Annotated in this window: 50 protein-coding genes (1 of these 50 running past the window's edge); 28 read left to right on the top strand and 22 right to left on the bottom strand. The window is 66.2% G+C overall.

The window, feature by feature from the left end; genetic code table 11:
• From G8760_RS09265 to G8760_RS09240, 6 genes are all read left to right on the top strand, one after another.
• Window positions 1–112, top strand: the 3' end of a protein-coding gene (locus tag G8760_RS09265; protein ID WP_207782195.1) for a DMT family transporter. The gene continues 845 nt to the left of window position 1, outside the view; 112 of the gene's 957 nt are visible here — the last part of the coding sequence; its start codon lies beyond the left edge, outside the window; its stop codon occupies window positions 110–112.
• Window positions 113–549: 437 nt separating this feature from the next.
• Entirely contained in the window at window positions 550–1,866 is a 1,317-nt protein-coding gene (locus G8760_RS09260; protein ID WP_207782194.1) for an ABC transporter substrate-binding protein, read from the top strand.
• Entirely contained in the window at window positions 1,863–2,804 is a 942-nt protein-coding gene (locus G8760_RS09255) for a carbohydrate ABC transporter permease (protein WP_207782193.1), read from the top strand. Before G8760_RS09260 ends, G8760_RS09255 begins: the two co-directional genes overlap by 4 nt.
• Entirely contained in the window at window positions 2,801–3,685 is an 885-nt protein-coding gene (locus G8760_RS09250; protein ID WP_166350181.1) for a carbohydrate ABC transporter permease, read from the top strand. Before G8760_RS09255 ends, G8760_RS09250 begins: the two co-directional genes overlap by 4 nt.
• Window positions 3,682–4,476, top strand: a complete 795-nt coding sequence (locus tag G8760_RS09245; RefSeq protein ID WP_166350179.1) for a hypothetical protein — start codon at window positions 3,682–3,684, stop codon at window positions 4,474–4,476. Before G8760_RS09250 ends, G8760_RS09245 begins: the two co-directional genes overlap by 4 nt.
• A gap of 17 nt (window positions 4,477–4,493) precedes the next feature.
• On the top strand, window positions 4,494–7,076 hold the full coding sequence (locus G8760_RS09240; RefSeq protein WP_207782192.1) for a GH116 family glycosyl-hydrolase: 2,583 nt from the start codon (window positions 4,494–4,496) through the stop codon (window positions 7,074–7,076).
• On the opposite strand, the gene G8760_RS09235 is transcribed toward G8760_RS09240, so the two are convergent.
• From G8760_RS09235 to G8760_RS09215, 5 genes are all read right to left on the bottom strand, one after another.
• Window positions 7,054–7,851 (bottom strand): lysophospholipid acyltransferase family protein, encoded by a 798-nt coding sequence (locus G8760_RS09235; RefSeq protein WP_207782191.1) that lies wholly within the window; start codon window positions 7,849–7,851, stop codon window positions 7,054–7,056. The genes G8760_RS09240 and G8760_RS09235 overlap by 23 nt on opposite strands.
• A 91-nt stretch (window positions 7,852–7,942) precedes the next feature.
• On the bottom strand, window positions 7,943–8,737 hold the full coding sequence (locus tag G8760_RS09230) for a ferritin family protein (protein WP_166350175.1): 795 nt from the start codon (window positions 8,735–8,737) through the stop codon (window positions 7,943–7,945).
• Window positions 8,727–11,060 (bottom strand): HAD-IB family hydrolase, encoded by a 2,334-nt coding sequence (locus G8760_RS09225; protein ID WP_166350171.1) that lies wholly within the window; start codon window positions 11,058–11,060, stop codon window positions 8,727–8,729. Before G8760_RS09225 ends, G8760_RS09230 begins: the two co-directional genes overlap by 11 nt.
• On the bottom strand, window positions 11,057–11,986 hold the full coding sequence (locus tag G8760_RS09220) for a hypothetical protein (RefSeq protein WP_166350169.1): 930 nt from the start codon (window positions 11,984–11,986) through the stop codon (window positions 11,057–11,059). Before G8760_RS09220 ends, G8760_RS09225 begins: the two co-directional genes overlap by 4 nt.
• 130 nt (window positions 11,987–12,116) lie before the next feature.
• Window positions 12,117–12,716, bottom strand: coding sequence for a TetR/AcrR family transcriptional regulator (locus G8760_RS09215; protein ID WP_166350167.1), 600 nt, complete (start codon window positions 12,714–12,716; stop codon window positions 12,117–12,119).
• A gap of 130 nt (window positions 12,717–12,846) precedes the next feature.
• On the opposite strand from G8760_RS09215, the gene G8760_RS09210 reads away from it, so the two are divergent.
• Genes G8760_RS09210 through G8760_RS09195 form a run of 4 tightly spaced genes read left to right on the top strand, consistent with a single transcriptional unit; the run spans window position 12,847 to window position 16,589 of the window.
• Window positions 12,847–13,668, top strand: coding sequence for an SDR family NAD(P)-dependent oxidoreductase (locus G8760_RS09210; RefSeq protein WP_207782190.1), 822 nt, complete (start codon window positions 12,847–12,849; stop codon window positions 13,666–13,668).
• Window positions 13,665–14,420 carry a lysophospholipid acyltransferase family protein gene (locus tag G8760_RS09205; protein ID WP_207782189.1) on the top strand — a complete coding sequence of 252 codons (756 nt, stop codon included), beginning with the start codon at window positions 13,665–13,667 and terminating at the stop codon, window positions 14,418–14,420. Before G8760_RS09210 ends, G8760_RS09205 begins: the two co-directional genes overlap by 4 nt.
• Window positions 14,417–16,090 carry an FAD-binding oxidoreductase gene (locus G8760_RS09200; RefSeq protein ID WP_166350165.1) on the top strand — a complete coding sequence of 558 codons (1,674 nt, stop codon included), beginning with the start codon at window positions 14,417–14,419 and terminating at the stop codon, window positions 16,088–16,090. The genes G8760_RS09205 and G8760_RS09200 overlap by 4 nt, the downstream gene beginning before the upstream one ends.
• A 52-nt stretch (window positions 16,091–16,142) precedes the next feature.
• Window positions 16,143–16,589 (top strand): MaoC family dehydratase, encoded by a 447-nt coding sequence (locus tag G8760_RS09195; protein WP_166350163.1) that lies wholly within the window; start codon window positions 16,143–16,145, stop codon window positions 16,587–16,589.
• 6 nt (window positions 16,590–16,595) lie between these two features.
• On the opposite strand, the gene G8760_RS09190 is transcribed toward G8760_RS09195, so the two are convergent.
• The 4 genes from G8760_RS09190 to G8760_RS09175 form a co-directional block, all read right to left on the bottom strand.
• Window positions 16,596–17,981 (bottom strand): glycoside hydrolase domain-containing protein, encoded by a 1,386-nt coding sequence (locus tag G8760_RS09190; RefSeq protein ID WP_166350161.1) that lies wholly within the window; start codon window positions 17,979–17,981, stop codon window positions 16,596–16,598.
• Between the two features lie 136 nt (window positions 17,982–18,117).
• Window positions 18,118–18,780: a pyridoxamine 5'-phosphate oxidase family protein gene (locus G8760_RS09185; RefSeq protein WP_166350159.1), complete on the bottom strand. Its 663-nt coding sequence runs from the start codon at window positions 18,778–18,780 to the stop codon at window positions 18,118–18,120.
• A gap of 136 nt (window positions 18,781–18,916) precedes the next feature.
• Window positions 18,917–19,858: a GNAT family N-acetyltransferase gene (locus tag G8760_RS09180; RefSeq protein ID WP_166350157.1), complete on the bottom strand. Its 942-nt coding sequence runs from the start codon at window positions 19,856–19,858 to the stop codon at window positions 18,917–18,919.
• A 102-nt stretch (window positions 19,859–19,960) separates the two neighbouring features.
• On the bottom strand, window positions 19,961–20,311 hold the full coding sequence (locus G8760_RS09175; RefSeq protein WP_166350155.1) for a winged helix-turn-helix transcriptional regulator: 351 nt from the start codon (window positions 20,309–20,311) through the stop codon (window positions 19,961–19,963).
• 105 nt (window positions 20,312–20,416) lie between these two features.
• On the opposite strand from G8760_RS09175, the gene G8760_RS09170 reads away from it, so the two are divergent.
• A complete protein-coding gene (locus G8760_RS09170; protein ID WP_166350153.1) occupies window positions 20,417–21,388 on the top strand; it encodes an NAD(P)-dependent oxidoreductase in 972 nt (323 codons plus the stop codon).
• Between the two features lie 33 nt (window positions 21,389–21,421).
• Here the strand turns inward: G8760_RS09170 and G8760_RS09165 are convergent, their stop codons facing one another.
• Entirely contained in the window at window positions 21,422–22,000 is a 579-nt protein-coding gene (locus G8760_RS09165; protein WP_166350151.1) for an SH3 domain-containing protein, read from the bottom strand.
• 111 nt (window positions 22,001–22,111) lie between these two features.
• Window positions 22,112–22,429, bottom strand: coding sequence for a Fe-S cluster assembly protein HesB (locus G8760_RS09160; RefSeq protein ID WP_166350149.1), 318 nt, complete (start codon window positions 22,427–22,429; stop codon window positions 22,112–22,114).
• Window positions 22,430–22,682: 253 nt separating this feature from the next.
• Between G8760_RS09160 and G8760_RS09155 the strand changes: the two genes are divergently transcribed.
• Together G8760_RS09155 and G8760_RS09150 are read left to right on the top strand one after the other, a co-directional pair.
• Window positions 22,683–23,495 carry a SigB/SigF/SigG family RNA polymerase sigma factor gene (locus tag G8760_RS09155; RefSeq protein WP_166350147.1) on the top strand — a complete coding sequence of 271 codons (813 nt, stop codon included), beginning with the start codon at window positions 22,683–22,685 and terminating at the stop codon, window positions 23,493–23,495.
• A gap of 108 nt (window positions 23,496–23,603) precedes the next feature.
• Window positions 23,604–24,752: a GyrI-like domain-containing protein gene (locus G8760_RS09150; protein WP_166350145.1), complete on the top strand. Its 1,149-nt coding sequence runs from the start codon at window positions 23,604–23,606 to the stop codon at window positions 24,750–24,752.
• A 165-nt stretch (window positions 24,753–24,917) separates the two neighbouring features.
• Here G8760_RS09150 and G8760_RS09145 read toward each other — a convergent pair whose 3' ends face one another.
• The 4 genes from G8760_RS09145 to G8760_RS09130 all read right to left on the bottom strand — a co-directional run bounded on the left by G8760_RS09145 (window position 24,918) and on the right by G8760_RS09130 (window position 28,016).
• The gene (locus G8760_RS09145; RefSeq protein ID WP_166350143.1) at window positions 24,918–25,718 is read right to left on the bottom strand and encodes an ABC transporter permease subunit; all 801 of its coding nucleotides are present in this window, start codon (window positions 25,716–25,718) and stop codon (window positions 24,918–24,920) included.
• On the bottom strand, window positions 25,715–26,650 hold the full coding sequence (locus tag G8760_RS09140; RefSeq protein ID WP_166350141.1) for an ABC transporter ATP-binding protein: 936 nt from the start codon (window positions 26,648–26,650) through the stop codon (window positions 25,715–25,717). The genes G8760_RS09145 and G8760_RS09140 overlap by 4 nt, the downstream gene beginning before the upstream one ends.
• Entirely contained in the window at window positions 26,647–27,168 is a 522-nt protein-coding gene (locus G8760_RS09135; protein ID WP_166350139.1) for a helix-turn-helix domain-containing protein, read from the bottom strand. Before G8760_RS09135 ends, G8760_RS09140 begins: the two co-directional genes overlap by 4 nt.
• An 83-nt stretch (window positions 27,169–27,251) precedes the next feature.
• Window positions 27,252–28,016 carry a crotonase/enoyl-CoA hydratase family protein gene (locus G8760_RS09130; RefSeq protein ID WP_166350137.1) on the bottom strand — a complete coding sequence of 255 codons (765 nt, stop codon included), beginning with the start codon at window positions 28,014–28,016 and terminating at the stop codon, window positions 27,252–27,254.
• 375 nt (window positions 28,017–28,391) lie between these two features.
• Between G8760_RS09130 and G8760_RS09125 the strand changes: the two genes are divergently transcribed.
• The 13 genes from G8760_RS09125 (at window position 28,392) to G8760_RS09065 (ending at window position 43,325) form a co-directional block, all read left to right on the top strand.
• Window positions 28,392–29,675 (top strand): beta-ketoacyl-[acyl-carrier-protein] synthase family protein, encoded by a 1,284-nt coding sequence (locus G8760_RS09125; RefSeq protein WP_166350135.1) that lies wholly within the window; start codon window positions 28,392–28,394, stop codon window positions 29,673–29,675.
• Window positions 29,676–29,727: 52 nt separating this feature from the next.
• On the top strand, window positions 29,728–31,455 hold the full coding sequence (locus tag G8760_RS09120; RefSeq protein WP_166350133.1) for a CoA-transferase: 1,728 nt from the start codon (window positions 29,728–29,730) through the stop codon (window positions 31,453–31,455).
• Entirely contained in the window at window positions 31,452–32,525 is a 1,074-nt protein-coding gene (locus G8760_RS09115) for a 3-oxoacyl-ACP synthase III family protein (protein WP_207782188.1), read from the top strand. Before G8760_RS09120 ends, G8760_RS09115 begins: the two co-directional genes overlap by 4 nt.
• On the top strand, window positions 32,518–33,531 hold the full coding sequence (locus G8760_RS09110) for a ketoacyl-ACP synthase III (RefSeq protein WP_166350131.1): 1,014 nt from the start codon (window positions 32,518–32,520) through the stop codon (window positions 33,529–33,531). Before G8760_RS09115 ends, G8760_RS09110 begins: the two co-directional genes overlap by 8 nt.
• 47 nt (window positions 33,532–33,578) lie before the next feature.
• The gene (locus G8760_RS09105; protein ID WP_166350129.1) at window positions 33,579–34,376 is read left to right on the top strand and encodes an SDR family NAD(P)-dependent oxidoreductase; all 798 of its coding nucleotides are present in this window, start codon (window positions 33,579–33,581) and stop codon (window positions 34,374–34,376) included.
• Window positions 34,377–34,475: 99 nt separating this feature from the next.
• A complete protein-coding gene (locus tag G8760_RS09100; protein WP_166350127.1) occupies window positions 34,476–35,285 on the top strand; it encodes an enoyl-CoA hydratase/isomerase family protein in 810 nt (269 codons plus the stop codon).
• 30 nt (window positions 35,286–35,315) lie between these two features.
• Window positions 35,316–36,311 carry a ketoacyl-ACP synthase III gene (locus G8760_RS09095; RefSeq protein WP_166350125.1) on the top strand — a complete coding sequence of 332 codons (996 nt, stop codon included), beginning with the start codon at window positions 35,316–35,318 and terminating at the stop codon, window positions 36,309–36,311.
• Between the two features lie 66 nt (window positions 36,312–36,377).
• Complete coding sequence (locus tag G8760_RS09090; protein ID WP_207782187.1) at window positions 36,378–37,175, top strand: SDR family NAD(P)-dependent oxidoreductase; 798 nt, start codon at window positions 36,378–36,380, stop codon at window positions 37,173–37,175.
• Between the two features lie 27 nt (window positions 37,176–37,202).
• Window positions 37,203–38,567, top strand: coding sequence for a beta-ketoacyl synthase N-terminal-like domain-containing protein (locus G8760_RS09085; RefSeq protein WP_207782186.1), 1,365 nt, complete (start codon window positions 37,203–37,205; stop codon window positions 38,565–38,567).
• Window positions 38,557–39,855: a beta-ketoacyl synthase N-terminal-like domain-containing protein gene (locus G8760_RS09080; RefSeq protein WP_166350123.1), complete on the top strand. Its 1,299-nt coding sequence runs from the start codon at window positions 38,557–38,559 to the stop codon at window positions 39,853–39,855. The genes G8760_RS09085 and G8760_RS09080 overlap by 11 nt, the downstream gene beginning before the upstream one ends.
• Complete coding sequence (locus tag G8760_RS09075; protein WP_166350121.1) at window positions 39,852–41,339, top strand: SDR family oxidoreductase; 1,488 nt, start codon at window positions 39,852–39,854, stop codon at window positions 41,337–41,339. The genes G8760_RS09080 and G8760_RS09075 overlap by 4 nt, the downstream gene beginning before the upstream one ends.
• Complete coding sequence (locus G8760_RS09070) at window positions 41,336–42,193, top strand: SDR family NAD(P)-dependent oxidoreductase (protein WP_166350119.1); 858 nt, start codon at window positions 41,336–41,338, stop codon at window positions 42,191–42,193. The genes G8760_RS09075 and G8760_RS09070 overlap by 4 nt, the downstream gene beginning before the upstream one ends.
• Window positions 42,186–43,325 (top strand): CaiB/BaiF CoA transferase family protein, encoded by a 1,140-nt coding sequence (locus tag G8760_RS09065; RefSeq protein ID WP_166350117.1) that lies wholly within the window; start codon window positions 42,186–42,188, stop codon window positions 43,323–43,325. Before G8760_RS09070 ends, G8760_RS09065 begins: the two co-directional genes overlap by 8 nt.
• Window positions 43,326–43,431: 106 nt before the next feature.
• On the opposite strand, the gene G8760_RS09060 is transcribed toward G8760_RS09065, so the two are convergent.
• Entirely contained in the window at window positions 43,432–44,058 is a 627-nt protein-coding gene (locus tag G8760_RS09060; protein ID WP_166350115.1) for a response regulator transcription factor, read from the bottom strand.
• A 1,233-nt stretch (window positions 44,059–45,291) separates the two neighbouring features.
• Between G8760_RS09060 and G8760_RS09055 the strand changes: the two genes are divergently transcribed.
• Window positions 45,292–46,167 carry a DUF4429 domain-containing protein gene (locus tag G8760_RS09055; RefSeq protein ID WP_166350113.1) on the top strand — a complete coding sequence of 292 codons (876 nt, stop codon included), beginning with the start codon at window positions 45,292–45,294 and terminating at the stop codon, window positions 46,165–46,167.
• A 62-nt stretch (window positions 46,168–46,229) separates the two neighbouring features.
• Here G8760_RS09055 and G8760_RS09050 read toward each other — a convergent pair whose 3' ends face one another.
• Window positions 46,230–47,012, bottom strand: coding sequence for a nitroreductase family protein (locus G8760_RS09050; RefSeq protein ID WP_166350111.1), 783 nt, complete (start codon window positions 47,010–47,012; stop codon window positions 46,230–46,232).
• A 488-nt stretch (window positions 47,013–47,500) separates the two neighbouring features.
• Between G8760_RS09050 and G8760_RS09045 the strand changes: the two genes are divergently transcribed.
• Window positions 47,501–48,541, top strand: coding sequence for a LacI family DNA-binding transcriptional regulator (locus G8760_RS09045; protein WP_343074388.1), 1,041 nt, complete (start codon window positions 47,501–47,503; stop codon window positions 48,539–48,541).
• Window positions 48,542–48,857: 316 nt separating this feature from the next.
• On the opposite strand, the gene G8760_RS09040 is transcribed toward G8760_RS09045, so the two are convergent.
• From G8760_RS09040 to G8760_RS09020, 5 genes are all read right to left on the bottom strand, one after another.
• Complete coding sequence (locus G8760_RS09040; RefSeq protein WP_166350107.1) at window positions 48,858–51,641, bottom strand: DUF4838 domain-containing protein; 2,784 nt, start codon at window positions 51,639–51,641, stop codon at window positions 48,858–48,860.
• Window positions 51,642–51,883: 242 nt separating this feature from the next.
• A complete protein-coding gene (locus tag G8760_RS09035) occupies window positions 51,884–53,710 on the bottom strand; it encodes a hypothetical protein (RefSeq protein ID WP_166350105.1) in 1,827 nt (608 codons plus the stop codon).
• Window positions 53,711–54,000: 290 nt separating this feature from the next.
• Window positions 54,001–55,008: an SGNH/GDSL hydrolase family protein gene (locus tag G8760_RS09030; RefSeq protein ID WP_166350103.1), complete on the bottom strand. Its 1,008-nt coding sequence runs from the start codon at window positions 55,006–55,008 to the stop codon at window positions 54,001–54,003.
• Window positions 55,009–55,190: 182 nt separating this feature from the next.
• Entirely contained in the window at window positions 55,191–56,498 is a 1,308-nt protein-coding gene (locus G8760_RS09025) for a Gfo/Idh/MocA family protein (RefSeq protein WP_166350101.1), read from the bottom strand.
• A gap of 58 nt (window positions 56,499–56,556) precedes the next feature.
• Window positions 56,557–57,354, bottom strand: coding sequence for a hypothetical protein (locus G8760_RS09020; protein WP_166350099.1), 798 nt, complete (start codon window positions 57,352–57,354; stop codon window positions 56,557–56,559).
• Window positions 57,355–57,671 lie beyond the last annotated feature (317 nt).

Below are 57,671 nucleotides of genomic sequence, written 5' to 3'. Positions count from 1 at the left end.
CGTAGCGATGTCCTGGCTGTTCCTGTCCGAGATTCCCACTCTCCTTGGGCTGGCCGGCGGGGTGATCTGCCTGGTCGGTGTGGCACTCAGCCATCGCACCTCAGGCAAGTAATCGATTGCTCAGCCTAGCCGACGGACGTCGCCTCCACGGCGGTCGGCATCCTGATCGAGTCACCCGCCACCACCCCACATGTGAGTCGTTCGCCGGCAGATCGTCGGCCATCACCACCGCCGCGACGCCATACCAGCCGCCACTCGCGCACGTCACTCACCCTGCCTCGGATATCCCTCGAACCAGGTCGTGACCAGCACTCACACGTCACATCACGTGGCGTCGGCCGATTGCCGCCCGGCCCACGCCCACGTCATCGAACCCCTCCGGAGCCCCGCACGTGAGGACCGAGGCCGCCACGCCGGGGCTGCTCTTGACGCCCCGGCACGTTGGTCCTAGGGTGCAGTAATCGATTGCTCAGACCTGCTCCCCTCTGTACTTGGCCTCTCATCCATCTCGTCTCGACGGTCACCCGACCGGACGGAGGGCTCGACACCATGGTTCACCCCACAGCGGTACCCGGCCACGCGCCAACCCGCGGCGGCCTGTCGCGGCGGCGCTTCATGCATCTGATGGGCGCCGGCCTGCTCGTCCCCGTCGTGGGATCGACGGCCTCGTGTGGCGGCGGAGCCAGCAGCCTCACCTTCGTCTACTTCGGCGACGCCACCCAGCAAGAGGCATTCCAGCAGCTCTTCGACCGGTTCAACGAGTCTTACCCCGACGTCGGCCTGGAAGCGCAGGGTATCGCCGCCGACGACTGGGCCGGCTTCGTCAACACGGTCGCCACCAGGGTCGCCGGCGGTCAGAGCCCGGACATCATCCAGATCGCCACCGAAGGCCAGCGGTTGCTCGCCGCCCGTGACATCCTCGAACCACTCGACTCTTACATGGAGGCCGACGCCGACGTCATCGAGGACTACCTCGCCGACATCGACCCCAACCTGCACGAGTGGAACACCCGCTATGCCTCCCACGACGGTCGCACCTACTACGTGCCCGGCGGCTACAACACCGTGTGTATGTGGATCAACAAAGAGACCTTCGAGGCAGCCGGGGTCCCGCTGCCCGGCGACGACTGGACGTGGGACGAGTTCATGTCGGCCGCTGAACAGATCAAAGCCAACACCGGCGCCTACATGCTGCCGATGGGCAGCGGCTACTTCACCGACATCATGCCGTGGCTGCTCACCAACGGCGCCAGCACCTTCAATGACGACTGGGACGAACCCACCTACAACACTCCCGCCGCGATCGAGGCCGTGGAGTTCTGCCGGGAGATGGTAGCCCGCGAACTAGCACCGGAGCCTGGGGGTGCCTTCGAGGTCGGCGAGGCATTCAGCCGCGGCGAGCTGGCCGCCCTGGCCGGGGGCCGGTGGCCGGTGCTGGAGATGCGCCGCCTCGACATCGTCGACAAGGTCAAGATCGTGCCGATGCCGCAGAACACCGGCCACGGCTCACCCATCGGCTGGGACGCCTGGCCAATCACGAAGGGGTCCGAGCACAAAGAAGACGCGTGGACGTTCATCAAATACATGACCTCCACCGAGGCCAGCTCCTTCTACGCGTCCATCGGCGGCACCATCGTCCCCGCTCGGCTCTCCGTGGCCAACAGCCCGGACTTCCTCGACAACGCACCAGAGGGTTCGGAGAAGCTGGCCGAGGCCGTTTCCTATGCCACCCCCATTCCGTCACCGGAACGGGGCGCCGAGGCCCAGACCGTCATCCAAGAGGCCTGGGGCCGGGTGGTCACCGGAACCGCCGGTGCCTCCGAGGCGCTCGACCAGGCCAACCAGCAGCTGGCCGAGTTGCTGTGACCGCGCTCCTCCCGGTCCCGGCGGCGGCGCCACCAGTGGCGGACGCCACTGCGCGGCGCCGTCGGCGCCGCCGTGAGGCGCTGGCCGGCTACCTATTCCTCAGCCCGGGCCTGGTGTTGTTCATCGTCTTCATCGCCGGTCCGTTCGCGGCGGCCATGGTGCTCAGTCTCTACTCGTGGGACCTGCTCACGCCGCGCGAGTTCGTCGGCCTCGACAACTTCACCCGCCTGCTCAGCGACCCGCTCCTGCCGCGGGTGATGGCCAACACCTTCTTGTTCGCCTTCGCGTCGGTCGCCACCCATATCGGCGGCGGCCTCCTGCTGGCGCTAGCGGTCAACCGGCCGATGAACCGGGTGCTCTCCTACTTCACCCGCAGCGCCATCTTCTTCCCGTTCCTGCTCTCGTGGGCCGCCGTCGCACTGCTCTGGAAATACGTCCTCGATCCCGGCTTCGGGCTGGTGGCGTATTACCTGGGCCGGATCGGGATCGACGCACCCAACTGGTTCGTCGATCCATCGTGGTCGCTGACCGCGATCATCGGCATCGACTTCTGGTACACCATCGGATTCACCTTCATCATCCTGCTGGCCGGCCTGCAGACGGTGCCCACCGAACTCGTCGAGGCTGCCCGTACCGACGGGGCGAACAGCCGGCAGATCCTGTTCAACGTGATCATCCCGATGATGTCGCCGGTGTTGTTCTTCGCCACCATCATCACCTTCATCGGGGCATTTCAGATCTTCGACCCGATCCACATCATCACCGGTGGCGGGCCGGAGAACTCCACCCGAACCATCGTGATGTACCTCTACCAGACCGGTTTCCAGGCGTTCCAGATCGGCTACGCCTCCGCGATCGCCATCCTGATCTTCTTCGTCATCATGGGAGTCACGCTGCTGCAATTCTGGGGCGCCCGGAAGTGGGTGCACGAGCGATGACCATCACCAGCGTTCCCGCCCGTGACCTCCTCACCGCGCCGAAGCGCCGTACCCGGCGCCGCCGCCGTGCCCGTGCCTACCTGCTAGACCTCGTCCTGCTCGTCGTCGGCGTGCTGATGGTGGCGCCATTGATCTGGCTGTTCGCGGCCAGCCTGACCGCCCCCGGATCGGCGTTCTCGGTGCCGCCCACCTGGGTACCACATCCGTTCTCGGTGGAGAACTTCGTCGACGTCAACCGGATGATTCCCATCGGCCGGATGGCGCTGAACAGCCTGATCGTGGCGGTGCTCAGCGTCGGGGGTTCGCTGCTGGTCAGTGTGCTGGCCGCGTACGCCTTCGCCCGGCTGAGCTTCCGGGGTAGCACACCCATCCTGATCATCATGCTGAGTGCGCTGATGGTGCCGGCCCAGCTCGTGATCATCCCGGTGTTCATCATGATGCGGAACCTGCAGCTGGTGGACACCCTGACCGCCCTGTGGTTGCCCGCGCTGATCAACGTCTTCGCCATCTTCTTCCTGCGGCAGTACTTCACCTCGATCCCCCGGGAACTCGACGAGGCCGCCCGGATCGACGGCGCCGGTCACCTCTGGATCCTGTTCCGGATGCTGGTTCCGCTCTCGGCACCGGCCCTGTCCGCGCTGGCGATCCTCGGATTTCAGGCATCGTGGAACAACTACTTCGGTCCGCTCATCTTCATCAGTAGCCCGGACAAGATGACCCTCCCCCTCGGCCTGGTCACGTTGCAGGCCGGGCATGGCGGCGCACCGGCCGCCGTGGTGTTCGCCGCGATCACGATGGTGGTGGTCCCCATGCTCGTCCTGTTCATCGTCTTCCAGCGCAATTTCGTGGCCAGCGTGGCCACGGCCGGGATGCGCGGATGAGCGCCACAGCCGGGCCGTACCCGGCCGTCCACGCCACACCACCGGCGCCCCATGCCGCACCACCCGCGACGGTCATCCAGGGCCGGGTCGGTGTTGGCTCCAACATCGACTGGGTGCGCCGGGTGGCGAGACGGTTCTGGCCACACTTTCACCTCGTGGTGGCCGCCTCACTGCCGTTCGGGGTGTTGGCCTGGCTCGTGGCCAATCTAACCCCACCGGTCCTGGTGCCGCGGATCGGGCTGGCCGGCCTGGTGCTGGCCGCACCGACGGCCCTCCTCGTCCTCGTCGCCCACCGGATCGCCACCCAACCGGACTCCGACGACTCCCCGGTGCCCCCGTCGGGCCGCCCGGCGCCGAGCCCTCGCTGGGTGGCCTGGCGCCGGCTGACCGGCGTCACCGCCGCGGTGATGCTGCCTGCCCTGCTCACACTGATCGGGTTCGACGCGTGGGGCGCCACCGGATCGCCCGTCTTCTTCGGGTCGGCCTTGTTCAGCGGCTGTGTCACCGTTCTCGCCGCGGCGGGCGCCGTGGTGGCCCTACCTCTCGGTATCGAGTACCCGCAGGCCCGCTGGCGGTATCTGTGGTGGGTGAGCCTCGCCGCGGTGGCCCGGCGCCCGGTGCCGGTGCTGGGGGCACTGGTGTTCGTCGCCGCATCGGGGTACCTGGCCGGCCGGTGGCCGATCACGCTCACCGTTGTCCCCGCCGCGAGTGCCCTCGTCGTCGTCGCCGCCGCGTGGACCAGCCTGGCCACGCTCGGCGTGCACCCAACCATCCAACCCCGCCGACCATGATCAAGGGAGACTCAACCGTGGCAGCCAGACGTGAGATCCGCTCCGTCGACGGCCCGCACGTCGCGATGCCGCTGGGTGGCATCGGCACCGGCAACCTCGCCCTGGGCGCCGACGGGGGCTTGCGCCAGTGGCAGTTGCACAACATCGGCAACCACCTCGGCGACCTGCCCGGATCGTTCTTCGCGCTGCGGGCTACCCAATGGGAGCCGCCCATCGACGAGTTGCGCGTGTTGCAGGCCCGCCCACCGGCCACCCCACCGCTGCCAACCCCCCTCGTCAACGACGACACCCTCCCCGACTGGCAACACCAACTGGCCAGCCGGCACGGGGTCGACGCCACCACCTTCGCCGCCACTTACCCCGTCGCCGATGTCACCTTCCACGATGGTGCACTTCCCCTCGACGTCCGGCTGCGCGCACTGACTCCGATGGTGCCGTTGGACCCCGACGTCTCCGGCCTGCCGGTGGCGATGTTCACGTTCAGCCTCACCAACACCGGCGCCTACCCGGTCCACGGCTGGCTCGGGGCTGCGCTGCAGAACGCCATCGGCTACGACGGGGTCTCACCGATCCACGGCACCCGGTTTCCGGGATACGGCGGCAACACCAACCGCACCGTCCGCGCCGGTGGATGGACCCACCTGCTGCTGGAGAACTCCACCCTCGATCCGGCCGCGGCGGGTGCGGGCCAGATGCTCCTCGGTTGTGACACACCGGCCGCCGCCGCATCGGCACAGTGGTCTGAGCCCGCGGAGTTCATGGCGTTCCTCCGCGGACGCGGCGCGCGCCTGCCGGCCGAGTTCGGCCGAGCCGCGCCACACATCCCGGACTTCCAGTCCAGTGCACCACCGGTGCACGGCGGTGCCAGCCCGGCTGGGCAGACCTGGAACGGCGGCCTGGCCGCGCCCTTCCATCTCGAACCCGGCGCCCACGTCTCCATCCGGTACCTACTGGCTTGGCACTTTCCCAACCGCTACGTCAACTTCCAGCAGTTCGGTCCGCCGCAGCCGGCCTGGGGACCGACCCGCTTCTGGTTGGGCAACCACTACACCCAGGCGTATGAGGATGCCCGGGATGTTGCCCGGGACGTCACCGAACGGTGGACCGACCTGGTCGACGCCACCACCGCCTGGACCGACCTGCTCGACGAGTCCGCCCTCGACGCCACCACCACCGAGCACCTGGCCGCGCAGGCGTCCACGCCGCGCAGCCCGAGCTGCTTCCGCACCGCCGATGGCACCTTCTTCGGCTTCGAAGGGGTGTTGGGGGCGTCGACGGTTATGTGGTCCGGCGACATCGGCGGCTCGTGTCCGCTCAACTGCACCCATGTGTGGAACTACGCGCAGGCCATGGCCACGCTGTTCCCAACGTTGGAGCGCGACATGCGCCAGACCGAACTCGATGTCATGCAAGCACCGGACGGATCCATTCCGCACCGCGTGATCGTGCCCACCTACCTGCGGCAGCTATGGGACGTGGGCATCGGCGGGCCACACGAACCGGCCCTCGACGGAATGCTCGGCGCGGTGCTGAAGACGTACCGCGAGGTCCGCAACGGGGCCGGGGTGGGATGGCTGGCCGGCTACTGGCCACACGTGCTGCGCCTGATGGAGCACATCACCGGGCGCTGGGACCCGCACGGCACCGCGGTGTTGCGCGGCGTGCAGCCGTCCACCCACGACATCGATCTGCACGGGGTGAACAGCTTTATGGGCAGCCTGTGGCTGGCCGCACTCCGGGCGACGGAGGAGATGGCGCGGCTCGTGGACGACGACGCCACCGCGCAGGCGGTCCGGGAGCGCTTCGAGAAAGGTAGCGCCGCCTACGACACGCTGCTGTTCGACGGCGAGTACTACATCCAGGTGCTCGACCCCGATGAGTCGACGGACTACCAGTGGGGTGCCGGCTGCCTGTCGGATCAGCTGATCGGACAGTGGTGGGCACACCAGTTGGATCTTGGCCACATTCTCCCGCCCGACCACGTCCGGTCCGCCCTGCGGGCCGTGGTCCGCCATAACCTACGCCGCGGCTTCCGCGACGTCGACCACGGACAGCGGGTATTCGCCGACGGCGACGACACCGGCCTCCTTATGTGTTCGTGGCCGGCCGGCGGACGTCCAGGAGTACCGACACGTTATTGCGACGAGGTGTGGACCGGGACCGAATACCAGGTGGCGGCGCACTGCCTGTACGAGGGACTAACCGACGAGGCACACGCGATCCTCGACGGTGTCTGGGCCCGCTACGACGGCCGTCGGCGCAACCCGTACAACGAAATCGAGTGTGGTGATCACTACGTGCGGGCGATGGCCGGCTGGAGTGTTCTCGACGCGCTGACCGGGGTGCGCTGGAACGCTGCCACGGGCGCGCTGCGGTTGGCCCGGCCACCCGAAGGTGGTGGCTGGCCGTTGGTGTTGGACCACGGCTGGGGCCGGGCTGTCGAGTCCGGTGGCGCGGTCCGGCTGGAGTGTACCTCCGGGGCCTTCACGCTGCGGTCGATCGAGGTGGTGGCCGCCGCCGAGGTCGTGGCCCAGGAGGTGTTCGCCGAACCGTTGACGATCACCGCTGGTGCATCGTTCACCCTGCCTGTGCGCGGTTGACGTTGTCGTCACCGGGCCGCGGAGCCGTCGGCCGGGTGAACTCGCGCCCAGCCAGCGGCCGGCCGGCCGGGTCACGGCCGGTGAGCTCGCAGGCCCAGCGGACGTGCTCGCGCAGCCGGGTGGCGAGGTCGTCGGCGCGTTCGCCCACCACGGTTCGGCGCCGTGGCCAACGCACCGCGGTGGTCTCGATCGGTGCTCCGAAGACGACGTCGATAGTGCTGCGCAAGCGCGGCAGCCGACCGGTGGAACCTCGCGCCCCCGCACCGATACACACCACCGGAACGATGGGGGCTCCCGTGCACAACGCCAGGTAAGCCGCCCCCGGTTTCGTCTGCTCGAACCACCCCGTGCCGCGGGTGCCTTCGGGGTAGATCGCCACGACACCGCCGCGGTGCAACACCGCCAGGCAATCTTTGACCGCGGCCGGGTCGGGGGCGAACCGGTCGACCGGTATCTGCCCGATGTAACGCAGCACCGGGCCCAGCACACCCGCGAACATCTCCTGTTTGACCAGCGCATGAACTGGTCGGCGGACCACACCATAGAGCAGCGGACCGTCGACGATGTTGGTGTGGTTCGATGCCAGGATCACCGGACCTCGAGCGGGGATGTTGTGGTGGCCGTGGACCCGCACCCGCCAGGCCCCTCGGACCACGCCGACCGCCACCGGACGCAACAGGCGCGTGCCGTCGCCGGGTGGTCCCGGTACGTCATGCCAATACTCAGGGTGTTCTGCCCGCCCAGCCTGGGCCGCGTAGGAGTCCCCGACCGCCACCGTCAACCACCTCCACCGCACCGAGGCCGGTCGACGCCCCGATGACGTTCCTTTCCTTGCAGCATGCCAGCGGAGCACCCGGGTGCTCCGCTCAGGCGGCTACCCCACGAGCACGCATCGCATCTTCGACGATGGTCAATCCGTCCAGGCCGGGCATCCGCCCCACATGTTCATCGATCCGGCGGATCTCGGCCATTCCGTCCGGGCCGCTGAACAGATGGGTCATGACGTGCACAACTTCGTCTTCCGGCATCACCCCGGAGCCCACCGGCGCCCACGCCTTCCGAAGCGCGAACCGGGCGACCACTCGCGCCTTCTTGCTGGCCTCCAGCCGCTTGCGGGCCTGCGTGGCATAGAAGGCGACGTGCCGCGCCTCTTGCCGGGCGATCCGGCGCAGCAGCTCGGCCAGGGCGGGGTGGCCTTCGAGGTCGGCCAGCCGGGTGTACGCGGCGCTGGCCGACCATTCGTTGATAGCGCCCCAGATCATGTGGGTGGCGATGAAGTCGGCGCCGATGACGTTGCCGAGAACGGACTGCTTCACCGGGTCCAGGCGGTCTTTCCATCCGACCTTCAGCCGTTTGGCCTTCAACGCGTCGAAGTTCACGGTGATGCCGTGCCAGCCCAGCACCTCGGCCAGCGCCTCCCCGTGCCAGAACTCCTCACGGTTCCAGATGGTGAAGAAGGTGTTGACGTCTTCGTCTTCGTGCGCGGGTGTGACGAGCAGGTCACGCAGGTAACACACCGTGTGGTACTCGACGTCGCACATGTACCGCAGGCTGCGCAACGTGTGCGGAGGTAGGGGTTTCTCCCGGAAGTCGTCGAACGACAGGTCTTTCCATTGCACCCGTTCGGACTTCGTCGCGAACCGCTCGATGTCAAACGCCATGCGACGTGGTGTCCTTCCGCTCGTCGCGACCATCGGGCCACCGCGCGTCGACGGCCGGGTGGCCGGCTTCCGCGCGGAGGCCGGGTGTTGGTGCCCCGGCCGAACGGCTCCACTGGTACACCGCCCAGCCTTGCCGCCGCGCGTGCCTATACAGTTTGCCGTCCGGGTTGACCACGGCGGGGTGCCCTACCTGCTGAAGCCAGGCGACGTCGGCGTGGCTGTCGCCGTAGCCGTACGAGTGGCGCAGGTCCAGCCCGTGCCGGTCGGCATACTGCGTCAGCCAGGCCGCTCGGGCCTCGTCCACCAGCGGTGGTGCGTCGAGGTAGCCGGTCAGCACTCCGTCGGCCTGGTGCATACGGCCGGCGACGACGTCGTCGAACAGGTGCGCGATGGGATCGACGAGCATGTCGATCGACCCGGTGACGAGCACGGTGCGGTGACCGGCGGCTCGATGTGCCTGCGCGGAGGCCACGGCGTCCGGAAGGACCCGCTGGCGCAACGCCCGGCCGAACGCCCCCTGGGCGATGCTCTGGATCTCCTCGGCCGGCAGGCCCTCGTACCGGCGAGCGAACGCCCGGATGAACTCACCTCGGTCGCGCAGCTCCGCCCGTACGTATCCGGGTAGAGCCACCGCCAGGCTGCCCAACTCGCGCGGCCAGCGCGACACCGGCCCCAGCGAGCGACACAACCAGAGGTACTGCTCGATGAGGTTCCAGTCCAGCACGGTGCCTTCGAGGTCGAACACCGCCAGCGCGTCCGAGCGCACCGACAACATCCGCGTGGGGCGTGGAGTGGTGGTTGGCCTACTGCTAAACGCCCGGCTGAGGGTGGTGATCGCCGGGATGTGGACCCGCTGCAGGTAGTCGACCCAGTCGATCTCCGCGACGTCGAACCCATGCTCGTCGCGCAGCGCCGCGGGAACGGACTCGTGTAGCTCGCGGGCCCGGGTGTCGTCGAACACCATCTCGGTCTGCACGTAGGGCCGGTACAGCTCGGTGAGTGTGCGCAGCGAGCGTAGATCGCGCTGCAAGCCGTGGACGCGGTCGGCCCAGCCGCGCGACCGGGCTGTCATCGGCAGCCTCGTGAGCACCCAGTCGGCGCCGGCCACCACCGCCTCCCGCTGGCGCATGGACCGCTCGACCCGACGCCCGCCGGCCAGCCGCCACGACGGCACCTGCACGTGCCCGTCCTCCTTGGGCAGCGGCGAGGCGACGAAGAACTCCCGCACGTTCCGGTACATCTCGTGGAACGCCAGCGGGTTGGATGCCCCCGAGCCGATGTGGAAGTAGCGGGGCGCCGACGCAGGCTCCGGCGGGGTCTCGGCCGCGGCCAGGATGGCGTTGACGACGAAGTCGACCGGGATGATGTCGAGCACGCTGTCCGGCAACGCCGGGAAGTCGGGCAGCTGACCGCGGCCATAAGCCAAGATCAGCGGGTCGGCCACCTTGAAGCCGTCGATCCAGCCCGGGAACGGATGCCGCAGCGCACTTTCGATGACGGTGGGCCGCAGGACGGACAACCGCTGGCCGGACCCGGCCCAGAGGTCTTCGGCGGCCCGCTCGGCCAGGGCCTTGGTGAAGGTGTAGACGTCGGTCCAGCCGAGGCTCTGGGCCCGCAGCCGGCCCTGCTCGACCAGATGTTCGTCGACCCATTCCGCCCTGGCCGCCTCGGTGGCCCGGGTGACCGCCTGCGGGCCGACCTTGCCGTGTTCGGCCCGGGCTTGGGCCAGCAACCGGCGCAGCACCTCCGGCTGGCGTGAGGCGAGGTCGATGCGTTGCCGAGCGGTGGTCGCCGCCGCGGCCTCGGCGCGCCAGTCGACCTCGTGGCTCAGCGAACGCTCCGGTGTGATGCCCTTGCGCAGCCCGCCGACGTAGGCCGTCGACACGTGGATCACATGGGGTGTGGCACCGCTGGCGCGCAGCGCTCCGTACAGCCCGGTGGCGCCACCGATGTTGGTGTCGAACGCTTCGTCGATGGGTGGGTCGAACTTCACCGCCGACGCGCCGTGGATCACGGTGTGAAGGTCCGCTGGCAGTTCCACGCCGTCGGCGAGGTCTCCGGCGACGACGTCGATCCGCTCCCTGGCCTGCCGTTCGGCCTCGGCGGCACCAACGCTGCGTCGCCAGGTGCGGAAGACCGGCTTGCGGAGCAGCCGGACCAGCCGGTCGTCGGCGGACATGCTGCCTTTCGGCCGGATGACCACGCTGACGCGGGTGTCCGGATACCGCGAGAGCAACCGTTCCAGCACGGCCTGCCCGACGAATCCCGTGCCGCCGGTCAGCAGCACGTGGGCGCCTGACAGGGTGTGCCCTGGCGTTGTCATGTGTCACTCCGGTACGGGAAGGGGGTGGATCGGTGCCGGCCGGCCGTCGTTGGGGTCGACCGCCGCGGCATGGTTGACGCTGCCACTGTTGCCCGAACCAGCGCAAGCGATTCCAGTCCGGGTAGCGTCCTGATCTGTCGGTCGAGTTGGTTGACGACGACCGGCGTGGCGGCGAACAGGTGGCCGAAGAATCCGGCGTCGGCGGAGCCCGGGCGGCGCCGGGCGTGTGGTGGCCACGACGCGCGGGGCAGCCGGCTCCGGGTCAGCCGGCGCGCGCGCTGCGAGCCGGCCAGCCGTTCCCGCGCCTCGGCCTCGAAGAACTCCAGGTGCCGCGTCTTGATCTCGACGAAGGTGGCGACGGTGCGTCGCAGCCGTGGGTGGTCGTCGAGTTCGGCGACCCGCCGGTACGCCGCGTGCATGATCCATTCGTCGATAGCGCCGACGGCCATGTGCACGGCGATGATGTCGTCGCCGACGGCGTTGTCGACCAGCGACCGTCCGATCGGCGCGAAGCGGTCTTGCAGCCGGCGCCACCGGTCGGCCGGAGGTGCCGGGGTCTGCGCCTGGGTGGAGTTGGGTGACCAGCCGTGGTGCTCGAGGATGGCGGCCAGTCCGTCGGCCATCCAGTACTTCTCGAACGCCCATGTGGTGAGGAACGCGGTGATCCTGGCGTCTTTGTGGGTGGGCGTGACCAGTACCTGCCTCAGGTAACGCATGGTGGCACTCTCCAGATGGCGCAGGTGTTGCAGGTTGCGCAGGGTATCCGGAGGCAAGGCTCGGGTTTGGTACTCCGCGAGGCCTAGCTCATCGCGGTGCGAGCCGGTAGCACCGTGGGCGAAGGCCCGCACGTCGAATGGGATCGAGGAGCTGGTGGTCGGTCCGCCACCCATGGCGAGCATGGGTGATCTCGGGTGAGATCCGGACACAACACCTCCTCAACTCGGCTCGGCCCAGTCTTCCATTACCCCCTGACAGGAGGATCATCAGGCCGCTAAAACGAATATCCGTTCTTTTAACTTGCCACACACCGGCGCCGCTCGGCAACTTCACACCCACCTAATCGCCCGGCCTCGCCAGCGCGGACAGCGCCCTGGCGTAGACCACTGGTTCGATGTCGCCCAGCAACAGCCGTTGCAACATGTATCCAACCACCACTGACAACAAGACCTTCGCGACATCGACGGGGTCCCGGTCGGCGGCGATTCGGCCGGCCCGTTGCTCGGCCGCCACCAGGCCGGCGATCAGCTCATGGATCCGCCGGTAGCGCTCCCCCAGCACGTCGCGCAGCGCCTCGTCCCGCATCGCCTCGGCCCATACCTGCGGCGCCAGGCGGCCGAATCCCTCGTCACCGAACGCGACCTGGCTGGCCGAGACCAGTCCCCGCTCGATGGCCTCCTCCCAGGTGGGTAGCGGCTCCGCCGCCATGATCGGCTCGAGGAGCCGGACGATCTCGGCTACGACGTCGCCCGCGATAGCGCCGATGATGTCGTTCTTGCTCTTGAAGTACCCGTACACCGACCCGGCCGACAGTCCGGACTCGGCGAAGATGTCGGCCATGGAGGTTTGGTGGAACCCCTCACGGACGAAGCAACGGCGCGCGGCACCCAGGATCTGTTGACGACGTAAGTCGCTATGCTCTTGCGACACCCGAGGCATACCTCGAACCGTAAAACGGACGTTCCTTCTTTACAAGGAGGCGGCGTCGACAAGTACAAGGGGATGTGGCAAATTAAGAGAACGAGGGTTCGTTTTGGGCCGAGATGACACCATAAGGAGTGATAGCGCGGTGGCCGATCCGGCGAGCCAGCCCCCTACCAGCGCGATGGTCACCGGGGCGACGTCAGGCATCGGGCTGGCATTCGCCCAGCATCTCGCCCGACGAGGATACGACATCGTGCTCGTCGCCCGCGACGAAGCGCGGCTGCACCAGACCGCCGACACCATCACCGCCGAGACCGGCCGGCGCACCACCATCCTCCGCGCCGACCTCGCCCAAGCCGCCGACGTCCAGCGCGTCGCCGACCGCCTGGCCGCCGTCGACGAGCCCATCGGGATACTCGTCAACAACGCCGGCATGGCCGTACGCCAGCGCTTGACCGACCCCGACCCGGACCCGTTCGACACCGCCCTCGACGTCATGTGCCGCGCCGTCCTCGTTCTGGGCGGGGCCGCCGCGCGCGCCATGCTCCCCCGTGGCCGCGGGGCCATCATCAACGTGTCCAGCACCGCCGGATACATGACCATGGGTATGTACTCCGCCATCAAGGCCTGGGTCACTGTCTACACCGAGAGCCTCGCCGTTGAGCTGCGCGGCACCGGTGTTCAGGCCACCGCTCTGTGCCCAGGCTGGGTCCACACCGAGTTCCATCAGCGCGCCGGCATCTCCACCTCGTCTATCCCCTCGTGGTTGTGGACCGACACCGACGACGTCGTCACCACCTGCCTGCGCGATGTCGCCCGCGGCAAGGTCGTCTCCATCCCTTCCGCCCGGTACCGTGCACTGATGTGGGCGGTCCGACACCTACCCCGAGGCGCCGTCCGCTCCGTATCGGGGAGAATCACATCTCGACGGGGGACTCCAGATCCAGGGGACGAGGAGGTCCGGTGATTCTCAAGATGGTCCCGCGGGGTACGCGCGCAGCGTCCAAGGAGAAGCGCTACCGGCGCTTCACCTCCCGTGGCCTGGCCGTGCCACGGTTCATCCTCCAGCGCATGATGCTCAAACCCCTGGTGTGGACCCTCACCACGGTCGAGGTCCGCGCCTACACCGACCTCGACCACGTCACGCGCCCGTTCATCGTCGCCGCCAACCACGCCAGCCACCTCGACGCCCCGCTCATCATCGGCGCGCTGCCACGCCGGTTGACGCGTTACCTCGCCACCGGCGCCGCGGCCGACTACTTCTTCGAGGTGCGCTGGCGCAAATGGCTGACGTCGCTGGTCTTCAACACCTTCCCCGTCGACCGCACGGGTACCCGGGTGCACTCCGGCGTATCCAAGAAACTCCTCCAGCGCGGCGTCCCGCTGCTGATCTTCCCCGAGGGTGGACGCTCCCCGAGCGGCACCATCGGCCCGTTCAAACCCGGCGCGGCCGCCCTCGCCATCGCCTGCGACGTTCCGTGCCTTCCGGTCGCCCTCGTTGGTGCCTACGAAGCCATGCCGCGCGGCAAGAACTGGCCGGTGCGGGGCCGGCCGCACGTCATCGTCGCCATCGGCACCCCCCTGCGGCCCGAACCCGACGAGTCCCCCACGGCGTTCACCGAACGTCTGGCCGACGAAGTGCGGCGACTATATGACAAGAACAGCTCGGACGGCGCCCGCCCGAACGGCCCCGCCGGCGATCCAAGGGAGATGTCATGACCCACGTCAAACACATGAAGTGGTGGGGATGGGGCGACGACGGCGTCAGCTTCGAGCACCACAACAAACCTGAGTTCGCGCCGTTCGTGCAGGCGGCTATCGGCCTCGACGTCTCGGCACCCCCGGCGCCTCCGCAGTCGTTCGAGTCGCTCGACGTCCCGCCCTCGCGGCTCCACGACAGCCTGCGGGAGCAGCTCACCGACATCGTCGGCGCCGAGCACGTCCACGTCGACGACATGCGCCGCGTCGTGCACACCTACGGCAAGAGCATCCGCGACCTCCTACGGGTGCGCTCCGGCGCCATCGAACGCTGTCCCGACGTCGTCGTGTACCCCGCCGACGAAGCCCAGGTGCGGGCGCTCGTACGAGCCGCCGTCGACGCCGACGCCGTCCTCATTCCCTTCGGCGGCGGCACCAACATCTCCGGCAGCCTCGAACCCGCCACCGACGAACAGCGGGTCGTCATCTCCCTCGACCTCGGCCGGCTCGACCAACTACTCGACGTCGACGACGCCTCCGGCCTGGCCCGCATCCAAGCCGGCGCCCAAGGCCCTGACCTCGAACGCGCCCTGGCCGCACGCGGCTGGACTCTCGGCCACTTCCCTGACAGCTTCGCTCACTCCACCCTGGGCGGCTGGATCGCCACCCGCTCCTCGGGTATGCAGTCCGACAAATACGGCGACATCGCCGACATCGTCCGTGGCGTGCGGCTGGCCCGGCCGGACGGCGTCGTCAACATCCGGGCCATCCCCAGCGCGTCCACCGGTCCCAGCGTGCGCGAGATGATCGTTGGGAGTGAAGGCCGGCTCGGCGTGATCACCGAGGCCACCGTGCAGGTGCACCGCATCCCACCGGTCCGCCAGATCCTGGGGTATCTCTTCCCGAGCTGGGACGCCGGCCTCGCCGCCATGCGCGACATCGCCGCCAGCGACGCCAGCCCGTCGGTCACCCGGGTGTCCGATGCCCCGGAGAGCGCGTTCTCCTTCGCCACCCGCACCCCCAGCTCCGGCCTGAAGTCGCTGGGCACCAAGGCACTCACCACGTTCCTGCGCAAACGTGGCTGGGATCTGTCCCAGATGTGCCTGTCGTTCATCGGCTACGAAGGCAGCGCCGCACACGTGCGGTACGAGAAGCGGCTGGTCCGGCGGATCGTCCGCCGGCACGGCGGGGTCTACGTCGGTGAAGGGCCCGGGGCGTTGTACGACCAGAAGAAGTTCGACACCCCGTACATCCGCGACTTCCTGCTCGACCGTGGCGCCGCCGCCGACGTCTCCGAGACCGCTGCCCCCTGGTCCGCCCTACGTCCGCTGTACGACACCACGATGGCGGCCGCCCGCCGCGCCTATGACGACCTCGGGGTGCAGGGCTGGATCATGTGCCACCTGTCGCACTCCTACCACAGCGGAGCATGCCTGTACTTCACCTTCGCCTTCGTCCACGGCGACGAACCCATCAAGCAATACGACCACGTCAAATCGGCGATCCAGCAGTCGTTCATCGACGCCGGTGGAACGTTGTCCCATCACCACGCGGTCGGGGTCGAACACGCACCGTGGCTGGCCCAGGACATCTCTCCCGAAGGGGTGGCGCTCATGCGTGGCCTGCTCGACAGCGCCGATCCGAACGGCAACTTCAACCCGGACAAGATCATCCCGACCGCGGGCCCCTGACCTGCCCGCGGCACGTCGCCGCCCGAGCACCATCACCTCACCCGGAGGATCCGTGGCCACCGCACGTTCACCACGCCCGCTCACCGACCTCGCCGTCGGTGACATCGTGGCTGAGCGTACGTACCAGCTCACCAGGGACAACCTCATCCGCTACGCCGGGGCGTCCGGCGACTTCAACCCCATCCACTGGAGTCAACGGGTCGCGGTGGCGGTTGGTATGCCCGATGTCATCGGGCACGGAATGCTCACCATGGCGCTGGGTAGCCGCCTGCTCACCGACTGGCTGCGGGACCCGGGCGCCGTCGTCGAATACGGCGTCCGGTTCTCCCAGCCCGTTGTCGTTCCGGACGACGACACCGGCGTCAGCATCGCCATGACGGCGACCATCGCGGCCCTGCCCGACCACGGCGTCGTCGAGATCGCGCTGGAAGCCAGGGCCGGCGATAGCCGGGTGCTCACCAGAGCCCGAGCCCTCGTACGTCTCCCCCACCCCCGGTGACGGGAGTCACGGACACCGTGGCACCGGTGTGCTCCACGACGTGTTGGACCGACTGGACACGTAGTAGTCGCTCACCCAACGGCCGTCGCGGAGTTTGTTCCACACCGACGTCGTGCCGACCTTGTTACCCGGGGCTTGGCACATGACGTAGGCCAGCGAGCCACGGGGTAACGGATTCCCCTTCGTCGGATACGACGATCCCGGCCCGGTCCGTGCGTTCAGTGCCACGTTCGCCGTGACCTGGCCCGGATACATACACCGCGGCAGGCCGGACGTGAAACCCGTCGTCGACGGTGTCGACACGTAGCGGTCGGTTACCCACGCTCCGGTGCTCAGCCGATTCCACACCTTCGTCGACCCCACCTGCTGGCCCGTCGTCTGACACACCACCGACAACGTGCTGCCCGGCTGGTACGTCCGTACCAGTGCGTACGACGTGGCTGGACCGGTGCGAGCGTTCAACGGCGTACCGCTCGTCACGGTGTACCGGCGGGCCACCGTGGCCACCGGCGCCTTGATCACGTCGCTGTCGATGTTGATGGTGACGCCACCCCACGTCTCGTCGTGGTCGCCGCGGTACTGCTTCGCCCGCTGCCAGATCGCCCAGTGGTTGTTCGGGGAGGTCGGCCAGCCGGTCAGGGATCGATTGCCGTCCCACCGGGCCATCCACACCGCGTCCGGCCGGGCGTACGTCGTGGAATCGTAGCTGGCCGACAGGTCCCGCAGGCCGGAGTCCTGGTGGACATAGACGCCGGCCAGGTAGCCGGCCTCATGGAGTGTCTTCGTCCACGCCGACACGTAACGGCGCACCGAGGTCCGGCAGGACGTGTCGGCGCGGTTGTAATGCTCGACGTCGGCGTACAACGCGCTCCCGGGCAAGAGGCCCAGGTCCTTCGCCCGCGCCACGGCGTCTTTCGCATCGGACGTGCCACGGGCGGTCGCGTTCGACGCGGTATACCGGTTCGGCTTGTTGCCGTACATACACGATGGCTGGTAACCGAAGTACGTCGGCAGCAATCGCCAGCCTTGGGCGGTCGCCTGCCGCACCCACGACGCGGTGAGGTTCGGTTGGGTACACCCACGGTTGTTGCCACCGAAATAGATATTGACCGCCCGGTACGGCGAGGCACTCTTCCACGCCCGCAACGCGTCCAGCGACGGCGCGGTACACGTGTCGAACGCCAGCCGGTCGGCCCGCGTGGCCGACGCCCCCGTGGGGTAGCGCACCGGCGTGTCCGGCTCAGCCGACGCGGTGACGCCGAGGCCAACCAGCAGCACGCCGCTCGCCGCGGTAGCGAGGAGCATCCGGAGGGCCTTGCCGGTCCGCCCTGCCGCCTGATGCCTGGCCCGTGGGCGCCCGACCGTCCTGCCGCTCGCCGTCGACGTGGTCATGGCGTGCCTTCCTCTAGGCGGCCTGCCGGCCCCAACCCACCATCAGTGTCCGCCCGAGACACCTCTGTGGCTAGGGCCGAAAGTCCCCTGTCGGCCCGGGTGCGGCGGCTGTTGCCCAGGTATCGGCGAAAAAGTGTTACCGACCCGACGCGCCACTGCGTTGATGCGGCGCCAGTCCTCGCTCGGCGGCCACGCCGAAGTAGTCGCCGCCCTTCTTCTTGCGGTCGTCGGTACCCCACGCCCGATTCCGCGGCACCGGCACCAGACGCGGGACGTGTTTGGAGCAATGGATGTACGCCTCGTGCACGTCGACCACCACCCACCGCTCCGGCTGGCGACCCGGTATGTCGACGGCGACGTGCTCGGTCGGGTATCGCTGCTCGAACTCGTCGGCGGCCAGCAACGCCGCCGCACCGTTGACATGCAAACCCACGAGGTCCTGCACGAAGTCCATGAACAGAAGCCCGACGTGAGCGTTCTCGGTGATGTTGCCCGTGCTGGCCAGCACGCCGTTGCCGCGATACTCGGGCCAGCTGATCGTCCGCGGGTCGAGGATCCGCACGAAACCCGCGGGGCCGGCCCGGAAAGTGACGTCGCATTCCCCCTGGCCGTCGGCCGTGCCGACGAATACCATCTCCATCCGCGCGATGAACTCCTGCATCTCCTCGTTGAGCTGCGTGGACATCTGCTCCCGATAGAAACGATCAGCCCGATCGCGGCTGCCTGAGGCTTCCTGGAGAGCGTGCTCTCCAACCGAGCCCGGACGTCCGGCGTCGTCGGCTCCATGCGGATATGTCATGATCACGAACCTCCCTGCGCCCCACCAAGCGACCCACCGTTCCCCGCCATCGTAGTGTGCCGGACATATCGGCGCCGTCCGCCACATCCGGGCACACCGGACACCCCACGCCGGCGCACCTCGATGGTCGGGTGCATCAGGAGTGGACGCCGGCCGAAGTACGCCTCGACGGGTGCTCCCAACCCCGCGCCGTGCTGGTGAGGTCACCGAAACCGGCGGCCCGTAGCGTAGCGAGTTCGTCGTCGTGCTCGGCCCAGGCGTAGGCCAGGACACGTGCCACCCCCGCTAGGCGCAGCCACTGCGCCGCCGTCCCGATCAGCCAGCCGGCGACACCGTCGTGCCGGTGTGGTTCAGCGACGTGAAGATCGCAGATGTCGGCCCACGCGCCGAAGCGGACCAGCCGCCCGGCGTGGTCCAGGTTGGTGTCCACTTCGATGTACCCGACGAACCGGCCTTCTCGGGTAGCGGTGATCCGAGTGCCGAGCGGACCGACCGCCCGCCTGCTCACCAGGCCGGACAGCGGAGCTGCGGGAACCCGCAGGTCGTCGATGGTGGCGAGGAGCACGACCTCGGTGTGCCCGTTGTGGACGAATCCGGCCCGCTCATAGCTGGAACGCACGTGTGGCCACTGCTCAGGTACGCCGTACACACCGGGCGCGGGCAGGGCACCGTCGGCGTACCAGCGACGGGCCGCCCACCTGTCCATCTGTCTCAGGCAGGCGGCAAGCAGGGTGTCGGCCGCGTTGGTATACCGGTGCTTCGACGGCGTCTCCGGCCAGAACAGCATCCAGTTGATCTCGGCGGCGTCACGATACTCGGCACCGACGTCGTCGCCCGGACCGTACCGGGTCAGGTGTGCTGCCGCGACGACGCGACGATCTTGCTCGGCGACGAGGGTGACCCGCTGGTTGACCCATGGGTCGACGACGAACTCGCCGGGTTCGCGTTCGAGCTGGCTCAGCACCGCGTTGACCGGTACCGACGCACCCGGGACAACCGCTTGGACGTGTGCGTTGACCAAGGCGGTGAGTTGATCGCGGTCTTCACGCCGAAACGGGCGTACGTGGATCGTAGACATGGATGACCTCCACCAGTGCCTCACCGGCACACAAAGAATAGGGAGGCCGCCACCTGTGCGGTACAGGCACCGACGATATCAGAGCGCCTCTACACCGGCGGGTCAGCCAGAGTGGTGTGGTATCCGCTCAGCGCCGATCCGTTCGATGCGCTGACTGCCCCACTCTCCCAGGGGCCCTAACGCGTCGTTCAACGCCCGGCCATGGTCGGTCAACGAGTACTCCACGCGCGGCGGAACCTCGGCGTAGACCTGCCGGTAGACGATGCCGTCCTGCTCCAGCTCCCGCAGCTGCTGAATGAGCACCTTCTCCGACACCCCTGGTAAACCCCGACGGAGTTCGCCGAAGCGGCGTATCCCGCTGTTGTGCAGCTCCCAGAGGATGAGTGCTTTCCATTTGCCGCCCACCACGTCCATGGCGGCGTCGATCCCACAGAAGTATGGCCCGTCTCTCATCTCGCCTCCGGCGAACCTAGCTGACCTGCTGACAAACCAGAAGGTAAGTACCCCACATTATAGTAGGTACTTGCCGCTCAGGCGGTATCCGGCAACCATGACGGTATGGCACCAGAACAGCACACGTCACCTGCGACCAAGACCGCCACCGGGGTCAACACCATCGCCAGCGGCTCTGCGGCTACCAACACCGACCTCCCTGCGATCACCGTCCTCGGTTTAGGGGCCATGGGGCAGGCGCTCGCCCGCACGTTCCTCCAAGGCGGACACCCCACCACCGTCTGGAACCGCACGCCGGGCCGCGCAACGTCACTCGTCGCGGCCGGAGCCATCCACGCGCAGCAGCCTCAGGAGGCCATGGCGTCCGCTGATCTCGTGATCGTGTGCCTGCTCGACCACTCGTCCGTCCACGACGTGTTGGACCCCATCGCCGCTGGCCTGACCGGCCGCGTTCTGGTGAACCTCACCAGCACCACACCGACGGAATCGCGCGAGCTGGCCGCCTGGGCGACACCCCACGGCGCCGGGTACCTCGATGGCGGCATCATGGCTGTCCCCGACATGATCGGCCAGCCGGACGCATCGATTCTCTACAGCGGCGACCGCACGGTGTTCGACACCCACCGCCAGACGTTGGAGCTACTCGGCACGGCCGACTACGTCGGCGCCGACCCTGGCGTCGCGGCGTTGCAAGACTTCGCCTTGCTCGCCGGCATGTACCTCATGTTCGCCGGATTCTTCCAAGGCGCCGCCATGGTACGCGACGCAGGGATATCGGCCGAGGATTTCTCCACTCGTGCGGTCCCGTGGCTGACCGCCATGGCCCAGCAGCTACCGGCCTTCGCCGGCCCGATCGACCGCGGCGACTACCACGCCGCCGGGCAGGACCTCAACTTCACCAAGTCCGCCGTCGACGCCATCCACCGGGCCGGCCAGGACGCCGGGGTCAGCCCAGTGCTGCTGAACGCGGTGAAGGCGCTGGTCGACCAGCAGGTGGCGGCTGGTTTCGGTACTGCCGCCACGGAACGCATCATCGAAGGGCTCCGGGAGTCAGGCGCTGCTCGGAGCGTCGCCTGACCCCCGCGTGCCGGCTGCCTGAAGCTCAGCACCTCAGCAATAGGGTGGTGCGGCACCAACATTGGACACGTAGCGGGCCGCCACCCACTGGCCGCCGCCGTCTCCGACCAACTGGTACCAGCGCGGGTTGCCGTCGACCTTCTTGCTGTCGACCTTGCACACCAGCACCAACTCGATGCCGCGCGGCGCCGAACTGGTCTTCGCGTTCGACGTGTGCGGCCCGGTGCGCACGTTCAGGGTCGAGGGCAGCACCTTGCCGACGTAGGTTTTGCCCTTGCCGCAGAAGTGCGGCGCGGCCCCCACGTTGGACACGTACCGGGCGGTGACCCACTTCCCACTCGACAGCTTGTACCAGAGGTCGTTGCCACCAACCGAGGGCCCGAAGACCTTACATTGGATCTTCACCTTGGCCCCGCGGGCGAGCGACCCCACCTTGGGTGCTGCCGACGTCGGCGCCGCACGCACGTTCAACGACGTCGACGCGACGACCTTTCCGTCGTACGAGCCACTGGACGCATGAGCCGCGGGTGCCGCGGCCATCAAGCCCAGTGGAACGATGGTGGCGAGGCCGATCGCCACCGCGGCCCGGCGGGCGCGATGCTTGATGGTCATGGTGACCTCCTGGGGTCGCCGGCCGGGTGACCTGGCCGGGCTTGGGTTCTTGACCACCATGACGCGCGACGGCCGATCCCGGTTGCCTACCGGGCTGCGCCTCGTCCTGCCCTATATCCCGCTTGTTCCGTCGTCGATGCCACGGACGCTGAGCAGGTCGAACCGCACCTGTCCTTCGTTGGTGGTCTCCGCATCGAGGATCTTGTCTTCGACGACCGGAACAACCATCACATCGACGTAGACCGTCACGTCGGCAGCCTCGACGACGTGGTCGCTCGGGGCCGGGCCGGCCGACAAGGCGGCGACCACCTCCACCGAACCGTTCTCCGCCGCCGCCGACGAGATCCGCAGGCCGGCCCCCTCCGACACGTCGGGCCGCGCCGTGAGCGCCCGAATCGCCGTGACCGCCTCGTCTGTCAGAGTCAGCATCATCGTCTGCTCGCTTCCCTCGTTTTGGCACGCCCCGGGGTTACGAGGCGCCACTCGTCACCGGTACCCACCTCGGTGCGCTCTACGCCTACCCGGCACCTACGTTTGTTTGTGATCTGGCAACACGGGTAGAGGCTCTGGTGGGAGGGGCACCAAAACCGGGGCGATCGTCGCGGGATTGGTGGCCGTCCCGGCGTTTGTCGTGGTTGAGCAGGCAGCTACGTCCACTCGAATGTTGAGTAGGTGTTGGGTTATGCCTGGTCAGAGTGACCTACAGAATGTCAAGGAGCGCAATCACGACTCGCAGGATCGGTGGGAGTTGACCCATCGGCTACTGAGCGAGGCTGCCGCGTGCATCGACCCCGACGAGCGTCGTCGGTTGCAGGACGAGGCGATTCTGGTCAACCGTCGATGGGCGGAGTCGATCGCTCGGCGGTACGCCAACCGTTCGGTTGAGTTGTCCGACGTGATTCAGGTGGCACAGCTGGGCCTGGTGAATGCGGTCCGGCGATATTCCCCGGACCGTGGTGTCGACTTCGCATCGTTCGCCGTCCCTACCATCTCCGGTGAGATCAAACGGTATTTCCGCGACCACGGCTGGACGATCCGCCCACCGCGCCGGATTCAAGACCTGCACCGCCAGATCACCGCCACCAGCTCCGAGCTGTCCCAGGAACTGGGACATACGCCGACAACCACGGAGATCGCCGATGAGCTGGGGATCCCCGTCGACGAGGTCGACGAAGCCGTGTCGTGCCGCAGTTGCTACACACCGGCGTCCATCGACGCGCCCAGCCGGACCGACGACGGTGTCCGGCTGTCCGACACGCTGGGTGAGACCGACGGCGGGTTCGCCCGGTCGGAGGCCCGGGTCGCTTTGGCGCCGTTGTGCCGGGAGTTGCCCGAACGAGACCGCCAGATCCTCCTCCTGCGGTTCTTCCGGGGGTGGACACAACAGCACATCGCCCAGGAGATCGGCGTGACCCAGATGCAGGTCTCACGGCTACTCACCCGCATTCTCCTGACCTTGCGACACAAACTCGAGGGTGTCGAACAGATCCGCTGAGCAACCACCGGGCCCAGCGCCGCCGCCGTTGAACCGGCCATGACTTCCATTCGGAGCGGCCCAAGATGAGGTGAGCCGCCGGGTCTATTCTAGTGCTAGAATAGACCCGTGGCCGACACACTCACCGACGCCGAACTGACCATCCTGGGCCTCGTCGCCGAACACCCCCGGCATGGCTACGAGCTGGAAGCCGTCATCGAGGCACGCGGCATCCGGGAGTGGACGGCGTTGGGTTTCTCGTCCATCTACTACGTTCTCAACCGGTTGGCGTCACGAGGACTGGTTTCCAGCCAGTCCCCCGCTGGTGGCGGCAAGGGCCGACGCACCTACGCGGTCACCACCGCCGGTGCCGACAGGCTGGCGGCTGCTACCCGCGCAGCGCTCGCCGAACTCCGGCCGGCACACCCGTCGGTGCTCGTCGGCCTCGCCAACAGTCCAGCGCTACCGACCCCGGAGGTCGTCGCCGCGTTGCGCGAGCGGCGTGCTCGACTCAGCGAGCAACTCACCACCGTGCTGACAGCGCGGGCCACGCAGGAGATGGTCCCTCCATTCGTCGCCGCCATCTTCCATTACAGCCAGGCACATATGGAGACCGAACTGGCCTGGCTCGACACCACTATCCGCACCTTGGAAGGAACCATGGACAAGTTCGACGTCAAGAAAGACCGCAAGGACCTCTACGCCCCACACGCCCGCGACTTCCAACTCGTCGAGGTCCCCGAGATGGCCTTTCTGATGGTCGACGGCGACGGCGATCCCAACACGTCGGAGTTGTACCGGGAAGCCGTCGAGGCACTCTACGCCGTGGCGTACACGCTGAAATTCGCCAGCAAGAACCAGCTCGGCCGCGACTACGTCGTCGCCCCACTCGAAGGGCTCTGGTGGGCTGAGGACTACGCGGTCTTCAAGAGCCGCGACAAAAACAAGTGGCAATGGACGATGATGATCAACCAGCCCGAATGGATCACCCAGTCCATGGTGGACGACGCCATCCAGACCACGGCCAGCAAGAAGGATCTACCGGCACTCGGACGGCTGCGTTTCGAGCGCTACACCGAAGGCCCGGCCGCGCAGATCATGCACATCGGTCCGTACGACGACGAGGCCGCCACCCTGCAGCGCCTGCACGACGACTACCTGCCCGCGAACGGCCTCACGCTGCGTGGCCGGCACCACGAGATCTACCTCGGTGATCCCCGCAAAACCGAACCCGCCAAACTCAAGACCATCCTGCGACAACCCGTCGCCCGGCTCTGAGGCTCCGCACCCGACCAACCCGCATGCCACTTCCTGGCTTTCTATGGCGCATAGAGCCCTCTGCGGAGCATCTATCCGTCATTTGAAGCCAGCAAGTCAGCTGCGCCAGCATCGGGTGGTGTTCTGGATGACCGCGCTGTACGACGGCGTCGGACGGACCAAACGCTACGCGGGGCGGATGTCCCTGCGCGTCAGCCCCCAGTTGCCCACCATGAGCAGGACACCAACCATCACCAGTGCGAGCACCGCGCCCCCGATGGGGACCCCGTGTTGCACCGGGCCATCCCCGAGCAACCAGTACCACGGCGATACCACTTCGACGGGTTCAAGTGGCTCACTGAGTGGCAGCAGCGAGCGCAGGACATAACCGGCCCCGGCCACGCCACCAGCGATGCCGAGTGCCTGGTTGCGCGGGGCACCCAGGCCTGCTGCACAGTAGTACACCGCCCCATGGAGTATCGCCAGCAGGACAACAGCTGCTGTCGCACCCATTGTCCGCGCCAGTGAAGCGTCGAGATCCAAGGCCGGCATGGCAACAAGGAGCCCAAGGACGACGACCACTCCAAGCCCCACCAGCCACCCTGCGGCGACGATGAAGCGGCGGACCATCAGCCCCGCGCGGGTGACGGGCAACGACAACTCCACCTCGAGCCGGCCGGCATCCTCGTCTCCAGCCGTCAGGCCGTTGGCCCATGCGACGGCCACACAGATCAGCAGGAGCGGCAGAACGAGGGAGAACAAGTTGGAGTCCAGGAAGCCGGCCGGATCGCCGAGGTCGGACAGGCCAAACGCACGGGTGACGGCCGTAGGTAAGTCGTCGGTCAACACGCCGGTCTCGGAGTCCCGGAACCCGGGCCAGGCCGCCATCACGCTGAAGATGAGGGCGAGCAGGACTCCCGCCCAGATCAGCGCCCCACGGCGCAAGCGTCTGTGTGCGTGGACCACGACCTCTTTGCCGCCGATCACGTGTCCGCTCCATTCGGCTGCTCGGGTGAACCCGAGGTGTCGTATAGGTCCAAGAAAGCGTCCTCGATTTCACGCTGAGGAGCGGTGATCGCCTCGACACGGTGCCGGGCCAGGACGTCGAGCACCGGATGTACCGGGCCGGTGATGCGGCAGGTGACGGTGGCTCCGTCGACGGTGACGTCGGTTACCGCGGCCAGTCCTTCGAGCTCCGCGACCGGAGGCGCACCGTTGAACGTCGCGGTCAACTTCTGCAGCGCCTGCCGCTGAAGTTCGGGCACGGCTCCGTCGAGCACCATCTGCCCAGCACGGAGCACCACCACCCGGTCCGCCAGCCGTTCGACCTCCGACAACACATGTGAGGAGAGCAGAACGGTTCGACCCTCGGCCCTCACCTCGTCCACCATGCTCAAGAATTCTTGTTGCATCAGCGGGTCGAGGCCGCTGGTCGGCTCGTCGAGTACGAGGAGTTCCGGGCGAGACATGAAGGCGCCGACCAATCCGACCTTCCGTCGATTGCCCGTCGACAAGGTGCGGACCGGGCGATCGAGCGCGAGCCCGAGACGATCGACGAGCGCGTCTCGGTAGGTGGCGTCGACACTCGTGGGGCCACGCAGCCGAGCCCAGTGCTCCAACTGCTCACCGGACGTCAGCTTTTCATCCAGGCGCAGCTCGCCCGGTAGGTAGCCGACCCGCATGCGCACGTCGGCGTTGCGCGGCGATGCCGGATCGACCCCGAACAGGGCTAGGCTCCCGGACGTCGGGCGCGCAAGCCCCATGATCATTCTGATCGTCGTCGTCTTGCCTGCGCCATTGGGGCCGAGATAACCGAAGACGATCCCGGCGGGAATGTCCAGATCGAGGCGGTCGACCGCGGTGAGACTCTCGAATCTCTTGGTGACGCCCACGCATGAGACGACCGGGACGGCGCTCATGGTGTTTCCTCCTCTGCGTGATGTGCCCATCTCCTGGCTTCCCAGCGCTTCCACACCTCGGCGAACTCCCATTCCATCCAGACGTAGGGATCCCGGGCCGCGCACAACCGTCGGGCCCGGGGATTGTCGTGACCCACCAGCGCTATTCCTTCGTCGAAGAGCTCCCGCAGCTCCGTGGTGCTGGCAAGCTGGCGTCGGATCAGCTGAGCCCACTGAGCACAGTTGATCCCGTACACCGCGGCGCGGTCATCGCGGCGGGTCCACCGGTGCAGCCACCCCGCCTCGACCAGCTGCCGGGTGCTGATGCTGATGGCAGCGCGGCTGGCGCTCACCTCGGCCGCAAGCTCCTTGGCCGTGCGATATGGCGGTTCGCACACCAGGAGATGTCCGACGATTCGTCCAGCGATCGGCGTGAGCCCATGATGAGCGAGCCGATCGCAGATGGTGTCCACCCAGGCCGCCACCCGTTTCTCGTCAGGGTGTCTTTGCAGGTCATTCGGCTCGCTGTGGTCAATCATGAGAATGCACCCACATTCCGGTGGCTGCCAGGTCTCGTCCACCGCGGGCCCGGTACCACTGGTGAGGCCCAGGTGCGGGGACGTCATGAGCCCGTCCAGATCGGGTCTCGTCGTTCCAGGAAGGCCTGCGAACCCTCCCGCGCGTCCCGCGAGCCACGCACACGATCGACGAACGGGCGCTGGCGGGCGAATTCCTCGCCCCGCGGCCACCGGTAGGCTTCGGTCACGACCTGCTTGGCGGTCCGCACGGCCAACGGCGCCGCCGCCGCTATCCGCCTGGCGAGTTCGATCGCGGCGTCCCGCGCCTTGCCTGGTTCACACAACTGGTTGACCAATCCGTACCTCTCGGCGCGCGCGGCGGTGAGTGGCTCGCCGGTGAGTATGACCTCCATGGCGACGTGGTGTGGCAACCGGCCTGGCAGGCGGAACAGCCCTCCGGCCGCCGGGATCAGACCGCGACGTACTTCCGGTAGGCAGAGCCGCGCGTTACTGGCGGCGACGACGAGATCGCAACAGAGGAGCAGTTCCAGCCCACCGCCGTACGCCCCGCCTTCGACGGCGGCCACCAGCGGCTTGTCCGACGGCGATTCGGCCAGGCCGGCGAATCCCCGTCCCGGTACCGAACCTCCACGGCCTGCCACGAGCTCGGCCAGGTCCATCCCGGCCGAGAACCAAGAACCAGATCCCGTCAGAACACCGGCCCGCAGATGTGGATCGGCGTCCAGAAGGTCCACTCCCCTGGCGATCGCTTCCGCGGTGGCTACGTCGATGGCGTTGCGCCGCTCCGGCCGATCGATCGTCACCACCAGGATGTGGTCGATGCACTCGAGGCTCACGCTGTCGACCATCGGTTGTGGCAGCTCCCTGGCTGTGTGGGATGACGGAACAACACCTAGACCGGTGAAGCCACGGCGCTACAACGCACAGCCGGCTCCCCCTTGTGCACCACGAGCGCCTTCACGGCTCGCGACTCACACTAATCTCCGGCAGGAACGGGGACATCGGCCTTGAAGTACTCAAGCGCGCACCGAATAGGTACCCGCGGTACCAGCAGGTGGACCAGTGGTCTCGATCTGCTCCTCGCCGCACCCGGACAAACCGGTACTAATGGTCCCTCACGCCATCGAGAAGGGGTACTCCTCGGCCCTCGCCGATCCGCCCGCCATGCGGTGGAGTTAGGAACCGCAAGCACAGAAGGGGAATACCGGCATATAGGGGACATCATGGTGGGGCGCAATCATGCACAAGCGGCCGCATTTCGCGATGTCGTCATCAGTGGGCTCGGATTCATCTTGCCGCACGCGGACACCCCGGACGACGTCTGGCACCACCTCGGCAGCGGGCTATCCCAACTGAGCCAGCTGCCAGCGACCTTGCGTGGCCAGACCGGAGTCCACAGCGCAGGGCGAATCCACGTCTTCCACCACCAGCGCTACGTGCCCGGGCTGCCCGACGGCTTCGCGAAACGGTACAGCCGTGACATCTTGATCGTGCTGTCCGCCGTACGGAACGCCGCCCTGGACGCCGGGCTCGACCACATCACCCCTGACCGCACCGGAGTGGTCGCCTCCAGCGCCCGCGGGCCCGTCGAGTGGTGGTCACAGACGGCCTCGGGCCGGACGTTCAACCCCGACGTGCCACCGATCTCCGTGACCCAGTCCATCTTCGCGTCCCTGCCGGGGACACCCGCGGCATTGAGCGCCGTGCAGCTGGGCGCCCGCGGCCTGGTCACTACGATCGCCAACGCCTGCGTAGGCGGACACCAGGCGCTAGGCATCGCCGCCCACGAGCTCCAGGAGAGCCGCGCCGACGTCATGTTCGTCGTCGGCCACGAGCTCCCGCTCGTTCCCGAACTGTTGCAGCTGTACTCCTCACCCGGCAGCAGCGTTTTGACTCGGGAGACCGAGCCGCAACGGGCCATCCGACCGTACGACGTCCATCGCGACGGATTTGCGCTGGGCGAAGGTGCCGTGGTGATGGTGCTAGAGCGGGCGCCTCACGCACTCGCCCGAGGCGCGCGGCCATATGCGTCGCTACGTGCCTACCACAGCATCAACGAGGCTGCTCACGCCACTCGGATGGACCTCTCGGGCCGGACATCGGCCACCATGATGAACCAGGCGCTCGACGCGACCGGCCGGGCTCCGCACGATCTCGACTACATCTGTGGCCATGGCACCGCTACGCGATACAACGACGTCGCCGAGAGCCGTGCGCTGTCACACCTCTTCGGGCCACGGCGCTCTACCTGGGCGCCCCTAGGCTCCATCAAGCCGATCTACGGGCATCTCCTCGGGGCGGCCGGACTGATGAACTGCGCCGCCATCGCGCTGATGCTTCGCCACCAGTGCCTGGCCCCGACCATCAACTGCGAGATCGCCGAACCTGAATGTGATCATGACCACGTCACCGAAGGGCCCCGTCCGGGAAAGGTTCAGCTGGCGTTGTCCCTGTCCTTCGCCATCGGCAGCCAGAGCTCGGCCGTGGTCCTCGAGGCCGCGGCATGACCGGCGGGCGACGTAGCCACGCTGGGCCCCGCGACGTGGCGGGCGGTACCGGATGACCACTCCAGCGCCTGGCATTCGTCTCGCTCGCAACGTCGACGAGTTGTGTGCTGACCACCTGACCTCGGGTCTGCATCTGCATGTCGCATCGACCATGTCGCGCCCCAACGCCCTCGTCCTGGCCGTAGCCCGGAGCTTCGCAAGACGCGGAACGTTCGAGGTCAGCGTCAACGCGATGCACGCATCCATGCATGCCCTGGTCATGGCCGGCGTCATCTCGAGGGCGGTGACCTGCTTCGCCGGCGACACGGTGCCATCCGCGCGGCCCAATCCCCTCTACGCGCGGCTTCCCGAGGGAGTACCGTTCCCCGTCGAGGAGTGGAGCCTGTTGTCTCTCCTTCAGCGGCTCGTGGCCGGGGCCACCCAGACACCAGGCGCCGTCACCGGCTCGCTCGTCGGCTCGTCGCTTCCGACCGGACGCGCCGCCCCGCTCCCCGTCGTGTCCACCGACACGAGCGGCGCCCGCCCGGCCGTCCTGGTCCCGCCGCTCACCCCAGACGTCACCCTGCTCCATGCCCACTACGCCGACCAGCTCGGGAATCTCTACCTGAGCGGCCCGGCCGGTGAAGGCTGGTGGGGCGCCCTGGCCGCCCGGCAAGGCGTGCTCGCGACCGTGGAGGCGGTATGCGACCAGGCACCTCCCGGGGCCGTCACCGTGGTGCCGGCCGAGCGTGTCCTGGGTGTCGCCGTTTGTCCGTTCGGTGCACATCCCCAGGGTCTGTCGCCAATGCCCGGCACGGACGTCGTTGGTTACCTGGACGACTACGCCTTTCTCACCGACCTCGCGGCCGCCTGCGTCCACCCGGCCACCTGCCGGGAGTGGTTTCGGCAATGGGTCTCCGGATCTGGAGGCCACGATGGCTATCTCGACCGGCTCGGCCCGACCAGGCTCGCCGCGTTGACCGTCGACGTGCCGGCCGCGACGCTTGCCTCGCCGCCGGCGGCCGTACGCGCCCGAGGCCCGACCAAGGTGGCTTCAGGCGCCGCCTCAGACCGGGAATGGCACGTCGTCATGGCCGCCCGAGCGATCGCCAGGGCCGTCGAGAGCCGTGGGTATCGAACCGTGCTCGCTGGTCTTGGAGTCTCCCACCTCGCGTGCTGGCTAGCGGCGCACCAGCTCGAGACATCCGGGGTGCATGTCGACCTGGTGAACGAGCTCGGCATGATCGACTTCACGCCGGAGCCGGGAGACACCTTTCTCTTCTCCCAGCGGCACGTCGCCCGAGCCCGTCTGCTGGCTGGCACTCTCGACGTGCTCGGCGGCCTGGTCGCGGGCGACCGCGGGCGCACCCTCGGCGTCCTGTCGGCGGCTCAGATCGACGTGCTCGGCAACGTCAACACCAGCCGGACGTCCAGCGGTGCTTTCCTCGTCGGCTCGGGCGGCGCCAACGACGTGGCGAGCCATGTCGACACCATGATCGTGGCACCTGCCTCACCCGCCCGGTACGTGCCGGCCGTCGACTTCATCACCTCACCCGGACGGACTGTGCGCTGGGTCGTCGCCGACTTTGGCGAGTTCGAGCGGGACGGCGGCACGGAGCCATTCACGCTCACGACCTGGTTCCCCGCGCCGCGGGTCGCCGGCCTGGCACCGGTCGACGCCGTGGCACAACTCACCGCGTGGGGCTCCGGGGTCGCGCGACGCCTGCGCCACGAGCCGCCGCTCACCACCCCCGAGCTGGCACTGCTGCGATCCATCGACCCCGAGGGGGTCTACCGATGACGACACGGACAGGTCAGGTCTCGCCCGCAGTTGGCACATCGGCCCGGCCGGGAGTCCTGATGGTCCTCGACGGGATCGGACATGACTTCCCGGGCGAGCCGATCGAGAACGGCTATTTCTCCCGAGAGCTCGGGCTCGACGTCGACGACGACTGGATCGTTCGCAACACCGGGGTGCACACTCGGCACTGGCTCCCCGATGGCGAGCGGCATGTCGACACCGCGGAGCGTGCGGTGTGGATGGCCCTGGACGACGCGGGCGTCGAGCCTTCCAGCATCGACGCCATCATCGGCACCAGTGCGACGTCGAGGCCGCGCGTCAACCCGACGAGTCCGGGCAACAACTACATGGACGTGGCGTTGCCGGTACAACGCCGTATTGGTGCGGGGACGGCGATGTGCCTGGATGTGATGGGGGTGGCCTGCGCCGGGTTCATGCATGCGAGCCTGGTGGCTCGTGGTCTCATCGCCACCGCTCAAGCACGCAACGTGCTCGTCGTCTGCGCCGAGAACCCCCGGCCGATTCTGAACTTCTCCTTTCGCAACTCGGTGCTCTTCGGAGGGGGCGCCGCAGCCGCTGTGTGGCGTGCCGACGTCGCACTCCAAGAGCCCGGCCAGCTGTCAGACGGCCTACACGCCTTGACCTTGTCCTCCGACGCGACCCACTACGACGCGTTCGACATCGACTCGCAGGACAAGATGCTGATGAAAGGGCGGCTCGTGGGCGACGTCGCCCCCGGCATGCTCATCGACGCGGCACGCCGGGTGCTGGGCAACACTGGCCTGAGGCCGCAGAACGTCGATTGGATAGTGCCGCACCAGGGAAATCTCAATCTCATCCGCCAGGTGCAGGAAGGGCTCGGGATCACCGAGGACCCACGGGTTCTTCTCAACATCGACCGCCGCGGCAACACGTCGAGCGTCAGCGTGCCCGGCTGCCTATCGGAATACGTCCACGGCGGTCGCGTGCAACGCGGCGACCGCATCCTCAGCATGGCCATCGGGCGGGGATTCAGCTGGGGGGCGATGCTCTTCAGCTACGGCCGCCCGCGAGGAGGCGACCATGAGTAGGTCCACCACAGCGGCGCTCTCTTACCCGCAGCGGGGCCCCGGCAGCACGCCCCGGTGGATCGCCGCGGGCCTGGCGATTACCGGCTTCGGCCACTACTACCCCGAGCGCCTCGTCCGAAACGACGTCCACTCATATCGGCGACCGGGCAACGTCGTCGACACCGCCGTCCTCGGCCGGGTGACCGTCAGCTCGCGCCACGTCGCCGGTGATCACGAGAGCGTCGCGTTCATGGCCAGCCATGCGGCCCGCGCGGCCCTCGGCCATGCCGGGCTGGCCGCCGACGACCTCGACCTTCTCGTCGTCAGCAACTGGACGGACCCGCCCTACCTGCCCGATCACGCACCGCAGGTCGCCGAACTGCTCGGTGCCACGTCGGCGTTCGCCTTCGATGTTTCGGCGGCCTGTGTGGGTTTCGTTCATGGTGTCCAACTGGCCGCTGCCTCTCTGGTTGCGATGCCCGAGCTCCGATACGCCGTCGTCGTGTCCTCCGAACGGTTCAGCCGACGGGCACGTCCAGGCAGTAAGAGCGAGCTCATCTGCGGCGACGCAGCTGGCGCGGTTGTGCTCGAGCGCACAGCCAGCGGCCGCGGCGGACTGCTCGACTCGATCGTTCGCAGCGACGGGAGCCGCGCGGACCTGGTGACCGTGCGGACCCCGGACGCGTGGATCACCAGCCGCGCGGAGCTGGCCGACCATGCGGCGGCTGACATGGTGGATGCCTGCCGTCACGTCCTGGAACGCTCCGGATACACCGTCGACGACGTCGACTGGGTGGTTCCACATCCGGGAACCGACGCCGTCAACGAGAGACTGCGCGACAAGCTCGGGGTAGCGGACGAGCGCTTCTTGGTCAACTTCCATGACCGTGGCAACACCGCGAGCGCCTCGATACCGGTGGTGCTGTCGGAGTTCAGCGATGCCGGCATGTTCCGCCCAGAGGACCTCGTCCTCAGCCCGGCCATCGGCGCCGGCTGGTACCACGGTGCCCTCCTGTTCCGCCTGTGACGAGAAGACACGACAACCAACCCGACGCAGAGATGGAGGAGGTCTAGGTGACGCCGCAACACCAAGCGCGGGCGCTCGTCGTCGGCGGCAGCCGAGGTATCGGCGCGGCGGTGGCACAGACCCTTGCCGAGGCGGGGTGGCCGACGACTATAGCGGCCCGGCGCCGGACCCAGCTCGACCACTCCATTGGGCAGGCGGCCGCTCAGGGCCGGCACCTAGCCGCCGCCGAGGTCGACGTCACCAGCCCGAGCAGCGTTGCCCGCCTGTTCACCGACATCGCTCAGGGCGGCCCACTCGGAGTGTGTGTCATGGCCGCCGGCCGGAACCTGTCGAAGCAGCTGATCCGCGCGCCGCGGCACGACGGCGACGCGTGGTCGATGCACGGTACCGGGGAATGGCAAGAGATCATCGACCTTTGCCTCACTGGGACTTTCCTGGTGGGCCGGCACGCTGCCCTCACCATGGCGCAGGCCGGCACACCAGGAGTGATCGTGCCGATCGCCAGTTCCACGTGGCCAGGCTCGTGGGGGCAATCCGCATACGCCGCCGCCAAGGCGGGCGTAGTGTCGCTCACTCGCAGCTGGGCGCTCGAGTTAGCTGAGTTCGGAGTACGCGTCGTCGCCGTTGCACCCGGAGTCGTCAACGGACAAGCGCTGCGGGAGAAGAGCGCCGACAATCCCGCACACGGTCGATTCATCGAGCGACTTCGCCATCAGGTGCCGCTACGACGATTCGCCGAGGAGAGCGAGATCGCGGCGGCGGTACAACACGCCGTTGACAACACCTATCTCACCGGCACGGTGCTCGAGGTGTCCGGAGGTGGTTTCCCTGCCCGGATCACGTGACGCAGACCGGCCCCGGGTTCTGACGGGCTGGCAGCTGTCGGTCCCCCGCCCCGGCCTCGCCCCGACGACGACACCCGTCAGCTAACGAACGGAAGACCCATGGACCCTCTCGACCAAACCGGCGCCGTGCTCCACGAAGAACACGCCGACGGATTGACCACCCTTCGGCTGAACCGGCCGCACCGGCGGCACGGACTCGACCGGGAGCTAGGCACGCGCCTGTTGGAAGCGGTGGTGCGAGCATCTCACGACTCGGCCGTGCGGGCAGTGCTGCTCACCGGCACCGACCACTGTTTCTGCGCTGGCGACGACATCTCGGGGTTACGTGAGCTGGTCGAGGGCGAACGAGCGCACACTCCCTCCTTCCCCGAAACCGGAGACGCCTTCTATCTCAGAATCTGCGAAGCGATGATCCAAGCACCGAAACCCACCATCGCGGCGATCGACGGCGCCGCGGTCGGAGCCGGAGCGGAGATCGCCTGCGCGGCTGACTACCGGCTGGCTAGTGGGCGGGCACGCATCGGTAGCGGCCTCATTCACCTCGGTCACCTTGGCAACGCGGTCATGCTGGCCCGAGTCGTGGGGCCAGCCAGAGCCACCGAGATCTTTCTGACCGGACGGCTCGTCGAGGCGGACGAGGCACTGCGGATCGGTCTCGTGGACCGGGTTGTCGCCAACGACTCCTTCGATCGCGCGGCGGCGGACCTGGGTCGGCGGCTCGCGCACGCCCCAACGAAGGCCATCGCCCTATTCAAAGAGCTGCGTGAGAGGACCTGGGGGCAGCCGATCGAGTATGGCCTGCGTATGCAGGACCTCTACCACGTGCGTGCCTGCACCGAGACCGAGGACGGAACCGAAGGCCCGGCCGCCTATCTCGAGCGGCGCGAGCCACAGTTCACCGGTCGATGACACATCGCTTTCAGCGCAAAGGAGACGGATATGACCGTGACGGAACGGGTCGGCGGCATATGGACGCACTCTGGACTCCGGCTGACGGGAATCGGCCACTACTTCCCCAAACACGTCGAACACAACACCCCCGCGGCGACCGAAGGCCGGTTCAACCCGGTCGATCAGGCGGTGATCGGAAGGCTCGGCGTCAAGTCCCGACACATCGCCAACGAGCAAGAGACCGTCGACTACATGGCCGTGCACGCCGCTCACCATGCCTTGCGGAGTGCCGGACGAGCCCCGGAAGACATCGACCTCGTCATCGTCACCAACTGGACCGAGCGGCAGTGGGTGCCAGAGCTGGGACCGACCGTGGCCAGCCGGCTCGGTGCCTCCAACGCCCTCGGCTTCGATCTCTGCGGCGCCTGCACCGGTTTCGTGCACGGGGTACAGACCGCCGCCGCGATGTTGATCGCCATGCGTAGCTGGCACGTCGCGGTGATCACATGCTCCGAGCAGTTCTCCAGGCGGACCCGCCCCGGCAGCAAAGGCGAGTTGGTCGCCGGCGACGCTGCCGGGGCCGTAGTTCTCGAACGGCACGACCTCCAGGACGCCGGCCACGGCGCCGCTGGGCTCATCGACTCACTGCTGATCAGCGACGGGGAGAGTGCTCAGATGATTTGGGCGCGCAAGCCGGACGGCTGGATCACCAGCAGACCCGAGATCGTCGAACGCGCGATCGATGGCAACGTACGCGTCGTCGAGGAGATGCTCGCCCGCAACGGCTTGACGATCGACGACGTCGACTGGGTCCTGCCGCACCCGGCGACGGATCCAATTCACCACGCCGTCCAAGAGAAGGTCGGCATCGATCAGGCCCGGTTCGTCGTGACGATCGAAAGCCGCGCCAATACCTCGAGCGCCTCCATCCCCGTCGCGCTATCCGAGCTACTTCTGAGTGGGCGAACCCGGCCGGGTCAGCTCTACCTCACCCCGGCTATCGGCTCCGGGTTCTTCGAGGGCGCCTTGCTCTTCCGGTTGTGATCCCACGTGCGCCATCCCTGGAAAGGCTGACCAACAGTGAACGTGCCACCTGCGACGAGACAGTCCTTGACCGGACGAACGGCCCTCGTCACCGGCGCCAGCAGCGGCATCGGCGCCGAGACGGCTCGGGTGATCGCCGGTGAAGGGGCTGCCGTGGCCCTGTTGAGCCGCAACGAGCCCGCGCTCGAAGCAGTCCGCAAGGAGATCGCCGACGCCGGCGGTCGTGCCTGCGTCGCACCCGCGGATCTCCGTGACCCCGACGCCGTCGAGAGTGCGGTCGCACGGTGTGTCGACAGGTTCGGACCGGTTGACCTCTTGGTCAGCAACGCCGGATACGGAATGCGGCAGGCATTCCTCGTCGATCAGACCGAAGAGAACTGGCAGCACACCCTGGACGTCAATCTCACCGGAGCATTCCGCGTCTGCCGCTTGGTGGTGCCGACCATGATGGAACGTGCATCGGGCAGCATCGTCATCGTGTCCTCCGTCGCTGGCCGACGCGGGATACCGGCCAACACGGCCTACTGTGCGTCGAAGTTCGGCTTGCGCGGACTGGCCGAGTCGCTCGCCCTCGAGCTCGGCCCGTTCGGTGTGCGGGTGAACGCCGTCCTCCCCGGCCTCGTCGACACCCCCGGCCTGGACGAGGGCGAGCGATATGGCCGCGACTTCATCGCCAGCCTGGCCGAACACCATGGACTCGATGGCCTGACCTGGGAGCGCTACGTGCGGCACGCCGTGCGCAACACAGCTCTGCGGCGACTGCTCTCCGCGACCGAGGTAGCCCATCTCATCGCGTACCTCTTGTCCGACTTTTCCTCCGGGATCACCGGCCAGTCGGTGGGCATCGACGGCGGCGCCATATGAACACATGTCTAGTCGACGGAGGACACTGTGCTTGAGATCGACACTGGGCCACGCGACGTTCTCGTGACCGGAATGGGTTTCTGCCTTCCCGGCCCACGGCAGACCGTCGTCCGGACATCTGACGATCTGTGGGCAACGGTGGCCCGCGGGCTGTCCAACCTGGACAACGACGGCTTCTTTTACGGCCGGGTGTTTCTGGACGACGAAGAGTTCACCAAGGCAGTGCCCGAGATCCCGCAGCGCTACCTCAAGAACTACGCCAATGTTCACCGGTTCGGACTGCTCTCCCTGGTGGAGGCCTGTGACGACTCTGGGCTCGACTGGCGGGGCACCGACTGTGCCGATGCCGGGGTGCTCACCGGACGCGTCGGCGTCGACAACTCCTTCGACACCTATCTGGAGTGCGTGCGGGCCGATCCCGGAACCGTCAGCCCAGCCGCGGCTCGATCGCTCTTCATCAGACTGGCGGTGTCCGTGACCGCTACCGACGTGGCGAACGTACAGGCGTCGCTCCTGCGCAGCGGCGGCCCCAACTACACCCTCTCGTGTGGCTGCGCGTCGTCGGCCGCGCTACTCGGCACGGCAGCCAACCAGATCGCCTGCGGCGAGCTCGACGTGGCCGTCGTCACCGGGGTCGACTCGTTCAACCTTGATCGGGTCGCACACTTCGAAGAGCTGCGGGAGGTGGCCGAACGCACCGATCACCGGCCGTCGTTCGACTCCCCGCCGACCAAGCTGCGGTTCGACCGATCGATGCGCCCCTACGATCAGCATGCCGATGGGTTCAACATCGGCGAGGGCTCTGCCACGCTCGTGCTCGAAAGCCGCGAGCATGCCGAACGTCGTGGCCGCGAGGCCTACGGCCGTGTCCTGGCGCACGGATCGGCGCGGGGCACGCTGGCCAGCGCGGTGAGCTCCGACGAGAGCGGCGACTCCCTCGTCCGGGCGGCCCGGACGTGTCTGCGGGCCCGCCCGAGCCACCGGCGCATCGAGCCCAGGGAGGTCCGCTACGTCAACGGAGGCGCCCAGGGCGATCCACTGTTCAACGTCACCGAGTTCAACGCCATGCGCACGTTGTATGGGCAGGACTGCGGGGACCTGGTGGTGAGCAACCAGGAGGCGTGTTTCGGGCACAACGCGGCGCCGCTGGGGGCGGTGGGAGCTGCGGCGACACTGCTCATGATGCGCCGGGGAGAGATCTGTCCGACGGCCAGGTGCGGGGAGGTCGCCGAGGACTGCCCGTTCACCGTGGTCGTTGGAGACCATCCGGCACCGTTGCCTACCGATCTGGCCTTCAGCTTCAACTACCAGATGGGCGGTGTGGTGAGTGCCCTCCTACTGACCGGCCCCGGCCAACACGGCGCACAGCCGGGAGGCCGGCATGGCACCTGAACCGGCTCAGGTCACTGGGTCCGGCCCCCACCCGCTGCGGCTCGTCGGCGCGGGTAGCGTTCTGCCGGGCCAAGGCCGTACCTGCCGCACCCGGCATGACTTGTGGGACGTGTTGCGTAGCGGGCAAACCCAGCTCTCGCCGTTCTCTCATGCTGCGCTGCCACTCCGGATCGCCGGACAGGTCCAAGACTGGGATGTCACGGCGGAGACAGGCGTGCCCGAGCGGATCGCCCGGCGCATGGCGCGGGTCACCGCGCTGTCCATGGGCGCGGTGCAGAACGCTCTCGCTGATGCTGGGCTCGAGCCGACTGATCTCAACGACGATCGGTCGGCTCTGATCATCGCGTCCATGCAGTACGCGTTCCAGGAGGCCGGCCGGTACTTCGCCGCGTACAACCAGGGCGGCCCCGCGACATTGGGCATGGACTACTGGCTCACGGGAACGCCCGGCAGCGTCGCGAGCGGCATCTGCTCACTTCTCGGCATCCACGCTCAGACGCTGAGTATCACTGGTGGCTGCAACTGCTCGATGCGTGCGCTAGAGATCGCCACGACCATGATCGAGGCTCGCACCATCGATCGGGCGGTGGTCGTCGGAGCCGACGCCACCCTCGATCCCATCTTCCTCGCCAGCACCGTCCACGAAGGCAAGCGCGGCTTCCGTGCCTCCACACTCTCCAGCGATCCCTGGGCCGTGCGTCCTCACGACGAACATCAGGACGGCAACGCTCCCGGGGAGGGCGCTCTCGCCGTCGTGCTGGAATCCGAGCGAGCCCGCGCCCCGGCTGACGGCACGGGCGTGCGGCTCTGGTTCCGCTCGTCCCGCAACAACGGGCAGAATCCCGTCGACTCGGGGACCGCGGACAACTTCGTGCACGACGTGCGCCACCTGCTGGATCGGTCCGGAGTCACCCTCGCCGACCTGGCGTTCGTCAACGGCTTCGCAGAGGGAACCCGCAATATCGAGGACCTGTTCTGTGACGTCCTCACCGCGCTGCGCACCTCGTTCGGCTACGACGGCAACCTCCTGCTGAGCAACCAAGAGGCTGTGTTCGGGCACATCTCCGGGTGCGCCGGCCTCCTCAAGTTCCTGTCGTCGGCGCTGATGTTCCGCAACGGTGCTATCACGCCGGTGACCGGTTGCCGTACGCCGTACTCCCGTCTCCCGGCCTCCCCGGTCACCGGCCGCGGCGTTCCGATAGTGGGCCGGCACGCGCTGCTGATCAGCTCCGGCGCCGGCGGCGACGCAACGTCCGTCCTGATGGAATACCACGAGGGAGACCGGTGAACGAGTTGAATTCGCACCGCCCACACGGATCGACCGGGTTGATCCTCGACCACAACCGCCCCGGCTACCCTGTGGTCTCGGCCGCATTCGTGGGCGCGGGTCTGAAGCTTGTCGACGAGGACGGCGCAGAGGTTCCGGACGTCTGCTGCGTCCTGCTCACGGGAACCAGCGTCCTCAATGCGGCCACAACGGCGCCACCGCTACCCCGCGCACGGGTGGCGAGCCTCGCCCAACGGATGGTCGAGCGCGGCTCGGGCCGACTTGTCCTCGTGATCGATGGACAGGGCGGCGTGCACTCAGGTGTACCCCTTGACGAAGTCGCCTCCCGTGCAGCGGACCTCGCCTGGTGGCGACACATGGCAGCCCAGGTAGCGCCGTCCGGCGTCGTCGCCAACCAGATGCGGGTGGGGCTCGCGCCGAGCCTAGGGCATCGGCCGAGCCCCGACCGTGCCGCCGCGATCGTCCGCCACCTTCCGCTACGTCGAGTCGCCCGACCCATCGATCTGGCCGCCGGGGTTCTTCTCTTGTCCTCGGAAGGTTGCTCCTACACCGTCGCGGAGACGATCCCGATCGACGGTGGCATGGATCTGTCCCTCATACCCCCGCTGCATACTGGCGGGTCGAAGGACTCCGCCACCCATGCCGACGGTGCCGACCATGATCCTGAACCGACTGAGCCTGTGTCGGCTGCGGCCGGGCGGCTGTACGACCTTCGCGGTCGGCATGCTCTCGTCGTGGGCGCGAGCAGCGGCATCGGCCGGGCGACGGCCATTGAGCTGGCGCGGCGCGGCGCCGACATCACCCTGGTCGCCCGGCGCGTGAAGGCACTCGAAGACGCCGCCGACGAGGTACGTGCCCTAGGCCAGGGTGCGTGGGTCCGGTGTCAGGACGTGAGCCGGTTGTCCGACCTCGCGGGCCTCGTCGATCGTTGCTGGGAGAAGCAAGGCCGAATCGACACGATGGTGTACGCCACCGGGCTGTTCGCTGTCGACGCCCCGGGCCGGGAGGCGGAGTTGCGAAACCAGTCGCTCGACGTGAACTATCACGCCTACGCGGAGCTGACCGCGGCACTCGTCCGCCGGTGGGCACGCGACCACCGGGGCGGTTCGGTCGTGGGGATCTGTTCGGTCGGCGCTCAGAACGTACCTATCCCGCGGATGGAGAGCTACGGTGCCAGCAAGGCGGCCATGGCCCAGTACACCCGCTGCGTGGCCGCGACCGCTGGGCGCTTCGGCGTCCGGGCGAACTGCGTGGCCCCCGGCATCGTGGATACGCCGATGGCCGACGTGGTGTCGACTGACTTCCACCGGGCCTGGCTGGCCCGGATTCCCGCAGGCCGAGCCGGAGCCCCTCAGGACGTGGCTGCCCTGGCCGCGTACCTGGCATCCGACGCATCGGCATATGTAACCGGCGCACTGCTCCATGCGGATGGCGGGTACGCGCTCGGTGGTCTGCCCCCACTGGCGGCCGGTGGTGTGGTGTGACCGCCGGCCGGCCGATGGCCAGGGCTGCCGACTGTGCGCCCGTTGTCTCCCCGGGGGCGGCGTTGGTGGAGCGGGACGGTGCGCCCAACCCTGCGGTCGCACTCGTCACCGGAGCTTCCTCAGGGATCGGCGCCGCGACGGCCAGGACGCTCGCCGCCGCCGGCTACCACGTCGTCATGGTGGCACGCAGAGCCGACGTGCTCGCCGGGATCGCCGACGGCATCCGTGCGGCCGGTGCGACAGCCTCCGTCCTGGCCATGGACCTGGCGTGTGACGAAGGCCCCGAACGGGTCGTCGCACAGACCGTGCAGCAGGTGGGAACCCCCGAAGTGCTGGTCAACTGTGCAGGCGTGGTTCGCTATCAACAAGTGCACGAGCTGCGCCCACGGCACTGGGATCTGATGTTCCGATTGAACGTGACGGCGCCGTTTCTGATCATCCGAGCCGTTCTTCCGCACATGCGCAGCCAGCGCTCCGGCACCATCGTCAACATCGGTTCGGCTGTCGCCATGAGCACCGTCGGCCACACAGCCGGCTACGCGGCCAGCAAACGTGCGTTGAACGCCCTGACCGAATCCGTAGCGCTGGAGAACCGCGAACACGGGGTCCGTGCCGTCGCGCTATGCCCAGGATGGGTGCACACGCCACTCTCCCCGCCGCCGGACTCGCTCGGTGCGACGCCGGACGAGCTTCTCTCCGCCGATGATGTGGCGGCGGCGGTGCTCTGGGTGGTGACCCGCCCGCCACACATGAGCGTCGGCCCTGTCGTACCGCTTGGCCCGACCAGCCCGCACGCCGACATGGCCCAGGCCATCGACCGACTCAGCCGCATGACGGAGGCTCCAAGTGGGTAACTCGGCGCAGGGAAACGGGCCATTGGCCGGCCTGCGAGTACTGGAGATCGAGGCGCTGGGTCCGGTGCCGTTCGGTGGAATGTTGCTGGCGGATCTGGGCGCTGATGTGGTCAAGGTGATGCGGCCAGGCGAACCAGGCGGGCCCCGGCCGCATCTGCCGGCTGATCTGCCCACCCAGGGACAGCAGATACTCGACCGAGGTAAACGCACCCTGACCGTCGACCTCAAGGACAACGATGGCCGCGCGCTGGTCCGGACGCTGGCCAGCCACGCCGACGTACTGCTCGAAGGCTTCCGTCCAGGTGTCGCCGAGCGGCTGGGGATCGGCCCCGACATCTGCCTACAGGCACATCCTTCCCTCGTCTACGGCCGGATGACGGGGTGGGGCCAGAGCGGGCCGCTGGCCGGCACCGCAGGACACGACATCACCTACCTCGCCGCCTCCGGTGTGCTCGGCGCTCTAGGCCGACAGGGATGCCCACCGCCGGTTCCACTCAACCTGCTGGGTGACTTCGGTGGCGGTGCGCTGTATCTGGTCATCGGTGTGCTGGCGGCCCGGCAGCACGTCCTGCGCGGCGGTCCTGGCCAGGTCGTCGATGCTGCGGTCGTCGACGGGGTCACCCATCTGAGTACGATGATCTTCGGCATGTACGCGGCCGGCGAATGGCGGGCTGAACCCGGGACGAACCTCCTGGACTCCGGTTGTCCCTTCTACGATGTCTATGAGACATCTGATCGGCGACACATGGCCGTTGGCGCCCTTGAACCCAAGTTCTACTGGGAGTTCGTCCGGTTGCTCGGTGTAGCGCATGCCGTTCCCCGGCACCGTGATCCTTCCGTCTGGGATGAGATGCGGCGGGTGTTCACGAACGCATTCCGCCGCCGCTCCCAGCGGGAATGGGCTGCTATCTTCGCCGGCACGGATGCGTGCGTGAGCCCGGTGGCCACTCTGCCGGAGGTGACCACCAGCTCTCGAGCGGCCACTCGGGACACGGTGATCTCAGTGGACGATGTACCACAACCAGCCCCCGCGCCTCGGTTCTCCGGCACCCCTTGCGCCGTTCCGCGTTCGGCTACACCTTTGGGGTCATGGGCTGCGCAACTCATCGCCGAGTGGGTTGAGGAAACCTGAGCACCACCACCACGTCAGCCCGGTTCACCGCCGGCTAGGTGTTGTGCACCGAAATCCGTGCGCCTGAATGTGGCGCTCAGGCGGCGCCTCGCTGCGTGGGAATTAGTCATCTAGCAGCGCTCTTGCTGAACAATTCCTGCCGACTGTTGACCCCGGTTTTCTGAAGCACCCTACTCACGTGGTTCTTCACTGTCTGGCGCGCGAGTGTCAACTCCTCGGCGATCTCTGCGTTCGTCCGCCGGTCGAGAATCAGCTTGAGCACTTCTTCCTCACGTGCTGTGAACGGTGAGAAGGAGCGCGATATGGGAGAAGAATGCTGGCTGTTCAGGTACCTCTCGTCGACCTTCCAGACCCGTTCTCCCTGTATGGTCCGCTCGATGGCATCGATCACCCCGGCGACGGGTGTGCTCTTGTGGACAAAGCTATCCGCACCAGCGGCCACCATGGCGGCCACCTCCTGAGCCTCTGTGTTGGCCGAAAAGACCATCACATGTGGGCATTGCGGCAGCCCTTTGACGAACCGGCACAGATCGCTTCCGTGCCCAGGGCCGTCGAACCATAGCTCGGTGATCACGACGCGCGGTGCGGTCGTGGCCATGTCCGATACCGCCTGCTTGACGTTCGGCACAGCACTGACGGCGTGCTGCCCGAGATGCTCGCTGATCAGCGCCGTCAACGCCCAGCACATCGATGGATGGCCGTCGACGATCATAATCCCCTCGTGCCCCGTCATTCGCCGTTCTACTCCCTACCCCTGCGCGATAGCCATGGGCCCCGCGACGATTCCCCCAGAAGTCTTCAGGCGCTTCACCCATTCGAAAGAGCCTTTCATAACTTGATCCTATCGGGCAGTCGTCGGCAATACTAGACAGAAGTGGCGCCTTTTTTGCGCCGTGATTTCATGACGCCATCCAAGGAGCGTCGGAGTGCTCTTTGCCGGTCGCCTGTTATCGCTACTGAAATACGCCTATGACGTGCTGAACTCAGCGTAGTGCAGTTAGTGATATATCAACTTCTCCTCCTGGCCGATATGTCCTGTCATTTGAGCACATCGGCACCCGGAAACCGTCTCCGACCGGGCTTGGGAGACGCTGCAGCCACCCCGCTCATCGCGGGATAATAGCTGTCCAGATTCTTTCCCTACGTCATGGGGAGCGGTGTGCCGGTACCGCTCGGCAGACGGGTGCGGACCTGCCCATTCTGTATGTCACCTGGTGACGCTCGACCGCCCGGCAGGACTCAGAGATCACCACTGTCGCCCCAGGGCCGACGCTGCCAGGAAAGCACCAGCTGCGCCCCACCCGGAGCCCACACTTCCCGCCCAGGCGGCGAACGCATGCTGATCGCCGAACTCGCTGTCTCGATCGGCTCCGTGCGGCGGCCCGTGCCCGAAGTGCGACGCGGGTGGCGACATAGCTCGGCGTCGCCGGCCTTGCCGACCGACATCATAGTGGCTCTCACCACACCGACGTCGGTCACATCGCCTACGAGTGAAGGTCGCCATTCGTTGAGGATGGCGTCCAGCGAGGCCCGTTCTCTCCATACTCGGTGAGGTCTTTGATGAACCATCTCTTCCCTCACCATCAGGCCTATCGCGATCGCCGCTCGACCTCGATCACTGCTCCTCAAAGAGACCAGCCAAGATACGTCAAGGGACGTTTATGTAAAAAGGACATTCCCAAACGCCTCTTGACGAGATGTAAATATCGCCATATCGGACGCCGATATGAAGTCCCCCCTGCTAGGCGCCGATACCTAATTCGTGGATTCATTTCCCGTCTGGCGCGCTTTCTTATCGACGAAAGAATCCGAAACCTCACCTCCAGGCGCCCACCAGAGAGAACTGGATTCAGAAGCGGGACAAGGCAACCGGTCTCCGGGGTAGGTGGGTGCCGGTCACGGCGGCCCCGCCCGTGCCTGGGTGTGCGTCATGCTCCGCTCCGCGTCCGTCGCTACGATCGGACTCATGGCCGAGGTGATCGTGCGCGATGGCACATGGACGTTCGATGGCGAACTCGTGCGTATCGTGCCGGGGCAGGACCGGCGGGTGGACGCGCTGCGCCAAGCCCTGGGCGAACTCACCGTTCCGCTGCGGGCGATGGCGGGCATCACGTACGAGCCCGGCCGCAAGGGCGGTCGGCTACGGTTGCGCCTACGCGACGGGGCCGACCCGTTCCTCCAGGTAGCCGGTGGCAAACTCGGCGACGACGCCGATCCGTACCGGCTCGCCATCGACTCCACCACCGCGGGTATGGCCGAGTATTTCGTCGACGAAGTCCGCAACGCCCTCATGCTCGAACAGGTCCCGCCCGGTCCGTGTGATCGTTTTCTCATGCCCGGACCGGCCGTCCCATTGACCGCCAGCGCCGGCGACGGCACCGCCTCGTTCGACGGCACCCGGATCCACATCGAGTGGACCGAGTGGGCCGAAGATGGCAAAAAGGCCGGCGGCCCCAGACAGATCTCCCTGGACGACGTCCTCGGTGTCGAATGGGTGCCGATCGTCGGCTGGACGAATGGCTTCCTCCGCTTCCGCCTGACCGCCGCGTCGGCGCTGATGCCGAAACACGATCCGAACTGCATCACATGGGGAATGCGCCGCCTCGGCGGGACGACGGCCATGCTGGCGGCGGCCGTCGCCGCTCGGCTCCCTCATCCGGGAGCGGCCGGCGGCGACGACTCCCCCGCGCTCGCCGCGGCACCGGCGACCCCCGCGCCCGGGGACGGCGATCACGACGCCCTTCTGCGGCGGTTACGAGAACTCGGCGATCTGCATCGCGACGGTGTGCTGACCGACGACGAGTTCACCACCGCCAAACAAGCACTTCTGCGCCAACTCTGAACGGTGCGGACCGGGTGTCAGTGCCGGGTGTCAGTGCCGGGTATGAACCGGACGGATCGGCTCTACCCTCTCGTCGAACTACGGGCGGTATCGCCGCGGCCACGCACCGCCTCGCCCCGAGCGGCTGGCGGGTGCTGCGGAGCGACGGTGACGAGTACGTCGCGTAGATCCTTGCGGGTGATGTCCGGAACGGTGGCATCCGGCGCGGGATATCCCACGGGCACCACGAGGTACGGCCGCTCGTTGCGCGGACGGCCGAGGATGGTCCGCAGGAACCCCATCGGGCTCGGGGTATGGGTCAGCGTGGCCAGCCCGGCCCGGTGCAACGACGCCAGCAGCAGTCCGCAGGCGATCCCCATGGATTCCTGCACGTAGTAGTGCTTTCGGGTGTAGCCGTCCGGGCCCACATAGTGCGCCTGGGCGAACGCGACGATGACGTAGGGAGCGTCGGTCAGATGTGTCTTGACGTCGTCGGTACCCAGACGGCGTAGAGCTCGCAGCCATTCATCGGGCATCCGTGACTCGTACGAACGACGTTCTTCCTCCTCCGCGGCGGCCCGCACCTCCGCTTTGACGTCGGGGTCGGAGACGACGACGAAGGTCCACGGCTGCGCATGTGCGCCGCTCGGCGCCGTCGCGGCCGTGGCCACGGCGTTCTCGATCAGCTCGTACGGCACGTCTTCCGTCGAGAAGGCCCGCACCGTGCGACGCCTGGCCATGTCGTCCCGGAACTCACGAGACCTCTGGAGCGCGGTGGCCGGGTCGAGCCGGTCGAACTCCAAGGGAACCGGGCAGTATTCGCCATCCAGCGGATCACGCGGGTCAACAGTTGGCGTCGTGGGCATTGGAATTGGTCGTCCTCTCCACTGTCGTGGATCTTGGTAGCCACCCTACTGGCTCCGCCCCGATGGCCCGCACGATCAAGCGCAGCACGGGGACGGACACCCTTGTGAGCGGCTGGTCCTTCGGGTCTGCGCCTTGCGACACTCCCGGTGGAGGGTTCCCCTTACAGCCGGATCACTTGTATGATCACCAGCGCGGGTCCGGGAATTGACTTAACCAAAAAGAGTCGATGTGCGGGGGCAGGTCGACCGCGCTGGTTTTGAGACGCCCCGCTATTGTCCTCCCGGGCCCGCACCATGTGCCCATGACCCACCGCCAGGTACGCCAGGACACCCAGCCCTGTCAGCGGCACCCATCTCCTGCTGCCCGCACACCATTGCAGCCAAGTGCAACAGTTCAGCAAGCGAGTGCACACTAGTCACAACACTCTTGGCGGCGTGTCTTGCCGGTATCACACTAGCGAAGAGGGCGTCGACGATATACGGTTTGTATCATCGCAGGAACATGCAGCAATGATTTCAGGAAGGCTCCAATGAGCGTCACCCTTGCCGACATCGCACGTGCCACCGGCCTGTCCCCGTCCACGGTGTCCCGAGCCTTGTCCGATCCAGACAAGGTGAACGCTCAAACCCGTGAGCGGGTGCGCAAGGTTGCCCGAGACATGGGCTACGTCCCTAACCAGGTGGCACGGTCTCTGACGTCGGGACAGAGCGATCTCATCGGTTTGATCGTGCCGGACATCGCCAACCCGTTCTTTCCGCCCATCATCAAGGCGGTCCAGGCGCGTGCCACCGCCCGGGGCAAAACCGTGTTGATCGCTGACGTCGACGAGCACGCGGCGGACGAGATCCGCCGGGCGGAAGTGATGCGTAAACGAGTGGACGGGCTGATCGTGGTCTCGCCTCGCACTCCCGACGACCGCCTCGGCGAGCTCGCTGCGCTGACCCCGATCGTCTTCGTCAACCGCGAGGTCCCCGGGGCGGCGAGTGTCCTCGTCGACAACGACGACGGCATGTTCGAAGCAGTTGAACATCTCGCCGCACTCGGCCATCCCGCTATCGGCTACCTCAACGGTCCGCGCCGCTCCTGGTCCAACACCCAGCGCCAGACCGCGGTACGGAAGGCATGCTCCGATGTCGGCGTCGAACTGGTCGAGTTCGGGCCATTCGAACCGCAGATCCAGGCCGGTGTCCGGGCCGCGGACCTGGTCAGCGCCGCCAACATCACCGCGGTTATCGCCTACGACGACATGATCGCCCTCGGCCTCATGGCCAGGCTGAACGAACGCGGTGTCAAGGTGGGTCAGGACATCAGTGTCATCGGTATCGACGACAGTCCGATGTCCAGCATGGCTTACCCGACTCTCACGTCAATCCATGTACCCGGCGCGGAGGCGGGCGCGGCGGCGGTCGACCTAGTGCTCGACCTCGCCAATACCAGCGACGCTGCACCGTCTCTCGTGCAGCTAGAAACCCGGCTCATCGTTCGGGGTTCGACGAGCCCCGTGCCAAACCCCCATCCGGCCGCCTGAGCTCCCCCTCCCCCGGCCACAACGAGGCTTACCCCATCCCCCGTCTCGGCACAAGGAGCCCGTTGCTGCCCCGGCGCCAACAAGGAAACTCACGGTACGACAGCGCCAACCATAAAGAAGCAGGTGAACAGGCAACACGCACCCTCGGCGACCATCAGGCCACACAGCAGATATCGGACCTCTCCGTGTCGCCCGCTATCTCATCGTCGCGACGTCGATAGCGGAGCTCGGGTGCAGCATTCAACACCCAAGCCCCGCAATATCGACCTATAAACCCCGCCGTTATGCTTTCTAAGCCTGCCGGCCTACTGCGAGCTCAACTTGGTTTGTAGATATAGACCGGACCTGTGATGGAACCTGGACGATCACCATCGAACGAACCGGTAGCCGAAATGACAATCGCGTTAGAATCCTCACGCACAGGAGTACCGCTGAGGTCAAACTCCCACGGCGTCCCCATGTTCCCAGCACCTACGACGGTTAGCTCCTCATCATTCGCCCAGACCCGAACCTCACCGTAGGCGCCCGCGATCCATAGCCGGCAACCATCTAGATCATCAACCGACGCGGGTAAGGTGGTCATCCGATACGCCATTCCCCCGCGATAGTAGGCGAATCCCTGCTCCTCTAAGGGCGAGTTCACGACATCCACATCGAGCCAACCATCCGTGGACAATCCCGCCTCCCAAAGTCCCAACTCCGACACCGCTTTACCATATGGATCGGCATATGCCTTCCACATATCCGGAAGCTGCGCCATCCACTCCGCATCAGGCGGACTTTTTTGAACCTTCGGCTGGGACAAACGTATTGGTTCAACCAGACGCTTTCTCGGCATCAGGCGTACATCGTCAGCCGAAACATTTCCTCCTGCCCACAACAGCGAAGGACCCATAATCCCGCCAGTGCCGATCTCATTCAGTGACGCATTCGCGACCTTGATCGTGATCTCATTCACGTCACCGGCTACCACCCGGCCAGTCGCATTGAACTCCTGGGGCTTTAATGAGCCACCACCGCGGGTGACCTCGAGCTCATGGCCATTTACCCAGGCGCGCGCCGTTTCGTCGACAGTCCCGAGCCACAGAAAGAGTTCCCGATCGCGATACTCGTCAGGCACATGCACCTTGCATTGATACCAGGCGGTCCCCTTGTAGTACCTCAGTCCTTGCCTAGTCCACGACTTCTCAACAGTATCTGCCGACCGCCACGTACGCGTGTCGACGCCAGCAGCCCACACCTCATCATTCGACGCCACATCATTGGAATCGAGCAGAATCATCCACTCCTGCGGCAATCGCGCAACAATCTCCCTGCCGCCCTCCGTCAACTCTGCGGCTTGGTTCATCTGATCGCCCCAGAACCGGCCGAGATAGTTGCGCCGATTCGGATAGATCGCCACCGGACTTGAGGCCGCGGCCTCATCGGCCAGGCCAACTGCGAGGTCATAAAGACGCTTAGCCTCAGCGAACTCAAAGGACCGCCACGCGCGAATCGCGTCCAGGAGGTGCCGGCCAAACTCGAACGCTTTGCGCGTGATCAGGATCCGGTCACTCACATCCGCTCTACCGCTATCACGCGCAGTCGATTCAGCATCCGCCAAGTCAGCATCTAGTTTATCGATCAAATCCTCATCGAGGATGGCGGGAAAGTCATAGATGTTCCCCGCTGTTATGGCCGCGGATGAGATCGCACTTTCCAGCCTGGAAAAGTACCGACGCATGTCGTTTGCCGAAGGGCCATAAGACGCGTCGAAGAACTCGTCCACTATGGGTTCAACCACAAGCGTCGGATCCCACATCAACTTGGCCAACAGGTAATAGCCAGGTGCATCATGCCCCCAGCTATGAAGGCCCTCGATACGAATAGATATCGATGCGCCCAACTCTCGGAGCAACGGGTGCTCTTCGGCGATCTGAGGAAGCGGGGAGAACGGCACCCCGGGATCCGCGAGATTATACGAATACCCCCGGTACCCCCATTGGAGACCTAGGTCCCGCCAACGCTCGACTTGCCTCTTGAAGTACCGCCGCTCGTAACCATCTCGATCGCCCATCGAATGCACACGATCCACAAGAATGGGCGCGAATAGCGGCAACAGGCGCGGATTCGGAATCTCTCTCACCGGAGGTCGATCGAGGGCAATATAGGCATAGAAGGCTATTCCAACATCAGGATAATCAGCCTGAATGTCCTCAAGAATAAGGTTATAGAACTTCACATAACGATCGGTGACACTGAGAATCCCGCCAAGGGGATCAATGTCTCCAGCATCCCACTCCGACTCTCCGAACCCAAGACCATCCACTGGCCCCATGCTTAGATACTTCGTATCCGGCTCGCCAGCAAGAAGTTCACGCGCAGCGGCTATCGCACGCCTGAGCACTTCTGGATGAGAGACATCAAGCTGGTTCAGCACTCTGCCATCGGTGTCATGCATAAACAACTCGGGCTCGGTCGCTTTGTCGGCAGGTGGCAACATTGGGATGCCATGCCTGCCGAGCAGCGAGCCCGCAAGTCTATTGCGCCGCATCCAAGCCGCAGCCTCTAAAGGATCAACGCCCTCCGGCATCGCACCGTTGTATCTCGTAGGCTGCAAGATTCGACTCTCATAAGCCGGTATAACACTTTCGTCCTGGACGGATACCTTGGCAATCTTGCCTGGTGGCACCGCCGTACCAGACGGACCGGGGATCAGCCACTGAACCCCCGCCTGCTCGAGAAGTTCATAAGCCGCATTGAGGACTCCACGGCTCCCAGGGTTCGATGCCAGTTGGATCGTGTCATCGGTAATCTGGAGCCGAAACGCATCGCTCTCTCCATCGAATCCCGGAACGAAACTGACGGGGTCCGGGCACGCACGGCCTATATAGATCGTTATCGGCGTTCTCGACTTCCCGCCAACTTCCGTTCGAGGAAGGGTCGCGCCAGCAATGAGTTCGACGTGGTGACGAAGTTCATCAGCCGCCTGGGACTCGAACCCGGTTGCGTTTTTCGGAACCACGATCGTCGCCCGCGGGCGACCGTTGGTCGCCAATACCACTTGGCGGCCGGGTGCCGCGTTGACAACGGATGGAGCCACAATCTGCAGGCCGGCCACCGCAGCGCCAGCTAGGAACGTTCGACGTGTCAGTCCTTCCGGTACGGACACGGACCGCCTGTTGGTGCCTTGCGCGGATCGTTCGGACATCTTTACCTGCCTCTCACATCGCGTGCTAGCTCGATACCTACCTCTGGCCCCTAAGGGACATGGCACCGCTCGATACCCGGCCCAACTCTCAGTGGGGCGGTGACGGGATGGACTTCACCCCAGTGCTGCGTCGGCTATACGTTTAAATCCGGTTATCCGCTTAGCTTGATCAGCGTCACTATCTGTTCCTTAACGTCAACCCATACCAGAACACGAAGGACTCCAGACATCGATGAATAGTGCCGCGTCACACTGCCATCGTCGAGCTCATATCCGGAAGGTGCGTTTATTGTGATGGTGCCGGTTGGTTCCTGACTAGGGCCGCTTCCGAGATAGATGAGCTCAAGACTGTCATAGCCCATGAGCCTATGAACATCCTTGTCCAGAGATAGATTCAGTTCATGGGAATCCTTCTTCAGCACCAAGCGTTGGTCAGGCCTAGCGATTTCAACCAGGTGAGTTGAACTCACGCTATTGTGCGGGGCCTTCTCGCCTACCAGGAACGAGCCGCGATACGCGATAGTGAAACCACGCAGACCCATAAAACGGGAAGAGAATTCCCCACTGGACAGCCTCGGCGCCGCTACTGTCGCACATTTCGCCAGATTCAATGCGTACTCTGACCCAAACCAGGCGTACACGCCATCGCTCGTGGACATGCTGACCGATACGATGTCATGAATGTTGTTCTCACAATAGAGCCCATCAACGTGGGTCCCGAGCGCTGCTCCCGCTGGATGCCGCCCTACACTCACTGCGATTCCGCAGACCTGACTAATGAGACGCCGCCCGACGGGGCCATATGGACTGCCGCAGCTGAGAGCTACACCACAGCGCATCGCATCGATCATGTCGAAACCTATGACATTGTTATCACTACCGTGAATGAACAGGCCACCACCGTACACATAGTCCAGAGTGCCACTGGTCAAACTCGGATCAATCCACGGAAAGATCGTGAGGGTGCTACTGCCACGATCTATTCCGTAGATGAAGTAGAGCCTCGGTTCGCCGCCACTGTCGTTGATTCTTACGAGGTACGGCGCATCGCCCACCGCGCCCCATACTCCGTCCGACACAAACTCAGGCGGCAACGTGTCGACACTTATAGTCGTACGTTGCGCCAATGAGCCGCTTGATCCGGAATCGACCCGGACTGACCAAGCTGCGGAGATTCCGAAATTCGCCGACGCGCCACGAGCCCCTGGGCCGCAGTCATACGCCCTTACTTCGCCGAAGTGGCAGCCGGTAACATTGCCACCTATTCGGGCGATTCCCGCATAGCTGAATAGGGCGCAATGTATCCGTTCAAATTTTATCCGACCCGCACCGTCGAGCGCCAGGCCAGTCTGCCATGTGCGAGTGCTAAATGTGCTAACCGATCCGGTTCCGGTCACCCTGAGTGATTCCCAGTACCCTCCGTCCCACTTTCTTATGGTGAGGATCGCTTGACCGGAACTTCCAGGGGTTGCGGATAGCTGCATTTCTCCTTGCACCGATTTGGTACTCGGTGAAGCTACGCCGTCACCAAAGAATAGTGCTCGAGAGACTGCGAAGTGTCCACTTGCATCTGCCAGTCCGACATTGTTCTCGGAGATGTATCCAAGGAAGGTTTCCACGGCGTCGCTGTCATCCGTAGACCCATCGCCTGCGGCCCCGAAAGTGAACGGGCTGATCCCTTTGTCCGCCACTAGTCCGAACCCCCGGCCATCTGCCGCCAGGAAGGACGTTCTAGGGTTGGCCGAGACATAAGCTCCGTCTATTGAAGACGAAAAGCGGTACGTCGCCCGTCCGCTACCTTCCAGCAAGTATCCCAGCGTTTCGACGCAGGTAACCGAACTTGGTATTGCCGGAGGATCCGACGCCAGGCCGTTGAAAAGGCTCACATGCTCCCGGAACGTCCGACCAAGGGTCAGCCGGGTGTCGCTCGGACCGTCGGTATCCACGATGAGACTGGTCACATCGGCATCTAGCGTCATCCCAGTACCTCCTAGAAGAGCGCGCCCGAAAGCGCGACTATGACCTCATGGAATCCCTGGCTTGCTTTCCGGAATCGGACCAATTTTCCCTGCATACGTCGCCGTCGCGGCGTAGAGGAACCTTCTCGGTGCCGCCTCCTTTGCTGACGTCACTCCCACGTTCGTTGGAGGTGACGCCGAGGACTGAGCTGAGCAACTAGTGGAGTATTCGTGTGCGGCGCGGTCACGAGAGTGGTTCTCGCATTCGAGGATCCTACGCTATACAAGCGCTTGCTGCAATAGCAGCAACCTCAGGTGGCAATCACGCTCGCCAATAGTGGCGCGAGCCGCTCGGCCATCAGCCGGTAGCCCTCCGCCCTTGGATGCACTCCGTCGAAGAGCAGGCCCGCTTCGCCATCGGCGAGCACATCTCGACCGTCGACGGGGTACAGTCCGGTGTCTCCGCAGTTGATCAGGAGGTCTACGGCCCCATGCACAACACCGCGGACGTCCTGCAAGGTCATCCCTACCCCGTTCGCCTGAGCTTCGCGCAACGGCGAACTAATCGGCGAGATCACCACGATCGGCGTCTTGGGATGGCCGTCCCGGACTGTCTGGATAAACCCCGTCACGGCGGACGGCAGGCTTCGCGCGTTGAACGTACATTGTCCGTAGATGTTGATTCCGAGGCACAGCGAAATCAGGTCAGCCGGTTCGTCTCTAATGGTGCGGGCAGCTGCTGTATCAAGGTGACACTGACCACCAAGGCCGAGCGATCTCAGCTGCCAGTCATGCTGGCGCGCGATCAACGCCGGCCACGTCTCTGACGGGCCTTCCGCGGCCGCGCACTGGGTGATCGAGCTCCCGTAAGTCACCCAGGAAAGGTCTGCGGCCGGGGCCGCCTGAACCTGGCTGGCGTCATGCAGAGCGATTTCCACCAAGGCTGCTTGCCCTTGTTGAGGCAACCAGACTTCGACCGTGCGCATGCCACGCCCGGGCAGGTCACATGCCATCCGGCTGTCGCCCACACCTGCACGCCACCGATACACAAGGACGTCGTCCACCAATACATCGCACACACCCCCAGGTCGGTTGGTGCGCCGCGTCACGAGCTCCAGCCTCCGCGCATCGGTAAACACCCGCGCCCGCACGCCGCACGGCTCACGCGCACCTGCGACGAATTCAGCTGAAGCCGAGGTCATGGCTAGATCCCGGTTGATGCGCCACGGTTGCGCAGCACCGTCCTCCTCACACCATTCGGCCATCCCCATCCAGGCCCACGGCCTGCGGCCAGGATCGAGGGAGAAGGAACGGGCCATGATCGCAGACCTCCGTCATCTATTGTGCAAGCGCATGCAGTTTAGCTGCACTGATTGCCGACACCAAGGGCAAACGGCGCCGGCATTTCCAGCGACATAGCGTTTTATCCGTCGCAGGAAGATGCGGCAGGCCGGTAAGAAGCCAGCCCGATGTCCAGCATGGCCCCGCTCGAGTGCTCGGTTCAGCCGTCTAACTCTTCGCCGAGAAGCTCACGCAACTCGATCACGCGCCCCTCGGCGGACGAGCGCCAGATCGCCTCACCAGCAGCCACCGCCACCGCTCCCTCGAGAGAGGAGGCCGCCAGCCCGAGTTCACGGGACGCCGCGCTGGGTTCGACGAAGATATCCCGACGCATCAACGGATCAGCTCCACCATGCCCGCCCGTCACCGTCTGAACCTCGATGGTCTCGGGTTCACCAAAAAGCGGCCGATAGATGATCGAAGACGAATCGCCCAGTGGCGTCCCGTCAGGGAGGCGTCCACTCATGGTCTCCAGCTGACCGTGCGTGCCATTGATCACCAACCGATACCCCTCCCACGGCGACGAGAAGTCGATCGTGTAGCTCAGGCTGGCACCGTTCGAATATGAAAGCAGCGAGGAGTAGGTGTCCTCGATGTCTATCTCGTCGTCGTACAGGTACATTTCTCGGCCGGCTGGATACTGATGCGGGTAGGTGAGCCCGAGGAATCCGACCCGGTCAGTAGCGGCATCGTCAGGAAAGGCGCCACTACCTACCTGCGCCCGAAAATACGGATCGCGCGCCCGTAGTTCCCGGCCACTGTAGGTGGTCCCGTCGGCGGAACGAGGTCGGTGCGGGCTATCCGGACCGTAGTAGCTCCGCCCGCCTACGGCATAGACCCGCTCTGGCACGTCGTCCAGCCACCACGACACCAGATCCAGGTGATGCGCACCCTTGTGCACAGACAACCCACCAGATAGCGCGCGGCGCCGGTTCCACCGCAGGAAATAGCTAGCGCCATGCCGTATGTCTACGTGATACTCCAAGGTCACATAGGTGGGCCGACCGACCGCGCCGTCGCGCACCAGCCGCTTGATCTGCTGATGCCGCCGCACATACCGCAGGTTGTGAGTGACCAGGACGTTCGCCGGCGACGCCCGCTCGGCGGCCAGCACCCGCCTTGCGTCAGCCGCCGTTGTCACCATTGGCTTCTCGGTGATCACGTCAACGCCCCGCTCCAACGCCGCGAGGATGTAATCCGTATGCGTATGGTCAGGCGATGCCACGATCACCGTATCTGGCCGATCCTGCTCGATCATCGCGCCGAACTGATCCGGCGGGTACCAGGGCACCCGCGGGTGCCCTGGTGGTATCAGCTCCGCGTTGAACTGCGCGACCCGTTCTTTGTCCGGATCAACCACCGCCACTAGGCCACCATGGCTTGAGTAGTCCTCATGATTGGCACCGAAGCCCAGTTCCGTGTCTTCTCCCGCGCGAACCCCCAGCAATGGGCACACGAAACTCGTCACACCGCGGTTGGACAACCCACAGACGGCGTACCTTCGACGGGACAAAGTAGCGCTCCACTCAATCGGTGATCAGTACACTCGCGACGCTGTTGGGCAACACTTCATAGCGGTGGCCGGTCTCAACTATGACAACAATCTGCCGGTGCACAGGATCGGTTGCTTGCCGTCGCCCGAAGGTTCGCACCGGGACCGTGACCTGACTCGCGCCGGACGGGATGACTGCGACCCGGCCGAGCCCTCCGTAGTCGTATCGTTCTCGGGCCGAGCCGCTGACGTCGTAGGCGATGGCGAGCGGGGTCGAGGCGTCTCCGCCGGCGCGGGTGAAGACCAGCTGCGCGTCGTCGCCACCGGAAACCGACGACGACTGCGCGGTGACGGTGACGTCGGCCCGCAGCCCGACACTCTCCGTCTGCACCGTGAGATCGTAGTCGACCGGCGGATTGTCACCAGTCTCGACGTCGACGCCGTGGGGGTTGACGACGGTGATGGTGCCGTGGATGTTGGCGAGTGTCGCCGTTCCGCCTGGGTCATGCGCAGGCGAACTCCGCGCCCGCAGGAGTAACGGTGGCTGGTCGGTGACGAAAACGAGGTCGTCAAATATCAATCCACCGAACGCCTGCTGGGTGCCCGCCTGGATATCGATGGGTTTGAGATCTTGGGCTGCGTTGCCCCAGTTCCAGACGGTGTTGCGGGTGAAGTGCATCTCGACGCCGTTGGCGTCGTTGTTGAAACTACCAATGGCGCTTGAGGCTGGTTCGACGTTGAGTAGGGAGTCCCGGACCTCGATCTGACCTGTGACGCCGTTCCGGGCACTGGTCATGAACACCGCACTCGGAAGCTGCCGCGACTCCCCCATGTGATGAGAAACCGTAGCCCGGTCAATCAGAACGGATACCGGCGCCGATGTCTGATCCAGCGCACTCAAGATCGCCGACACACCCCGCGTGATATTCCCCTCGAACACACAATCCGTCATCGTAATATTGGATATACGCTCATCCGCGAAATTCGGTTCAAAATCCACACCCGACTCCGGAAGCGTCCCTTGCGTCTGCGAGAACTGACACCCTTCAACAACCAGCCCATCAACCGAGATCACACTAAGCGCGTTGCGCCGGTTGTTATCACACACCAAATCACGCAACACCACATTCGAGCAATACGCCGACTGAT

This window comes from Phytoactinopolyspora limicola (assembly GCF_011320225.1).
Taxonomy (GTDB): domain Bacteria; phylum Actinomycetota; class Actinomycetes; order Jiangellales; family Jiangellaceae; genus Phytoactinopolyspora; species Phytoactinopolyspora limicola.
This window is presented reverse-complemented; position numbering and strand designations above follow the sequence as displayed.

What these genes read in the sequence shown, in the direction of transcription:
- G8760_RS09030 (WP_166350103.1), bottom strand. Translation starts at nt 55,008, where the DNA reads ATGGCCCGTTCCTTCTCCCTCGATCCTGGCCGCAGGCCGTGGGCCTGG.
- G8760_RS09200 (WP_166350165.1), top strand. Translation starts at nt 14,417, where the DNA reads ATGACCCACGTCAAACACATGAAGTGGTGGGGATGGGGCGACGACGGC.
- G8760_RS09180 (WP_166350157.1), bottom strand. Translation starts at nt 19,858, where the DNA reads ATGTCTACGATCCACGTACGCCCGTTTCGGCGTGAAGACCGCGATCAA.
- G8760_RS09130 (WP_166350137.1), bottom strand. Translation starts at nt 28,016, where the DNA reads ATGGTCGACAGCGTGAGCCTCGAGTGCATCGACCACATCCTGGTGGTG.
- G8760_RS09155 (WP_166350147.1), top strand. Translation starts at nt 22,683, where the DNA reads ATGCCTGGTCAGAGTGACCTACAGAATGTCAAGGAGCGCAATCACGAC.
- G8760_RS09245 (WP_166350179.1), top strand. Translation starts at nt 3,682, where the DNA reads ATGAGCGCCACAGCCGGGCCGTACCCGGCCGTCCACGCCACACCACCG.
- G8760_RS09140 (WP_166350141.1), bottom strand. Translation starts at nt 26,650, where the DNA reads ATGAGCGCCGTCCCGGTCGTCTCATGCGTGGGCGTCACCAAGAGATTC.
- G8760_RS09080 (WP_166350123.1), top strand. Translation starts at nt 38,557, where the DNA reads ATGGCACCTGAACCGGCTCAGGTCACTGGGTCCGGCCCCCACCCGCTG.
- G8760_RS09260 (WP_207782194.1), top strand. Translation starts at nt 550, where the DNA reads ATGGTTCACCCCACAGCGGTACCCGGCCACGCGCCAACCCGCGGCGGC.
- G8760_RS09020 (WP_166350099.1), bottom strand. Translation starts at nt 57,354, where the DNA reads ATGGGGGAGTCGCGGCAGCTTCCGAGTGCGGTGTTCATGACCAGTGCC.
- G8760_RS09170 (WP_166350153.1), top strand. Translation starts at nt 20,417, where the DNA reads ATGGCACCAGAACAGCACACGTCACCTGCGACCAAGACCGCCACCGGG.
- G8760_RS09110 (WP_166350131.1), top strand. Translation starts at nt 32,518, where the DNA reads ATGAGTAGGTCCACCACAGCGGCGCTCTCTTACCCGCAGCGGGGCCCC.
- G8760_RS09120 (WP_166350133.1), top strand. Translation starts at nt 29,728, where the DNA reads ATGACCACTCCAGCGCCTGGCATTCGTCTCGCTCGCAACGTCGACGAG.
- G8760_RS09115 (WP_207782188.1), top strand. Translation starts at nt 31,452, where the DNA reads ATGACGACACGGACAGGTCAGGTCTCGCCCGCAGTTGGCACATCGGCC.
- G8760_RS09100 (WP_166350127.1), top strand. Translation starts at nt 34,476, where the DNA reads ATGGACCCTCTCGACCAAACCGGCGCCGTGCTCCACGAAGAACACGCC.
- G8760_RS09175 (WP_166350155.1), bottom strand. Translation starts at nt 20,311, where the DNA reads ATGAGAGACGGGCCATACTTCTGTGGGATCGACGCCGCCATGGACGTG.
- G8760_RS09050 (WP_166350111.1), bottom strand. Translation starts at nt 47,012, where the DNA reads ATGCCCACGACGCCAACTGTTGACCCGCGTGATCCGCTGGATGGCGAA.
- G8760_RS09095 (WP_166350125.1), top strand. Translation starts at nt 35,316, where the DNA reads ATGACCGTGACGGAACGGGTCGGCGGCATATGGACGCACTCTGGACTC.
- G8760_RS09135 (WP_166350139.1), bottom strand. Translation starts at nt 27,168, where the DNA reads ATGATTGACCACAGCGAGCCGAATGACCTGCAAAGACACCCTGACGAG.
- G8760_RS09165 (WP_166350151.1), bottom strand. Translation starts at nt 22,000, where the DNA reads ATGACCATCAAGCATCGCGCCCGCCGGGCCGCGGTGGCGATCGGCCTC.
- G8760_RS09125 (WP_166350135.1), top strand. Translation starts at nt 28,392, where the DNA reads ATGGTGGGGCGCAATCATGCACAAGCGGCCGCATTTCGCGATGTCGTC.
- G8760_RS09185 (WP_166350159.1), bottom strand. Translation starts at nt 18,780, where the DNA reads ATGACATATCCGCATGGAGCCGACGACGCCGGACGTCCGGGCTCGGTT.
- G8760_RS09215 (WP_166350167.1), bottom strand. Translation starts at nt 12,716, where the DNA reads ATGCCTCGGGTGTCGCAAGAGCATAGCGACTTACGTCGTCAACAGATC.
- G8760_RS09060 (WP_166350115.1), bottom strand. Translation starts at nt 44,058, where the DNA reads ATGACGGGGCACGAGGGGATTATGATCGTCGACGGCCATCCATCGATG.
- G8760_RS09055 (WP_166350113.1), top strand. Translation starts at nt 45,292, where the DNA reads ATGGCCGAGGTGATCGTGCGCGATGGCACATGGACGTTCGATGGCGAA.
- G8760_RS09160 (WP_166350149.1), bottom strand. Translation starts at nt 22,429, where the DNA reads ATGCTGACTCTGACAGACGAGGCGGTCACGGCGATTCGGGCGCTCACG.
- G8760_RS09190 (WP_166350161.1), bottom strand. Translation starts at nt 17,981, where the DNA reads ATGACCACGTCGACGGCGAGCGGCAGGACGGTCGGGCGCCCACGGGCC.
- G8760_RS09230 (WP_166350175.1), bottom strand. Translation starts at nt 8,737, where the DNA reads ATGGCGTTTGACATCGAGCGGTTCGCGACGAAGTCCGAACGGGTGCAA.
- G8760_RS09225 (WP_166350171.1), bottom strand. Translation starts at nt 11,060, where the DNA reads ATGACAACGCCAGGGCACACCCTGTCAGGCGCCCACGTGCTGCTGACC.
- G8760_RS09035 (WP_166350105.1), bottom strand. Translation starts at nt 53,710, where the DNA reads ATGACGCTAGATGCCGATGTGACCAGTCTCATCGTGGATACCGACGGT.
- G8760_RS09250 (WP_166350181.1), top strand. Translation starts at nt 2,801, where the DNA reads ATGACCATCACCAGCGTTCCCGCCCGTGACCTCCTCACCGCGCCGAAG.